Raw genomic sequence first — 57,671 nt, 5'->3', positions numbered from 1 at the left:
GTTCAAGGAAACGGATCGATCAGAGATTCAAGCTTTAGAGGAAGGTGTTGGCGATGTTAATCAACGGTAAGAGAGGGAATCAGAGCTTTCACCGCAGATTGTGAAGTTATGGAGTCTTTCGTTAGTTGATGGCTCAAGAGCGTTTGCCCTCATTGGTTCACTTTGACCAAGGGGGCCTCTCTTGCAATGGTGATGCATGAGTTCTTGATTGGAATGGTTTGTTCCAGGTTTATTTGCCATGCTGTGGCCTGTTGCTTGTGATTTTAGTTGAATATTTAAGGACAATTCTTCTGAATCTAATTCAGATCGCTGCAGGAGTGGGCTCAGATTATGGGCTGACAGTGAACATATTAATTGACTATATAAGGGCTAGTCTTTTGGCTTAGAAGGCTTACGTGAGAGGTGTTTTCGTTTATAGTATTGATCGTGCTATTGCCCCATCTTTGACCTATCTTTCATCCTTGCTGGCTAAGAGGGTTTGTACTTTTGTTGCCATTGGCACAATGATCGCCCCTCAATATGTACGAGCTGAAAATCTTACATTTAAACTGATTAACGGAGATGTGGTCAGTGGCGAGTACTTGCCAGAAGAAAGTAGCAATAAGGTCAAAGTCCTGCTTAGTCCTTATTTTGGCCGTATTGAGATTGATGCCTCTTTGATTAAACTAGAGCCCATTCCATCGCGATGGCTCAGCTCGGTTGACGTAGGCATTGACGGATCGAATACGGGAGATGATTTGTCATTTGGTTATGCTATTTCAGCTTCCACTCGTTTTAAGGGAACGAATCATGAGTTGAATGCTTCGGCGAGCTTTGACTTTGATAAGAGTGTAGATGCTGAAAGTGTGTCAACGATTGATACCAATCAAGGCGCATTCTCTATTCGCTATGACAGAATTTTATCTTCTACTAAATGGAGTGCATATGCCTCAACGGATTACACTTACAATGCACTAAATGATGTTGGCGTTAACACGAATGTTTTTTCAGTTGGTGTTGGCTATAAGGTTTTAGACCATAAGAAATTATCTTTAAGAGTCTCTTTAGGTCCTTCTCTGATCTGGTTTGATGGCGGCTCTGGTTGCAGCACAGGTGATTACGTTTCGGATGGAATTGCATTGGGAAAATACTGCGGTGAGATCATTCCATCTGGAACAATCGGGGCTGCTATAGAATGGGATGTGAATAATAAATTTCGCCTGTCAATTAAAAATCAATTGACAGGATCATTCGTTAATGGCATGGCGGCAGGAAATGATTTGAGTGGTACGCTAAAGTTTTTCCCTTCAAAAGACTCTAAATTCTATATGTCTTTAGTGGCGCGTTCAATTTATAGTGCTCTTCATTCACCCGCTATCGACAATACGTTCAACTTTAAACTCGGTACAGAGTTTTAATTCTTCCAGAAGAAATAGAAGCGATAGGAGAGAGTTGCACCAGGACAGCAACAGCTGCCGTTTGCCTTTGACATTCGGCTCAATAAAATCCCAGAAGAGTGGCATCAGGTTGCGGTGAGATTTAGATGAGCCAATGGCATCCGTGATGGCAATAGGGAGAGAAGCCTTTGGTGAATTGGTTGAGGGAATATGAGTAAATGTAGGGCAAAATATGCTTAGTCTTTATTTGCTGTGCCTTGCATTTTTTGTGGATGGGTTGAGTGCCTGGATAAGTGAAAATTGCACCTGGTTTGCGGTTAATAGTACTAGGTATTGGAAGCTTGTATGCGGAGTTATGGGCGTGATTGAAGAAATAAAAGCCCCTTTAACTGCAGTGGCTTTGAGTAGGAAACGGAAGGAGAATCATCACCAATCAGCAAGTAATCGGGTTATACTCAGTGCAACATGACGCAGCATTACTCTCATTCTTCTGACCCTCAGTCAAGCCTTCCAACTCATCTGTATAGAGTAGAGGGTAAGAGATTCTGAGAATGTCAGGAATATTTGCTGATTGAATAGCAAAAACTAAAATTCCTATACATAGAATCTGACCTTTGAGAATTAAATTCTCTAAGAGTCTTGAAAAGATGTGAAAGAGGACCTGAATGATTATGATCTCTATGGAAACTGTGTGGAGCCTAAATAAATTAAGGATCGAGTCTGATGAAATCTTGCTCAAGGTATAAGAAAAGCAGCTTTTAAATGTGCTTTGGCTTGTCATCTCAGATTGCTTCTACTCGCCATCTCGATTCTGATCCCAATAAGGCTACATCATTTAATTAGACAGGAAGGTAATGATGGAAACACCAATAAGTAATATCTCTTTTAATCAGAGAGAGAAGTCCTGCTTTCATCGTCTGGAGGAAGAGCTGATGAAAAAGACAAAGATGAGTAAGTCAGGTTGCTATAAGCAAGCGTTGTTACAGTATTACAAAAAGCTGATGCAATCAGCTGTCATTTGCTAAAGAAGCCTCGATACTGAAGATCAATAATCGACAACTAGAGGTTCAGGCGAAGTAGATCCTGTAGCACAAACCTTATGCATCTGCGGAGGAGTATCTGTCGGTGAAGGTGTTGCTAGACCATCAGGAAGTGATGCAAGGTATGAAGTTGTCGTAAAATAGTAAGAAGCAGGAGCTGCCTGGTGAATCCAGAAGAAATCATCCAGCAGCAGCAGGCAGCAGTGAAGGCATATCAGAGCAAGGATCTTGATGCTGCTGAGGCTATTTGTATACAGATCCTTTCAGTGAATCCCAAGGAACCTAATGCATTGCATCTTCTTGGCTGTATTTATAAAGATCGTGGAAATCTGCAACAAGCTTTTGATTTAATACAGGCTTCTATTCGAGAAGATGATAGTACTCCGATCCCGTTTATAAATCTGGGGAATATCCTTGTCATGGTTGGCCAGCATGAGGAAGCTGCTCGTATCTTTCAGCAGTCATTGCAGCGGAATCAGCAGATTCCAGAATCTTGGTTTTGTTTTGGAAATGCTCTAAGGGAGATTGGGAATGTCCAAGAGGCCAAGCAGGCGTATAGGAATACTTTGCAACTCAATGCTGCTCATGCTGGTGCGGCAAGCATCCTTGGAGCACTCTTAGCTGACGAAGAGAAGCTGGATGAATCTGAAGAGATATTTTCTAAAGCAATAGAAGCAAGCCCTCAAGATGTGAATCTAAGAATTAACTATGGCAAGTTGTTGGAGGATAAGTATGAGTACAACGCTGCTTTAGAGCAATATCGTTTTGCTCTGCTTCTCGCGCCTGAGTCTCCAGAGCTGCACCTCAACTTTGCAAGTGCTCTTAAAAAGGAGGGAAAGGTTGAGGAAGCGATCGCAAGTTGTCGGAATGCGATTGAGTTGAGGCCCGATTTTGAAGCTGCGTATTTTGGATTAGGGATTGTATTGAAAGAGAATGGAGAGTTTGAGGAGGCGAAAGCTAGTTATCGGAAAGCGATCGATTTGAAGCCAGATTTTGCGGATGCGTATTTGAACTTAGGAAACATCTTGAAAGAGAATGGAGAGTTTGAGGAAGCGAAAGCTAGTTATCGGACAGCGATCGATTTGAAGCCAGACTTTGCGGATGCGTATTTGAATTTAGGCAATATCTTGAAAGAGGAGGGAGACGTCGAGGAAGCGATTGCGAGTTATCGGAAGGCGATCGAGTTGAAGCCTGACTTTGCGGATGCGTATTTGAATTTAGGCAATATCTTGAAAGATAAGGGAGATGTCGGGCAAGCGATTGCGAGTTATCGGAAGGCGATTGATTTGAAGCCTGATTTTTCCGAGGCATATTATCAGTTGTTTTTAGTGAATAGTCATTCTGGAGACCATGACAGTGCTTTGATTGCTTTGAAACAGTGCCTCGATGTTGACGACAACCACTACAATGCACGTCAATCAATAGGGCATGCCTTTTTTCAGGCTGATAGGAGAGAAGAGGCTATTCAATACTTCTCCTCGAGGGCTAATGAATTTAATCTGGTTGATTACGTCCAGCTTTTTAGAGCATTGGAAGGCAGAGTGCCTGACAAGGTATTGGAAGGAGTCAATCCAAAAAGCAATCTAATCGAAGAAATTCTGTTAATAATAGAAGCTTCTGAGATTGTTGCCTTTGGGGACTCTCACGTTAATGCCTTTAAGGGTATTCCAGGCGTCTCAGTTAATTATGTTGGTCCTGCTACTGCGTTTAAATTGGCTAGCGAGAAATCTTCCAGTGGAGGAGGTAGCCGCGTCGAGGAGAAGCTTGTAGGGCTCGACTCTGATTCAAGTGCAATCTTGCTGTGTTTTGGGGAAATTGACTGTCGAGCCCATATTGTAAAGCAAGCATATCTTCAGCAAAAATCAATCAAGGAAGTGGCAACTAATTCTGCACAGGCTTACTTTGACTTTGTACTTAAAATAAAGAATAAGGGCTTTCCCGTTATTGTTTGCGGTCCTTATGGAAGTGGCTCACAGTTTAATTCTTTTGGTCTTGAAGAGCATCGAAACTTTGCGGCAAAACATTTTAACGATTGTCTTAATGAGTGTTGCCTAAGGTATGGAATATATTTCTTTTCATTGCATCGTCTTTTGGTGGATCCTGGTCTCTTGGAGACTCGGCGCAAATGGTTAACGGATGATGTCCATTTGCCTGAGGAAGGTGATTTAAGCGATCAGATTAAAACTCTCCTTCTTTCTCAGTTGCTGCTCAATATTCAGTCACGTCATCAGGATCTTAAATCTTACCCTGTCGAGTTAGATGAGTTGTGTATTCGAGACGTGCAAGCCTTTGGGGTATATCGTGAGAATAAGCTTCCACTTGTTTATGCTCGCCTCTCAGTGCATGGATTATTGCAATGGCAGTCGAATGTAAATGAATGTATTATTCGTATTTCATTCGATCTAGGTTCCTCTGTTGTTTTGGATCGTGCCATCATTACGTTGAAAAGCGAAGCCAGCGTCTCTCCTGTAATGGAGTTTGAGATTGATGGTTGCCAGATTAATGCTCTGCAGGCAGTGGTTTTTGACGAGCGAAGGATTGTTGTTGATTTTGCAAAAGAGTCTATTGGTCGCTTCCTGACATTTGTGGGAGATGCTGATTTGTCGGATATATCTTCAGTATCTTTTATTCCCGTCTCTCTGAAATTTCAATGATTTCTTGTCTCTCATTAGAGATGTATCTGTCGTTGAAGGTGTTGCTAGACCATCAGGAAGTGATGCAAGGCATGAAGTTGTCGTAAAATAGTAAGAAGCAGGAGCTGCCTGGTGAATCCAGAAGAAATCATCCAGCAGCAGCAGGCAGCAGTGAAGGCATATCAGAGTAAGGATCTTGATGCTGCTGAGGCTATTTGTATACAGATCCTTTCAGTGAATCCCAAGGAACCTAATTCATTGCATCTTCTTGGCTGTATTTATAAAGATCGTGGAAATCTGCAACAAGCTTTTGATTTAATACAGGCTTCTATTCGAGAAGATGATAGTACTCCGATCCCGTTTATAAATCTGGGGAATATCCTTGTCATGGTTGGCCAGCATGAGGAAGCTGCTCGTATCTTTCAGCAGTCATTGCAGCGGAATCAGCAGATTCCAGAATCTTGGTTTTGTTTTGGAAATGCTCTAAGGGAGATTGGGAATGTCCAAGAGGCCAAGCAGGCGTATAGGAATACTTTGCAACTCAATGCTGCTCATGCTGGTGCGGCAAGCATCCTTGGAGCACTCTTAGCTGACGAAGAGAAGCTGGATGAATCTGAAGAGATATTTTCTAAAGCAATAGAAGCAAGCCCTCAAGATGTGAATCTAAGAATTAACTATGGCAAGTTGTTGGAGGATAAGTATGAGTACAACGCTGCTTTAGAGCAATATCGTTTTGCTCTGCTTCTCGCGCCTGAGTCTCCAGAGCTGCACCTCAACTTTGCAAGTGCTCTTAAAAAGGAGGGAAAGGTTGAGGAAGCGATCGCAAGTTGTCGGAATGCGATTGAGTTGAGGCCCGATTTTGAAGCTGCGTATTTTGGATTAGGGATTGTATTGAAAGAGAATGGAGAGTTTGAGGAGGCGAAAGCTAGTTATCGGAAAGCGATCGATTTGAAGCCAGATTTTGCGGATGCGTATTTGAATTTAGGGCATGTATTCAAAGATCATGGAGAAGCAGAGGAAGCGAAAGCTAGTTATCGGACAGCGATCGATTTGAAGCCAGACTTTGCGGATGCGTATTTGAATTTAGGCAATATCTTGAAAGAGGAGGGAGACGTCGAGGAAGCGATTGCGAGTTATCGGAAGGCGATCGAGTTGAAGCCTGACTTTGTGGATGCTTATTTGAATCTGGGCACAGTGTTGAATGATGAGGGAGAGGTTGAGGAGGCACGGCAAATCGTTTCTGCTCTCTATAATTTGAATGTAATTGAGGAATCATCTTTGCTGGTTACCTCCTCCAGTAATTTGGTTTTGGATTGGCATCAAAGGAAGGTATTGAATCTTTCGTTGGAAGTGGAGAGTGCTTCTCTTTTTTATGGCTTTAAGCCATTCTCTGCCTTCGAGGTTGTTAAAACAGTCGATGCTTGGCATTTTCCTCCTTTGTTTTTGAAAGGAGAAGGTGATAGGGCAAATGAAAAGCACTTGTATCGAAATGGGTATCTGGTAGAAGATGAGATATTGCCAGAAGATTTATGTGCTGAGTTTGTAAATGGGTTTGAGGGTGCCAATGCGATGAGTGCAGCGTTGATCCGTGCGGTATCTGAGAAGGGCGTCTTAGGTTCTGTCTTGGGGAAAATATTTAAACACACTGATTTTCCACACTTGGTATGGAATTGTATTTACTTTGCCAAGGGACCTGATGATCAGGCTATCTCTGATGCATGGCATTACGACAATCATTATAATGTTTGGACCCCAAAATTAATGATTTACCTTAATTCTCAGCGAGAAGAGGGTGGGGCTACGGAATTTGTTGATGCGTCTCTATCTAGAAGATTGTCAGAGGAAACAGATTATATGGGTCTTATTTGGCAGCGTGAGTCATATGCTGATCGAGTAAAAGGATCGGTAAAAGACCTAGGTCTTGATCCTGCCACGTTGGATCCCGACCATTACACTTTCTCTCCAGATCATGCAGGATCAGGTGTGTGGTTTTGCCCTTCCAGGGTTCTGCATCGAGGGGTAAGTCCAAAGAAAGGTGTAAGGCATGTGCTCTCTTTTTCGTTGACTCCTCTGCCACATGATTGCGGCTGGTCTATTGATCAGTGTGTCGATAAGTCAATTGAGATTCTGCAGGACAAAATAAATAAGGGTATGCAGAAGTCTGATGTCAATCCCTATTGGATTCCCGCTGAGGCTGGCTACGCATAAGCCAGAAACCAAACCGCAAACCAGGAAAGTCTGCGAATTTTTCCTCCTCTGAAGGTTGTTTGTTGGTGGGAGCTACAGATAGCTACTGGAGAAGGGCATCGTCAATGCAAGACGCCTCTACAACTCAGGTCGCCTTATGAGTTTCCGTCGCTTCTACTCGGTGATGAAGGATTTGCTGGACGAGCTGGGATGGGATACGTAAGTGCAGCAGGCTTCTCTCTCCTGATCCAGAGGGCATCTCAGGCCGCTTTAGTAGTCATGTCGATCGCAACCTAGAAACGTGCTCCTTAGGGGATGTCGAGAGTTTCCTGATCTTTATACCTGATTAAAGGACTTATTCCCTCAATCATCTGGAGCAGGATTTATTGGATTGATTGGGATAGGGGTGTCAGGTAGTGAGGCGTGGCAAGAAGTGGCCGTAAAATGGCATGAAGTTGGAAATGCCTGGTGAATCAAGAGGAGATCATGCAGCAGCTGCAGGCTGCGGTTGCATTGCATAAGCAGGGTGAGCTGGATAAGGCAGAAGCGATTTATCAGCAAGTGCTTGCTGTTGATGTTAATAACTTTTATGCGCTTAACTTCTGTGGTTCTATTAAGCGTGAGAAGAAGAGATTTGATGAAGGGATTGACTTCTTAAGTAGGGCAATTTCGCTGCAGCCGGATAATCCTGATGCCATCTACAACCTTGGAAATGTATTTAAAGATTCTGAGAGGTGGGATGAGGCAATCTCTTGTTATGAGAAGACACTTGGTTTGAGGGCTGAGTCTCCAGAAGCGCTGAATAACTTGGGTATCTGCCTGAAGGAAGTTGAGCGCTTTGAGTATTCAGAGATTGTCTTGAGGCGTGTTGTCTCGATGCAGCCTGGGCTTGCAGGAGCATGGTTGAATCTCGGCAATACTTTTAAGGAGCAAGAAAAGTATTCAGAAGCGAAAGCAAGTTATCGGAATGCGATCGATTTGAAGCCCGATTTTGAAGCTGCGTATTTTGCTTTGGGCTTGGTATTGAAGGAAGAGGGAAAGGTTGAGGAAGCGATTGCGAGTTATCGAAAAGCGATCGAGTTGAAGCCAGATTTTGCGGATGTGTATTTTGCTTTGGGCTTAGTATTGAAGGAAGCGGGAGAGTTTGAGGCTGCACGGCAAATCGTTTCTGCTCTTTCTACAGTAAATGCAATGGAAGATTCAACCTTGCTGTCTTTTTCTCTCTGTGATTTAGTTTTTGACTGGTATCACAGGAGGGTATTAAACCTTTTGGAGGATGTGGAGATGACTGCCCTTTCTGGTGCTTCTGCGCCGTTTTCTGCATACGAAACTGTGAGAAAAATTCAGCCTCAACTTTTTCCTCCTTTGTTTTTGAAAGGAGAAGGTGATAGGGCAAATGAAAAGCACTTGTATCGAAATGGGTATCTGGTAGAAGATGAGATATTGCCAGAAGATTTATGTGCTGAGTTTGTAAATGGGTTTGAGGGTGCCAATGCGATGAGTGCAGCGTTGATCCGTGCGGTATCTGAGAAGGGCGTCTTAGGTTCTGTCTTGGGGAAAATATTTAAACACACTGATTTTCCACACTTGGTATGGAATTGTATTTACTTTGCCAAGGGACCTGATGATCAGGCTATCTCTGATGCATGGCATTACGACAATCATTATAATGTTTGGACCCCAAAATTAATGATTTACCTTAATTCTCAGCGAGAAGAGGGTGGGGCTACGGAATTTGTTGATACGTCTCTATCTAGAAGATTGTCAGAGGAAACAGATTATATGGGTTTTATTTGGCAGCGTGAGTCATATGCTGATCGAGTAAAAGGATCGGTAAAAGACCTAGGTCTTGATCCTGCCACGTTGGATCCCGACCATTACACTTTCTCTCCAGATCATGCAGGATCAGGTGTGTGGTTTTGCCCTTCCAGGGTTCTGCATCGAGGGGTAAGTCCAAAGAAAGGTGTAAGGCATGTGCTCTCTTTTTCGTTGACTCCTCTGCCACATGATTGCGGCTGGTCTATTGATCAGTGTGTCGATAAGTCAATTGAGATTCTGCAGGACAAAATAAATAAGGGTATGCAGAAGTCTGATGTCAATCCCTATTGGATTCCCGCTGAGGCTGGCTACGCATAAGCCAGAAACCAAACCGCAAACCAGGAAAGTCTGCGAATTTTTCCTCCTCTGAAGGTTGTTTGTTGGTGGGAGCTACAGATAGCTACTGGAGAAGGGCATCGTCAATGCAAGACGCCTCTACAACTCAGGTCGCCTTATGAGTTTCCGTCGCTTCTGACATCAGAGCAAGGGCTTCGTTCATTGCATTGTCTCTTCTGCAAGCAGCCTTGTCAGACTTGGGCGAAGAAGGTTGTTGTTCCAGCCACGCCCATAGCCACCCACCGCATCGCCAAGGATTTCCCAGCTCTATCTCAATCCTTCTTCTGCCGCCCTGCAGAGGTGGTGGGACCTGAGCTGGTGGGCTGCAGGTTGGCGAAACGCCAAGAGGATGGAAGTTTGCTTTGGGGCGTGATTGTGGAAACGGAGGCGTATTCCCAGGATGAACCTGCCTGCCACGGCTACCGCAGGCGTTCGCCGCAGAACGAAACGCTGTTTGGTGAGCCAGGGCGGTTTTATGTGTATGTGAGCTATGGCATTCACCACTGCGTGAATGTGGTCACCGATCGTGCCGAATGGGCCAATGGTGTTTTGTTGAGGGCGATTGCACTTCCGGATGAACCGGAACGCGTAGCAGCGGGGCCCGCTTTATTGGCGCGTCGTTTTGGTTTGGATCCCTCCCATGACAGAGCAGCCGTTACAGGAGAGAATGACGTGTGGCTGGCAACTAGGCCGGCTACCTTCGGTACGCCAACGATTGTGAGCACAACCAGGATCGGTATCTCTCAAGGACAGGATCTTCCTTGGCGTTGGTATCTCAAGAACTGTCGCAGTATTAGTCGCCGTGCCAAGGGAGATCGCACGCCGCCTTTGCAACAAGCCTGGGCTCCTGTTGCCAGTGATGGCCAATGAGCGGCTGGTCTCATCGTCACATCCTTGATCTGGCCAGCTTCTCCCTTGAGGATTACAGCTCTGTTCTGGAGTTAGCGCATCGCTTCCGCTCCATGCCAGTCACGGGTGCACGCAAGTTGCCGGCGTTGCAGGGGCGTTTGGTGGCAACGTTGTTTTTTGAGCCCAGTACGCGTACCCGAAGCAGCTTTGAGTTGGCGGCCCGTCGTCTTTCGGCTGATGTGCAGAGTTTCACTCCAGCTAGCAGTTCCCTCAGCAAGGGAGAGACTTTGCTTGATACAGCACGCACCTATGTCGCAATGGGCGCTGATGTGCTGGTGGTGCGTCATGGGTCGACCAGTGTTCCCGAACAACTTGCGTGTGCTTTAGATCGTTCAGGCGAACGCACGGCCGTGCTCAATGGTGGCGATGGGTTGCATAGCCATCCCAGCCAGGGATTGCTTGATCTCTACACTCTCGCCCATCATTTTGATCCGGATCACCCTCTGCCTGAAGCCATACAAGGCCGAAGGATCGTGATCGTTGGAGATGTCCTTCACTCGCGCGTGGCGCGATCCAATCTTTGGGCACTCACTGCTTGCGGTGCTGATGTTGTGTTGTGTGGTCCGCCGAGCCTGGTCCCTCAAGATTTTGTCGCTTTTGTCGAGGCGCCACCTCCTGGTCAGGCCCATGACCCTGTTCTACATCGTGGTTGTGTGGAGGTGGTGCGAACCCTTGAGGAGGCGTTGCCTGGTGCGGATGCGGTGATGACTTTGAGGTTGCAGAAGGAAAGGATGCATCAGCATTTGCTTACTGATCTAAACCGCTTTCATCGTGATTATGGGCTCACCCACGAGCGCCTGAAGTTATGCGGGAAGCCTGTACCTCTGCTCCATCCTGGGCCTGTGAACAGAGGGGTTGAGTTGGGTGGATCATTACTGGATGATCACTCCATCAGTCTTGTCGAAGAGCAGGTGCGCAATGGCATTCCTATCCGCATGGCCTTGCTTTATTTGATGGCAGCTTTTGAGTCTTCCCCAGATCCTTCCTTAGAAGCCATCGGCTGAGGAGCTATGCCTGCGATCTGAGTGCTGTAGTACTTCATGGCGGCTTGTAGTGCTGCGTCCGGTGCTGCGATTGAGGGGCCTAAACCAGGCTGCATTGGGAAATGAGCATCTGGGGCATCAATGTCGATGTGCTGGCTGGGCATTCCCGTGAGCAGCATCGATGAGCGTTGTTGAGACACCACGGCGACTAACCACTTAAAAAGCAGCGTGATGCGGTTCTCCGGGTTGGGCATGAAGGCCAAGTGGGCAAGAGCCCAGCACATCCAGCCAATCCCTCCTGAGAATTTGAAGCCACGCAGATCTGCCACCGCTGCCACACGATCAAGAACCGCCATGCTGCCGAAATCAAACCAGTTGAATGTTGGCCGGGATGACCCACTCACTAATGCAGCGATGTCTTTGCCCACAAATCCGCCTGCTTGCGTAGCTGGGCCGGCCATGCCAGGGAGGGGGTTCTGATTGGTTGTGTGCCTATAGGAACAGAGGTCTCCAACGACTCGGATTTCGGGATGGCCGGCAACAGAGAAGTCTGGTTCCACAACGACTCGCCCCCCCTTGTCGAGTTCACAACCGATCGAGTCGGCCAAATTGCGGCCCAGGTGCGAAGGACGCACGCCAGCGGTCCAGATCACGGTTGCGGCCTGAATACACTGATCACCATTCGGGGTGCTAATCATCACCTCGCCGGGTTGCATGGATTGCACCCTGCCTTTGAAAACTATTTCTACACCTAGTGATTCGAGAGTCGTGCGGGCTGATTTCGACAACATTTCAGGCATGGCGCGCAGCACCCTTACGCCAGGATCAACCAAGTAGATCTTGGTTTGGTCAGGATTGAGTTGTTTGAATTCACGGCGCATGGCATTGCGCATTAACTCAGATACGGCTCCTGCCATCTCGCAGCCAGTGGGCCCTGCACCCACAATCACGACGCGCTGTAGGAATTGACGGGCGTTGGGGTCGGGTGTCTGTTCGGCCTGTTCCATCGCCATCAGGAGTCGACGCCGGATTTCTTCGGCGTGCTCAAGGATTTTCATCGGTGGAGCAAAGCTGCGCCATTCCTCATGCCCGAAGTAGGTGCTGCCAGAGCCGGTGGCGAGCACGAGGTAGTCGTAACTCAAGCTTTTGTTATTGAAAACGATCTGTTTGTCTTGCGGATTGAGCTGGGTGACTTCACCGAGCAGAACTTGCACATTGAATTGCCTGCCAATCAATTGGCGCAGGGGGGTGGCTACATCTCCTTTGGAGACAAGGCCTGTAGCGACTTGGTAGAGGAGGGGTTGGAAGAGGTTGAAATTTCTTTTGTCGATCAGAGTGACGCGCACCTCTGTATTGGCGAGAGCTTTGCAAGCACGCACTCCTGCAAACCCACCACCAATGATCACAACATGGGGTGCACGGCGCAGGCGTTCTTCTGGTGGCTCTAATTCGAGGAAGAAGTGGTCTTTGCCCATACTCCCTCTGATAATGGTTTTGCCAGACGGATATGGAGCATGTTGGCAATTCCCTTTGAGGTCATGTTTCTCACGAACATCACAACAACTTGAAGCCTTCTAGGAGCAGGCCGTAAAGCAGACCAATCCTTGCCATGTCTAATAATTGACGTGCCAGAACGGCCCGCTTGGGAGCAGGCCACTGGCGCCGTAATCTCACCATCATTTCCCAAATCACTACAGTGAGAAGGGCTCCGATGGGGTCCATGAGGTCTAAAGCGCCACTGATCGTTCCAACTGAGCTGCCTAACAGAAAGGTTATTAATAAAACGATCACAAACAATGAGCTTCTCCGCCATGGGTTCACAGCCCAAAATTCCAGGCGCTCTCCTGCTTGACCAACACTGCGTTGAAAGCGAGTGAACTGAAGTTGTTGGGGCATAAGTAAAAACTGGCAGGGCTGGATTGAGTTGAACCCCATCACCCAGCCTGGAATCCTGCCAGACCCTTTTGCAACACTTATAGAGTGTGTGTCTTCATTCTCTCCAATAGTTAGTGGATTTGAATGAAAAAGCTTTCTAGGCAGAGTTTGGCAAGTGATCTGGGCGATTAACTGGCTTCGGCTTTGGCTTTACGCGATGACTTGCCTTCGAGCAGCTCAAGCAGAGCCTCCATCTGTGCCATGACTCCACGCACCTCACCTGCTTCGGGGAGAAGGCCATCTTCCATGACTCCTTGGTGCATTTCTCGTAGCTCTTGGCGGATGTAGCGAAGATGACTCACCACCTGTTCACGTTTTGATTGCGACATTGAGGACCAGATCCTTCTTCACTCTCTTTTAACGCATGGACTGTCAAAGAGTGCTGGTGTCCGCATGTCATATTTCCTGCAAGGGCAATTAAGGCAAATGTGAGTAGGGCTGAAGGACGTGTGATCACGGTCATCGTGACAAGACCTGTCAGTCCAATCAGGATCTGATGTTTGTGCTTACGGATACTTCGAAGAGGAAACTCCATGGCCTTAAGACTTGCCTAAGCGGATTTGCATCTGACAAGCTTCTCTATAGCAATCGATCTTGTTGAGACCTGAATGGAGAATAGGGGATTCGAACCCCTGACCTCTGCGGTGCGATCACAGCGCTCTACCAACTGAGCTAATTCCCCAGCGGCAGGAACCTAGCGTCCAGGCAGAATGAAGCTGCTCCTTGATTGAGCAAACTCCATGCGGAACTCCAAGGTGCTTTCCATTGATATTGCTGGTGCGATTACTCCAGAACGTCTTGAGGCCTTTGATGATGAGGCAACTGCTGTACTGGCTAGGCGTCTTGAAGATGACGATTACCCCACGCCCTTTGCCGGGTTGGGCGATTGGCATCTATTGCGGGCTTTGGCGATTCATCGCCCTGAGCTGACAGCTCCATACGTGCATCTGATCGATCAGGAACCCTTCGATGAAGATTGAGGCGGCACGCCCTCTTATGGGTCGCCGTCTGCTTGTAGCAGTCACTGGCAGTATCGCGGCTGTTAAAACACCATTGCTGGTGAGTGCTCTGATCAAGGCCGGCGCTGAGGTGCGCTGTCTTGTGACGCCTAGTGCTGCTCGTCTAGTCAGCCCTGTTGCTCTTGCCAGTCTTAGTAGGCATCGCTGCTACCAGGATGAGGATCAATGGAATTCGAGCGAGCCTCGTCCTTTACATGTGGCCCTGGCTGAATGGGCTGAGCTTGTCATTGTCGCTCCTTTAAGTGCAACGAGTCTTGCCCGTTGGTCACATGGGCTTGCAGAGGGGCTTCTGGCAAGTTTGTTGCTGGCCTGTGAACGGCCGGTGCTTGCAGCGGCAGCAATGAACACTGCCATGTGGTCCAACCCTGCCGTGAGGAGGAACTGGCAAGAGTTGCAGACTGATCGAAGAGTGCTGCCATTGGCCCCTGAATCTGGGCTGCTGGCCTGTGATCGGATCGGGGATGGCCGCATGGTCGATCCGAAGTTGATTGAGCTGGCTGTTGTTAGTGGGCTTTTGCAGGCTGATGAGACAGGCAGGCTGCAACGCGATTGGCAAGGGCGAAGGTTGTTGGTGACCGCTGGATCGACAGTGGAGGTTTTGGATCCAGCCAGGCTGTTGATCAATCGCAGCAGCGGCCGCATGGGGGTGTTGCTGGCGCAGGCAGCTCGGCTACGCGGAGCACAGGTTGATTTGGTGCATGGTCCTTTGAAATTACCTGTTGCTTGGTTGGAGGGGTTGGCGGCCTATCCAGTGACCAGCGCAGATGAGATGCAGAACATGCTGGCGCAGCTGCAGTCCAAAGCAGATGCAGTGGCGATGGCGGCGGCGGTTGCGGACGTTCGTCGGGTTAACCCTGCTCAGACTGAGAAACTTTCGAAGGATTGCTTGCTTCAGTCTTTTTCTCAGGGCTGGGAGCAAGTCCCTGACCTTCTCGCTGAGCTCGTTTTAAGGCGACCAGTTGGTCAGGTTCTGCTTGGTTTTGCTGCACTAACTGGTAATGAAGCTCAGATTCAGCAGCTTGGTGAGGAAAAGCGTCTTCGCAAAGGCTGTGATCTGCTGATGGCGAATCCGATTGATCGCCCAGGTCAGGGTTTTGAGGAGGATTTCAATGGTGGTTGGTTGCTTGCTGCCGATGGCAGCATCCGTTCTTTACCTGTTACGTCCAAGCTGGCATTGGCGCATCAGTTGCTTGATGCCATTTTGGAGGTTCAGGTCGTGATTTCGGCGCCATCTTGACCAAGTAGATCGATGAAAGTGCGCAGTTGCAGCCTTGGGATATATGGCCAGCCTCCGCTTTTCTTCATGGTCTGAAGCAGGGTGTAAAGGTCTTGAAGATCTTCCGGCAAGCTTTGGCGAAAGGGACCTTCCTGGATATCGAGATGGATCGTTTCAATCTCCCGCAGTAATGGCAGCAGGCTCTCTGCCTGTTTGAGCTCATCGGCCACCTGTCGTAGTTCAGCTATCAGTGGGGCTATACGGCCTTTTATGGCGTCTTCGCTGTGGGTGGTCACTGACCTCGGTAAGCGACGGGTTGTTGAGAGGTGGAAGAAGCTAGCCGTAACGCCTATTTGTGCCCTGTAGGATCCAAACGATCATTTTGGGCGGTTCATCCCGCAGTTATCTGGCCTTTCGGCTTCTTCCCATGCTGTTTCGTCCTTTGCTGGCCCTGGTGCTGGCTTTCTGTCTCACCTTTGTATCTGCCCCAAGCAGTGTGTCCGCCGCAATCACAGATGGCGCGGGCGATAGCGATTTCGTTGTTGGCAATGAACGCTCTAATGCACGTTTTGGCAACATCGTTAATACCGGTAGAGCAAACGATTGCCCAACCATCGCCGCGGGTTCAAGTGGATCCATCAGCATTGGTTCTGGCGATACTCTCAGCGACATTTGCTTGCAACCGACTGAGGTGCTTGTGAAGGTTGCTCCTACAAAGCGCAAAAAAGCTGATTTCGCTAAAACAAAGATCATCAGCCCATCCAATAACACCACTATTGAGCAGGTTTTCGGAGACATTTCTAGTTCTGGCGCCTTCGCTGAAAAGGGTGGTATTGACTTTCAATTAATTACCGTCCTCGCTCCTAATGGTGAGGAAGTGCCTTTTGTCTTCTCAGCTAAAGACATGCAGGTGGATTCCAACAGTTCTTCAATCTCTGTTGGTACTGAGTTCAAAGGCACAACAAGGACACCTAGTTATCGCACCAGTAACTTCCTTGATCCCAAAAGTCGCGCTTTGACTACAGGTGTTGACTATGCCCAAGGCCTCGTTGCATTGGGGGGTGATGACAAGGATCTCCAGACTGAAAACGTCAAGCGCTATATCGATGGCAAGGGTCAAATCACCCTCTCTGTCGATAGTGTTGACGCTGGCTCTAATGAATTTGCTGGCACCTTCGTCGCATTACAGACTGCTGATACAGACATGGGTTCTAAGGAAGCTCGTGATCTCAAGATCTCTGGAGTCCTCTATGGCCGTAAGGGCTGATTAGAAGACTTCTCATCGTTCCTAATCCCAATCAACTGAAGATTTTTCAAGGGGGCCTATGGGCCCCTTTTTTTGACCATGATTTAGTTGCGTCTGGTCTTAGCTGATCAAAACCAGCCGTCTGGGAGAATCTCCCGGCATCCTCAGGCTTGTCATGATTGCCAGTCCCTCTGCATCTGCCCAGTCTCCAGGCGTGATCGCCCCCTATGGAGGGAAACTGGTGGATTTGATGGTGGCTACTGATCAGCAAGAAGCTGTCAAGGCCAGTGCCAACTATGTGTTGGAGTGTTCAGATCGCAATGCTTGCGATCTGGAGTTGCTTGTCGGTGGAGGCTTTTCGCCTGAGCGGGGCTTTATGCACCAGGGTGATTACGACGCTGTTGTTGCAGGCCATCGCACTCTTTCCGGCTATCTTTTCGGCCTGCCAATCGTGATGGATACCGATCGAGAGGATGTAGCGATCGGTGATCGGGTGTTGCTGAGTTACAAGGGTCAGGATTTGGCAGTTCTCCAAGTCGAGGACAAATGGGAGCCCGACAAGGTTGTGGAAGCCAAAGGTTGCTATGGCACCACCTCTCTAGAACATCCCGCTGTGCGCATGATTGCCACGGAACGCAAGCGCTTTTATCTCGGGGGCACCTTGCAGGGTTTGGAGTTGCCCAAGCGTATTTTCCCTTGCAAGAGCCCTGCTCAGGTTCGGGCGGAACTTCCTGCCGGGGAGGACGTTGTTGCCTTTCAGTGTCGCAATCCTATTCATCGTGCTCACTACGAGTTGTTTACGCGAGCCTTGCATGCCAGCAATGTGAGCGAGAACGCAGTTGTGCTAGTGCATCCCACCTGTGGACCAACTCAGGAGGATGATATCCCTGGCGGGGTACGTTTTCAGACCTATGAGCGGTTGGCTGCGGAGGTAGATAATCCCCGCATTCGCTGGGCCTATCTTCCCTATGCCATGCATATGGCAGGTCCGCGCGAAGCCCTGCAACACATGATTATTCGCCGCAATTATGGATGTACCCATTTCATCATTGGTCGTGACATGGCCGGATGTAAGTCCTCCCTTAGCGGCGATGACTTCTATGGCCCTTACGACGCGCAGAACTTTGCACAGGAATGTGCAGTAGAGCTGGCAATGGAAACGGTACCCTCGTTGAATCTTGTTTTCACTGAAGAGGAGGGCTACGTCACTGCTGAGCATGCCGAGGCTCGTGGATTACATGTCAAGAAGCTCAGCGGTACGCAGTTTCGCAAGATGTTGAGAAGTGGCGAGGAGATCCCTGAGTGGTTCGCCTTCCGTAGCGTGGTTGAGGTGCTGAGAGCCACGTGATTCCCTTAGCCCGAATAACATTCTTTCATTACAGGCAGGAGAATCTTGGATAAACGCTGGCGCAACGTAGGTCTTTACGTTCTTCTGGTGGTCGTGGTGGTCGTGGTCGGCACGGCTTTCCTCGGCAAACCTGGCACGACTGAGCGGGAGACTCTCCGCTACAGCGAATTTGTTGAAGCAGTTCAGGACAACCAAGTGAGTCGTGTGCTGATCTCCCCAGACCAGGCCACCGCTCAGGTTGTTGAAAGCGATGGTCGACGCGCGGATGTCAACCTTGCCCCTGACAAGGATCTTTTGAAGTTGTTAACGGATCACAACGTTGATATTGCTGTTCAACCAACCCGTCAGGCAGGTGCTTGGCAACAGGCCGCCGGAAGTTTGATATTCCCCTTGTTGTTATTGGGTGGACTTTTCTTTCTCTTCCGACGTTCTCAGAGTGGTGGTGGCGGTGGTAACCCTGCAATGAATTTTGGTAAGAGCAAGGCCAGAGTTCAGATGGAGCCGTCCACTCAGGTCACCTTTAGTGATGTTGCTGGGATCGAAGGGGCAAAGCTTGAACTTACCGAAGTCGTTGACTTTCTCAAAAACCCTGATCGATTTACTGCTGTTGGCGCAAAAATCCCCAAAGGTGTTCTGCTTGTAGGCCCTCCCGGAACTGGCAAAACACTGCTTGCCAAAGCAGTGGCAGGTGAAGCGGCGGTGCCGTTCTTCTCGATCTCAGGCTCGGAGTTTGTCGAGATGTTTGTTGGGGTTGGTGCCAGTCGAGTCCGGGACCTATTTGAGCAGGCCAAGAAGAACGCTCCTTGCATTGTTTTCATTGATGAAATTGATGCGGTGGGTCGGCAGCGGGGGGCTGGTCTTGGCGGTGGCAACGATGAACGTGAGCAGACTCTTAACCAGCTGCTTACTGAAATGGATGGTTTCGAGGGCAATACCGGCATCATCATCGTGGCGGCCACCAATCGACCTGATGTGCTCGATTCGGCGTTGATGCGCCCTGGTCGATTTGATCGACAGGTTGTTGTGGAGCGCCCTGATTACACCGGTCGCCTGCAGATCCTCAATGTGCATGCCCGCGATAAGACCCTGTCCAAGGATGTTGATCTCGACAAAGTGGCGCGGCGCACACCAGGCTTCACAGGGGCTGATCTTGCCAACTTGCTCAATGAAGCGGCAATCCTCGCAGCGCGTCGTGAGCTCACAGAAGTAAGCAATGACGAGATTAGCGACGCCATTGAGCGAGTCATGGTTGGTCCTGAGAAGAAGGATCGTGTCATGAGTGAACGGCGTAAGCGACTGGTTGCTTATCACGAGTCTGGTCATGCCCTGGTAGGAGCCCTTATGCCTGATTACGACTCGGTGCAGAAGATTTCCATCATTCCTCGTGGTCAGGCGGGTGGTCTCACATTCTTCACCCCGAGTGAGGAGAGGATGGAGTCGGGTCTCTATTCCAGGGCTTATTTGCAGAACCAGATGGCTGTCGCTCTTGGTGGTCGAGTTGCAGAAGAAATCGTCTATGGCGAAGACGAGGTGACCACTGGTGCATCAAATGACCTTCAACAGGTCGCTCAGGTCGCCAGGCAGATGGTGACGAGGTTTGGGATGAGCGACAAGCTTGGTCCGGTCGCCTTGGGGCGGTCTCAGGGAGGGATGTTTCTTGGCCGTGACATCGCCTCTGAACGCGATTTCTCTGAAGACACTGCAGCAATTATCGATGCAGAGGTCTCTGATCTTGTTGATGTGGCTTACAAGCGTGCCACCAAAGTATTGATCGAGAATCGTTCTGTTCTTGATGAGTTGGCTGATTTGCTTGTAGAGAAGGAAACACTTGATGCTCAGGATTTGCAGGAATTGTTGATCCGACGCGATGTAAGGGTTGCCGAATACGTCTGAGCGCTCTGGTGATTGCCTCTGGCTTGATAGGCAAGAGATCTTGATAGCCTCACTACGGGCCCAGCCTTTGGTTGTGGTATTGCGTAGCGAGCACGACGATCTTGAGGGATCTAGCTCTAGAGCTTCTTTGTTTGCGGTTTTCGAGCAGTTGCATCTTCTCGGAGTTCGGCATGTGGAGCTGGCCTGGTCTCCTCATCCTGGTTGGATGTCTTTGATGAAGGAGGTGCAGAAGTGCTTTGCAGGGCTCTGCCTGGGAGCAGCCTCTATTAGCTGTCCAGAAGCCTTGCAGTCTGTGGCAGAGCTAGGCCTTGCTTATGCCATGACTTCATATTGGGATCCCGACCTTCATCAGAAGGCGCGGGAAATGCATCAGCTCCTTGTGCCTGGGGTGTTCACTCCCACTGAGATTCAGCAGGCTTACCGTTGTGGATGCCGGCTCGTTAAGTTGTTCCCTGCATCAGTTTTGGGGGTTGATTACTGGCGTCAGTTGGCTGGACCGATGGAGGCTTTGCCCTTTGTGATTGCCGCTGGTGGGCTTACGGTTCAAGACTTCATCCCCTGGCTTAATGCGGGGTATGACGCTGTTGCCCTTGGGCGTGGGCTGGTTCAACAGGGGCAACTTGACCCTGCATTGCAGGCTTATTTGAAGCCTCCAGCAACGACAGCTTAACTTCGACTATTTGTTGACATTCGATCGAGATGCTACATATAAGATAGCTATTTATTCTTCAATGTCTCAGCTAACCATCAAGCTAAGCGTTAAAGCCGATGCTTTGATCGCACAGCTTCAGAAGGAGATCTTTAATCGTCGCCGTAAGAAGGTCAGTGCAGCTGGAGTGGTGGAAACCTTGGTTGAAAGCGGTGCCAAGTCTCAGTCCGACAAGCGCTTTGCGACTTCCTGGACCAATTTGATCAAGGACATCGAAAAGGCTGCCAAGCTTGCCAATACACATGGCAGCAAGCCTTCAAATCTCACTGCTGATGAGTGGGCCATGGTGCTGACTCATCGCAGTCGAGGTCCAGGTAAATCACCGAGTAAGACTCCTGCAAAGAAGGTGTCTAGTGGAAAGTCCGCAGAGAAATCCAGTACGACTAAAGCTTCGACGACCAAAGCCCCCGCAAGGAAGGCTTCGACGACCAAAGCCTCTGCAAGGAAGGCTTCGACGACCAAAGCCTCTGCAAGGAAGGCTTCGACGACCAAAGCCCCTGCAAAGAAAGCCTCTGCCGCCAAAGCCCCTGCAAAGAAAGCCTCTGCTGCTAAAGCCCCTGCAAAGAAAGCCTCTGCTGTTAAAGCCCCTGCAAAGAAAGCCTCTGCTGTTAAAGCCCCCGCGAAGAAAACCTCTGCTGCCAAGGCCTCCGCGAAGAAGTCTTCCAGCACATCAGTTGGCACGTCGCGACCAGCTCGTCGTGCACGCAAAGCTAGTGGGAGCAAAAGTCTTGTTGCCTCCACGTCTGTAGCAAAACGCATGGCGAAGGCCGCTGGTCGTCTCGGGACCTCTGTCGTTAGCTCGGCGGTTGGCGCCAACGGTAGCGTTCCATTAGCGCTCAAATGAGCACTTGATGCTTGGAGGTGACTGGTTGGTCCAGTGCCTCCGTTTCGTTTTTTAAGGCCTCGGGCGAATGGGTAAAAACCAACGGTTTTGCCAGTCGTACTAAGAGGCCTTTTTAATTGTCGAGCCAGTGGTTTGGCAGTAGCGATCCCGCTGGTGATTAAGGCAATTCTGCTGTGGCGATCATGGCTCCATGGCTCGTGAATCAGCAGCATCACGAGGGAAGAGCGCCATTGGCAGCGCATGCTTTAACTATTTGTCGATGATGATTGAGTAGTAGGACCTTGTGAAGGGGGAATCATTGCTTGGTCTAGGTAGGCGCAGATTTGCTTTACCAGAGACTGCACTGTCCTTGTTGGCGTAAGAGGTGATCAGCGAGTACAAGGGACACCATGGCTTCAACTATCGGTACGGCCCTAGGCAGCACGCAGGGATCATGACGACCTTTGGCAGACAGTGTCGTGGTGTTGCCATCAGCGTCAATTGTTTGTTGATCTTTGCGGATGGTGGCTGTTGGCTTGAACGCCACTCGGATCACGATCGATTCACCGTTAGTGATCCCTCCCTGGATGCCACCAGAGTTGTTGGTGGCTGTTCGTAGGCGACCATCATTGCTGGGGAGGAAAGCGTCGTTGTGCTCGCTGCCTTTTAGCAGGGTGCCGCCAAAACCCGAGCCGATCTCAAAGCCCTTGCTGGCAGGTAGTGACATCACGGCCTTGGCGAGGTCTGCCTCAAGCTTGTCAAACACAGGCATCCCCAGACCCATTGGGGCATTGCGGACAACACACTCGATCACACCACCGCATGAGTCGCCTTCACGGCTGATGGCTTCAATACGCTCCACCATTTGCGCTGCCATGACTTGGTTCGGGCAACGCACGATGTTTGCTTCTACGTCATCAATGCTGACGTCTTGGGCATTGATTTCGGCCTCCAGGGTGTGAATGCGTTTGACCCATGCCAGTACTTCGGTGTTATGGGCTTTGGTCAGTAATTGCTTGGCAATCGCTCCAGCGGCTACCCGCGCAATCGTCTCTCTTGCGGAGGCTCGCCCTCCACCGCTTCGAGCTTGGATGCCGTACTTCGCCTGATAGGTGGCATCGGCATGGGAAGGCCGAAATGCAACATTCATCTCCTTGTAGTCGCCAGGCTTGTGATCCTTGTTGCGCACCACCATGGCGATTGGTGTCCCAAGGGTTGTGTTGTTGAGCAGACCGCTGAGGATTTCGACTTGATCTTCTTCCTTGCGGGGTGTACTGATCTTGCTTTGGCCAGGTTTGCGTCGATCTAGCTCGGCCTGAATCTTCTGTAGGTCAAGCTCAAGCCTTGGTGGGCAGCCTTCCACGATGACTCCCACGCCCCCTCCATGAGATTCACCGAAGGTGCTGATTCGGAATAGATCCCCAAAGCTGCTGCCCATCAAGAACTCATTCTTATTAGAGAGTAATTAGTCGCTGCGCAGCGGGGAGCTTGCTTTGCTCATCTTCAATTGATGCCGGGAGTTTCAGAGACAACGGCTTGACTGATTAGCGCTTGGGAGAAGCGCAGTCATTGTTAGCGTCGCTTTCAGCTTGAGCAATCGCTGAGATCCTGCGCTCTTGACCAATGGGTTCCGCTTCATCCTTTGAGGTTTCTAGAGGATTTTCCTCGCAGGTAGAGGAGCGTGTGCTGCTGGTGAGGTTGCCCTGCAATCCCATCTTTCCAATTGGGCCGATTTACCTGGCCGATCACCTGCACAAGTGTTTCCCGGATCTTCCTCAACGGATTTTGGATTTGGCTGCTTTGCCTGTGCTGGATGTTGAACGGGTGTTGTTGGCCACGATTGATCAGTTTCGCCCCACCCTGCTGGTTTTTTCTTGGAGAGATATCCAGATCTATGCACCGGTAGATGGCCGCACTGGCAATCCACTGCAGCACTCCTTTGAGGTGTTTTATGCAAGCAATCCTTTGCGACGCCTCCGGGGCGCCTTCGGTGGATTGTTGTTGATGAAAAGCCATTACGGAGAGCTCTGGCGCAATCAGCGACTTGTGCGACATGGGCTGCTAGCTGCTCGTCGCTATGCCAGCCATGCCCGGGCTGTTTTGGGTGGTGGTGCAGTGAGTGTGTTCTATGAGCAACTTGGTCGCTCTTTGCCGAAGGGCACCATCGTGTCGGTGGGGGAAGGGGAGCTCCTGTTGGAGAATTTGCTGCGCGGCGTTTCCCTGAGTGATCAACGCTGTTTTGTGGTGGGTGAGCCAGTACGAGCTGGTCTGATTCATGAGCAGCCTGAAAGTCGTCCTAAATCCGCCTGCGATTACGACTACATCTCATCGATATGGCCTCAGTTGAATTGGTACCTAGAGGGTGGTGACTTCTACGTCGGTGTACAGACCAAGCGGGGCTGTCCCCACAATTGTTGCTATTGCGTTTACACCGTTGTGGAGGGGAAACAGGTACGGCTCAATCCTGTCAAAGAGGTGGTGGCGGAGATGCGCCAGCTTTATGACCGTGGCGTACGTGGCTTTTGGTTCACCGATGCACAGTTCATCCCCGCCCGCCGATACATTGAGGATGCCAAAAATCTTCTGACGGCGATCCAGGCCGAAGGGCTCAATGGAATTCGTTGGGCCGCCTACATCCGTGCCGACAACCTTGATGCCGAGCTTGCGGAGTTGATGGTTGCAACCGGCATGAGTTACTTCGAGATTGGCATTACCTCAGGGTCTCAGGAGCTCGTGCGCAAGATGCGCATGGGGTACAACCTGCGAACTGTGCTTGAGAACTGTCGGCTGTTAGTCCGCGCTGGCTTCCGTCAACACGTGTCGGTGAACTACTCCTTCAACGTGATTGACGAAAGACCGGAAACGATTCGTCAATCCATCGCCTATCACCGCGAGCTGGAACGGATTTTCGGGCCCGACAAGGTAGAGCCTGCCATCTTCTTCATTGGCCTCCAACCTCACACCCATTTGGAGCAGTACGGCTTTGAACAGGGTTTGATTCAGCCCGGCTACAACCCCATGAGCATGATGCCCTGGACGGCTAGGAAGCTGCTCTGGAACCCTGAACCGATGGGAAGCATTTTCGGAAGAATCTGTCTCGAGGCTTTTGAAACTGAGCCTGGCAATTTCGGACGTACCGTGATGGCCTTGCTTGAGCGGGATTACGGGGTGGCGCCTTTGGAGGAGGCTCTACGGGCTCCAGTGATGGGGCGGGCGGCCTTGGCTAATGCCGTGAGCTGATAGACGAGTAAGGAAGCCATCGCCAGGATGCCGACCACTCCACCGAGGGGGTTGTCAGCTGGCCCGGTGAGCCAAAGTGGCGACTGAGGGGAAAATTGGATGAGGCCGGATTGGAGGGCAAACCAGCCACCCACCAAACCTCCGTGCAGTCCTACACATCCCCAGAGGGAGCCATGGTCGAGGCGCCTGCGAATGGCCAGCACCAGGCCCAGTAGGAACAGCCCGCTCAGCAGGCCGAGCATTGGCCAGATTCCAATGTTAAAGCGTGTGTGCACCAGGCTGAAAATCAGGGCTTGAATGGGCAGTGCCAGCCGTGCTCCGATCAGTAGCTTGAGCTCTCCCCAGAGCCATCCGCGGAATAGCAGCTCTTCCAGCAAGCCCACGACGAGGCAGAGCAGAATGGCATTGAGCTGTTTCTCGGCGTTGAGATCCCCTAGCCAGTAGCCCCAATGGCCGCTGATCGTGATCACGCTGATTAGCAGCAGCAGGGCCCCTGCCCCGGCCAATCCGAGGAGCAGGGGTTTCACAAGGGTGTTGCCAACGTCTGCACCAGTGATGCCCAAGCTGCGCCATGGATGTTGGCTGATCCAGCGGGCCCTAACCCAGCCAGGCAGTAGCACTAGAAACAGCAGTGCACTGCAGAGGGTTCCCAGCAGGCCCCGCCATTGGAGCGGCAGTCCTGGCAGGAAAAGGACAGTTGGTTGCATGATCAGCCAGCCCAACCCGTAGAGCAGGGGGATCAGGGTCACTGTCGGCAACCAGCGCCAACGTTGGTTTAACCATGCTGACCAGAGCGGATGTAGGCCAGACCTGTTCAGCTTTCCTGTTCCAGTGTGCTGGTCAGTCCCTTGGCTTTCAGTGTTTCGCAGTAGAACTCGGCTGGTTCGAGGTCGCAGACGATCACCAGCCCGACGCCGGTGTTATGGGCTTCCAGCATCACGGCCATGGCGTCCTGCTCGCTTAGCTGGGGTACGACCTGCTGGAGGGTGACCACCACGTATTCCATGGAGTTCACCGGATCGTTGTGAAGAAGCACCTTGTAATGAGGCGATTGCTTGCGGATCCGCTCGGTTTGCTTTTCGAGGACGGCGGCACCACCGGGAGTGGGGCTGGGGGCATTCACCGCCATGGCCAGGACGATCGGGACGGCTCCAATGTACGTGGGCCGCTCACCCATGGTGCAGATGGTGGGCAATCCCAGCTTCAATGGCGGGGGATTGATTCTGTGGTCTCAGAGGGCACGGATCCGACGCATGGCTTCGTCTACATTGACGCGACTGTTGAAGGCGGAGAGACGGAAGTAGCCTTCGCCTGCAGCACCGAAACCGCTGCCTGGGGTGCCTACCACGTGGGCATTTTGGAGCAGATGATCGAAGAAGCCCCAGGAATCCATGTCGTCTGGTGTCTTCAGCCACACATAGGGCGCATGCTCACCACCATGCACTTCGATCCCGGCGGCCGTAAGTTCCCTGCGGATGATGGCGGCGTTTCTCATGTAGAAGCTCACTAGCGCATTGATCTCTCCCTGGCCTTGGGCGGAGTAAACCGCTTCGGCGCCACGCTGAATGATGTAGCTGACTCCGTTGAACTTGGTGCTTTGGCGCCTGTTCCAGAGATTCCAGAGTTCCACATCTGATCCATCGTCGCTTTTGCCCTTCAAGCCTTTCGGTACCACCGTGAAGGCGCAACGGGTGCCGGTGAATCCAGCATTCTTGGAGAACGATCTGAATTCGATGGCACACTCGCGAGCGCCCTCGATCTCATAGATCGAATGCGGCAGGTCGGGGTTCTGGATGAACGCCTCATAGGCAGCGTCAAACAAAATCAAGACACTGTTGGTGCGGGCATAGTTCACCCACTCCTGGAGCTGGGCTCTTGTGGCTACCGCTCCGGTGGGGTTGTTGGGGAAACACAGATAGATCAGATCGACTGGTTCGGAGGGGATCTTGGCTGCAAACCCATTTTCGGCGTTGATTGGCAGGTAGCTCAGGCCTGCGTAGCGGCCGCTTTGATTGGCGTCGCCGGTGCGACCCGCCATCACGTTGCTGTCGACATAGACCGGATAAACCGGATCTGTAACGGCGATGCGATTGCTGCTCCCAAGGATGTCGAGGATGTTGCTGCTGTCGCACTTCGATCCGTCGGAGACAAAGATCTCCTCGGCATTGATCTGACAGCCTTTGGTCTGGAAATCATGCTTGGCGATCGCTTTGCGCAGCCAGTCGTAGCCCTGCTCAGGGCCATAGCCATGGAAGCCAGTGTTGGTCCCCATCTCGTCGATGGCTACCTTCATCGCGTTTCTACATGCCAGTGGCAGAGGTTCGGTTACATCGCCGATGCCGAGGCGGATGAGCGCAGCATCCGGGTTGGCTTCACTGAAGCTTTTGATCCGCCTGGCGATTTCGGGGAATAGATATCCCGCCTTGAGTTTGAGGTAGTTGCTGTTGACCTGAACCACTGATGAGCTGGCAGTCTTGGCAGGCATCTTGCTACGTCACGGGGCCTTGCGCTGTGTCGGGGGGGTGGCCAGCGTTGTCCATACGATGGGATTAGTGCCCTCTTGGCCATGACCGTCGCCTCACCCCGTCTGGAGCCGGTGGATTTCGACAGCCTGGTCAATGCCGGGATCAATCGCCCTGCCCGTTACATGGGCCATGAGTTGGGGGTGGAGCCTCGTGATTGGCAGGCCTCTCGGGTGCGCTGGGCTCTCTCCTACCCGGAGATCTACGAGGTGGGCGCGAGCAATCAGGGCCACATCATTCTTTATTCGATTCTCAACGCAGTTCCAGGTCAGCTTTGTGACAGGGCCTATCTTCCCGCTCAGGACCTGGCCCAGCGCTTGCGGGATCTTCGGCAGCCTCTGTTCGCGGTGGAGAGTCGCCGTCCTCTCCAGGCCTTCGACATCCTTGGCTTCAGTCTCTGTTATGAGCTTGGAGCCACAAACATCCTTGAGATGCTTGATCTGGCAGAGATTCCTTTGTTGGCAAGCGATCGTGGTGATCAGCCCCTGAATGATTTAGCAGCACCACCATTGATCTTTGCTGGCGGACCAACGGCTACCAGTAACCCTGAGCCCTATGCCGCTTTTTTTGATTTTGTAGCCCTTGGCGATGGTGAAGAGCTGCTGCCTGAGATTGGTTTGGTAGTGGCTGACGCTAAGGCCAATGGACTGAGTCGCTCAAGCCTTTTGCAGGACTTAGCTCAGGTGCCTGGCGTTTACGTGCCGTCGCTTTACGGTCAAGGCCCTGATGGCACCTCCATCCTTCCTTTGGAGCCTGCTGCGCCGGCCAAGATTCTGCGACGGGTGGCCAAGCCGATGCCTCACTACGCCATGGGTTTGGTTCCACATATCGAAACGGTGCATGATCGACTCAAGGTGGAGATTCGTCGCGGTTGTACTCGTGGTTGTCGTTTTTGCCAGCCCGGCATGCTCACACGTCCAGCTCGGGATGTTGATCCGGAGGCGGTGATTGAAGCAGTGCACAATGGGATGAAGCGAACGGGATATAGCGATTTTTCATTGTTGTCGCTCAGTTGCAGCGATTACTTGGCTCTGCCAGCGGTTGGTGTGGAGTTGCGAAATCGTTTGGCTGATCAGAATGTGACCCTTCAGCTGCCCAGCCAACGGGTCGATCGCTTTGATGATGATATCGCTCACATCGTTGGCGGTGCTCGTCAGGCCGCTCTCACCTTCGCGCCGGAGGCTGGCAGTCAGCGCTTGAGGAACGTTGTCAATAAAGGTCTTACGAACGCCGACCTGCTGCAGGGGATCCGCACGGCGATGCAGAACGGCTTTCGCAAGGTCAAGCTCTACTTCATGATCGGATTGCCGAGCGAAACGGATGAGGATGTGCTTGGCATTGCCGATACCTGTCAGATGTTGCAGGAGCAGTGCAGGGATCTTGGGCGATTGAACCTGAAGATCACGGTTAGTAACTTCACTCCAAAGCCACATACGCCTTTTCAGTGGCACAGCGTATCTACGCAAGAACTGCAGCGACGTCAGCAAAAGCTGCAAAAGGCATTTCAGGCGCTCAGAGGCGTAAAGGTCAATTTCACTGATGTGCGCCTCTCCGCCATGGAGGACTTTGTCGGTCGCGGTGATCGTCGTCTCTCGTCGGTGATCGAGGCAGCCTGGCGGGCGGGTGGAGGCATGGATGCTTGGTTCGAGGCCCTTGATCGCACTTATGAGGCCTGGGTCTGGGCTATTGCAGCTGCAGGGCTGGAGGGCCGATATAGGGATCTGGAGTTAGGGAGCTGGGGAGCGACCTCAGCCCTCAATCGCGAAGATCTGAGCAGCTTCTGCGCTCAGTCTCTGCCGTGGGATCACATTGATACGGGCATTGATAAGAGCTGGCTGGCAGAGGATCTGCAGCGTGCCTTGACGGCAACGGTGGTGCCTGACTGTTCTTTCGAAGGCTGTAGCAGTTGTGGCGTCTGTGGTTCTGAAATGGGTCACAACGAGGTGGTGCCACCGCCGCCTGTGCCAGATCGGCAGCTTCAGAAAACTCCTTTAACGAAGCGAGCCTGTCGCATCCGTCTGCGATTCGCAAAAACTGGTTCGATGGCCCTTCTTAGTCATCTGGATGTCATGCGTCTGCTTGAAAGAGCACTGCGGCGCAGTGGTTTGCCAGTGAGTTACAGCGGTGGGTTTCATTCCCTGCCCCGTTTGCAAATAGCTCTGGCTTTGCCTTTGGGGGTAGAGGCCTTTGGGGAATGGATGGATCTCGAGTTTGTGGAGCCGGTGGAGGCCGAGACCATGCGTCAGCAGCTTCAGGCCACCTTGCCGAAGGGACTCTCTTTGCTTAGTGCGGAATCTGTGCCTGTAGGCGGTAGCAGTCTCTCTCAGTTGCTGGTTGCAGCCTCATGGCGCTTTGATTTGGCTATTGAGTCTGAGAAGCCATCGACGTGGCATCAGTGGCAAGTAGCTGTCGAGTTCTTGAAGGAAGCTCATGAACTGCTGTGGCATGACATTGATAAGAAGGGACGGCCGCGTCAACGAGACTGCCGGCCAGCATTGCGTGAACTTCAACTGTGCAACAGTTGCGAAGAGGGAGGTGAGTCTCTTTGCTTAGACGCCGTTCAACTGCGTCTGGAGGCAAGTATTGATTCGATGGGCCGTAGCCTTAAACCTGTTCAGGTGCAGCATTGGCTTGCAGAGCAGATGGGTGAGCCCTTGCGCATGAGCGGTGTGCAAAGGCAGGAACTCAAGTTGCTGCAGTGTTAGAGTCAAAATATGACGTGAATGCAGGGGCAATTTTTGCCACTGGTCCGTCCCGGCCTTCTTCACTCCAATTCTGAGCAAAGCGAGGCTATTTGCTGCTCGTTCATTCCGTTCCCTCTGTTCGGGAGCAGTGAGACACATAACCAATAGGAGTTTTTGACTCCGTCTGCTTCTTCAACGGCCTTTGGCTGTTAATTCGTTTTCCACCCGATGCATTGAGCCGGCAGGCCATTGATCGGTTCTGAGTCCAGCAGGGCTCCCTATTTATTTTCTATGCCCCAGCAAATTGTCATCTCTGAGCAGCTGCGCATCGCAGCCTTGCTCACAGATGAGCGAGTCGATGAGTTGATCGTTGCTCAGGGTCGATACCAGATCGGAGATGTCTACCTCGGCACGGTCGAGAACGTTCTTCCGGGAATTGATGCCGCTTTTGTGAATATTGGGGAAAGTGAGAAAAATGGTTTTATCCATGTCACTGATCTGGGCCCTCTGCGTTTGAAGAAGGGTGCTGCAGGGATCACCGAGCTGCTGGAGCCCCGTCAGCAGGTGTTGGTTCAGGTGATGAAGGAGCCCACAGGGTCTAAGGGACCAAGGCTTACTGGCAACCTGGCGTTGCCTGGTCGCTACTTGGTGCTGCAGCCCCATGGCCAGGGGGTGAACATCTCTCGCCGGATTAATTCCGAAGGGGAACGCAATCGTTTGCGAGCACTTGGCGTACTAGTGAAGCCGCCGGGTGCTGGCCTGTTGATTCGCACCGAGGCCGATGGCATTAGTGAAGATCTGCTGATTGATGATCTGGAGGTTTTACTTAGGCAATGGGAAGCGATCCAGCAGGCGGCAGACAATGCTCTACCACCGGTACTGCTCAATCGCGATGAAGATTTCATTCATCGCGTTTTGAGAGATCACGTCGGTCCAGATCTTGTGAGAGTAGTGGTGAATGATGCCGCTGCCATTGAGCGTGTGAGCAGTTTCCTTGGCCAGGAAGGGCCAAATGTATTAGTTGAGGCCCATAACGAATCCACCGAACTTCTTGAGCATTACCGAGTAAATGCTGCCATCCGCGATGCTCTCAAGCCCAGGGTAGATCTGCCATCCGGTGGCTACGTGATCATTGAGCCGACGGAGGCACTCACTGTTATTGATGTCAATTCAGGCTCGTTCACTCGTTCGGCCAATGCTCGTCAGACGGTGCTCTGGACCAATTGTGAGGCAGCTATTGAGATTGCCCGCCAGCTGAAGCTTCGCAATATTGGCGGTGTGATCATCATCGACTTCATCGACATGGAGTCGCGCCGTGATCAGTTGCAGTTGCTGGAGCATTTCACAGCAGCCGTTCGCGATGATGCTGCTCGTCCTCAGATTGCCCAGTTGACTGAACTGGGGCTGGTGGAACTCACTCGTAAGCGTCAGGGGCAGAACATTTATGAATTGTTTGGCAGGGCTTGTCCTGCCTGTGGTGGTCTTGGCCATGTGGCGGTACTACCTGGCAAAGATCTGCTACAGCCACTTGCTATGGCGACTGGATTGGTGAGATCAGCAGCCTCTGCTCGAGCTGAAGCGCAGGTGCCAGGTGAGGGCGGGAATGGTCGCCGTAGGCGTGGTGGGCGCATTCGTTCTGGTGCGGTTGAGATGCCTGCACATACGCCTCCTTCTGGTGTGGCGAATGGAGTTGAGTCAACCACGTCTGTTGAACCTGAGAGACAAGAGCCTTCGGGCTCGTCTGAGGGTGTTATTCGTCGCCAGGAACCTGAATTGGTTGCTGTTCCAATGAATTCAGGGCAGGAGGAGGTTTTTGCTTGGCTTGGATTAAACCCTTTGCTTTTGATTGAGCCACCTCCAGAGAATGACAACTTTCTGGTTCGCGTGGTTCGGCCTGGAGAAGATGCTGAGTCTGTCCTTGAGGAGGCTCGTGAGCAGCTTTCAGCTAGTTCCAATCGGCGTCGGCGTCGGGGACGAGGTGGTGCTCGAGGGGCCGGCCGTGGCGCTCCGGAAGCCAGTGTCGAAACCCCTTCATCCAATGGCACAGAGGTCGTTGTCCAGCAAGCCAAGGTTGTCGCAAAGAATGAGCCTCTAAGTGTTCAAATCACTCCTCTTGAGGTTGATCATTCATCGAGTAGCGCTTCTGTAGAAACCGTTTCTTCAATTTCCGAGCCGCAGGAAAGTGAACCCGAGGATCCGCGCCGCCGCCGCCGTCGCTCCTCAGCTGCAGGCTGATATGGACCCTTCGGCGGAATCCATCGCCGGAGTTGATGAGGTGGGTCGGGGCTGCTGGTTTGGTCCTGTGTTTGCAGGAGCGGTTGTCCTCACTGAAGTTGCGGCAGTCGAATTGTTAGCTGAGGGGTTAACAGATAGCAAAGCACTGACTGTTCGCCGCAGGGCTCGCTTAGTGCCGCTGATTGAGGATGCCGCGACGGCTTGGGCTCTTGGACAGGCCTCGGCTCGCGAAATTGATGCTCTAGGCATTCGCTCAGCGACGGAACTTGCCATGCTGAGGGCATTGCAGCGGCTACCTACACCGTTGGAGCTTGTCTTGGTTGATGGCGTGTTGCCATTGCGCCTCTGGATGGGGCCACAACGTACCGTGGTGCGCGGTGATAGCAAATGTGCGGCCATCGCTGCAGCCAGTGTGTTGGCCAAGCAGGCTCGTGATGGGCTGATCAAGCGGTTGGCTAGTCGCTTCTATGGCTACGGTTTGGAGCGACATGTTGGCTATGGAACGGCGATCCACCGGCGTGCCTTGTTGGATTTAGGCCCTACAGAGCTTCATCGTCGCTCATTCCTCACCAAGCTGTTTGCTGTTAATGGCAGTCTCACTTGAGCGTATGGGTGTCTCTTGGCACCATTGGCTGAAATCCTTGACAAGTTGTTGGCCAACACGGGTTTTGATGCCAAGCAGGATGCCGCTGAGAATTGATTGACCGGTGCTTTTCAACACCCCTTTGGGGATCAGCTTCAGCAGTGCTGGTGGAGTAACGCTGACAGATAGCAGAGCTTCCCCTTCAAGACCCTTTGGGGTGGCTTCCATGATGGCCTCCAGGCCGAGGTCGAAGTCATCCACTAGATCTAGACCTTTAAGTTCGCTATCGGTTGCGCGGATGCTGAGTTTGCCGTCACAGTTGTCTACTTTGAGTGAGACAACTGGGTTGATCTGCAGCTGAAACACGTTCAGGCTGGTCACTGCGTAGCTGAAGCGACCCTCACCTAGTGGGGTAAGTTTTTCCCATTCCAGAAGAGCAGCCAGAACCCTATCCTGCTCGAGCAGGTAAGCAGGCAGTCGCTCAGTGTTTTGCCTTACCGGCAAATTGAGGTTCTGGCAGGCTTGGAAAGCCAGAGGCATGGCTTGCGGTTGACGCGTCATGATCCTATCGACCTCACTTGCGATGCGCTTCTGATGCCAATACGCGTGGCCTTCCTCGGACCGGAGGGAACCTATGGTCAGCAAGCGGCTCAAGCTCTGGCGGAGCTTGAGGGATTAGCAAATTTTGAGCTGGTGCCCTGTATAGGTCTGCGTTCCGTCGTTGAGCATGTGGCCACTAAACGCTCTGAAATGGCGGTGGTTCCGGTGGAGAATTCCGTGGAGGGTGGTGTAACTGCCAGCTTGGATGCGCTTTGGTCTCATCCGCAGTTATGCATCCTTAGGGCAGTGGTTTTGCCGATTCGTCATGCTCTACTGAGCAGTGGCGGATTCAAAGACATCTCTGAAGTCCTGTCTCATCCCCAAGCTCTGGCTCAGTGCAGTGGCTGGTTGGCTGATCATCTTCCTGATGCCCTGCAGTTGCCTACAAGTTCTACGGCCGAGGCGGCCAGCATGGTTATAGATAGTCGATTTCGGGCAGCGATCGCTTCTCGGCCTACGGGCCAGGGAAGAGGCCTTAAAGAACTGGCTTTTCCTATCAACGATGTCGCGGGCAATCGCACCAGATTCCTGTTGTTACGGCAGGGAACACCGCTGCAACGTGGGGATGTGGCCAGCTTCGCATTCTCTCTGCATGCCAACGCCCCGGGCAGCCTGCTCGAAGCACTCACTTGTGTGGCTCGACTGGGGTTCAATATGAGTCGGATTGAGTCGCGTCCCTCGAAGCGAGAACTAGGTGAATACGTGTTCTTTGTGGATGTGGAATTGAGGGATGGGGGTATTGGTGCATCTGAGCAGCTCATCGAGGCCTTGCAGCCTTTGTGTGAACATCTTGTGCATTTCGGCTCTTATCTCAGCAGCGACTTGGAGCTCGATTGAGATCAGTCGCGGCTGCGGAAGACACCGAATTGCATCAGACCGTGGGCAAAAGCCCAGCGCATCAACAAAATCGTTGGTATTTCTCTGAATCCCTTGACCAAGGCGGCTGGACCCAACCCGAGCACGGCTCCAGGACGACGAAACCCCTCCAAAATCGAATCATTCCAGGAGGGCAGGATGGATCTTGTCCAGTCGTCAGATTCGACAGTGCCGCAAGCAAAAGGGCTATGAAGCAAATTGCGGCGGAATCCTTTAATGCTGGCGAATTCCGGATGGGCCCACTGGTCGAGTAGCTGACGCATCACCCATCGCTCAAGGCTGGTCATCTCCCCATCTTCGTAATCACGGCGGTTCCAATCGGCCACCGCAAGTACACCTTTTGGCCTCAGCACACGCAGCAGTTCATCTGCATAGCGCTGCTTGTCTGGCATGTGGGGGCCTGCTTCCACACTCCAAACAGCGTCGAAGCTACCGTTGGCCAGTTTTAAATCGAGGGCATCCATCACCTGGAATTGGCAGGTCATCCCCTCAGGAGTGAGTTGAGACGCTCGTTTCACCTGGGCTGGACTGATGGTGATGCCAAGCACGTCAAAGTTGTAATCCCGGGCCAGGATTCTTGCGCTACCACCAATACCGCAGCCCACGTCAAGTACTCGGGAGCCTCGAGGGAGTTGGGCCAGTCCACTCCATTGAACGAGCTCATGTACGAAGTCTTGCTTTGCGGCTCGGAAATCTCTGGTGCTAGGAGGTTTGCCGTAATAGCCGAGGTGGACGTGTTCACCCCAGAGCCGCTCGAGCAGCTGGTCATTGGTCCAGGCATCGTAAGCAGAGGCAACACTGGCGCTTGATTTGTATCGTCGATCCCGTTGGGTCCAGATCACTACAGCAGAAGTCAGGGTTGTCCCTGCCAGGATCAATATCCACACCCAAAGGTCCATTAATTGTTGGCTTGATCGACGTTGGTGAGGCTTTCTTTGAGTGCAGTCCTTGCTGCAAGCTGACGGCGGGTGTGGTCAAGCATCTCGTATTCACGCTGCAGGCGATGGCTGGTTCTTGTGAGCTCCAGTAGTGCCTGTTGCTCTTCAGCCACAGGTCCCCCGAGATGGGCTCCGATCCAGAAAGAGAGTTCCCTAGGAAGATCAGGCAGGTCATCCGGCATGGTGATGTCTGAATCTGTGAGCTTGCCTGTAAGCATCACCACATCGTGTAGGGCTTTTGCAACGCTGATTGATAGCTCCTCTAGCTGGCTGTGGTTATCCATTTGGTCATCCTCGATCCAGCTCACCATGGCAGTGCGGAAAGGGGCGTCTCTAATCACATCGAGCACTCGGAAGCGCTGCTGTCCAAGGGTGACGATATTGCTGCGTCCGTCTTTGGATGTTTGGTGTTGCAGGATCTCTGCGCAACATCCCACATTCGCCATTGTTTTTGTTTGAGGATCCCAGCGCAGCACACCAAAACGCCGATCACTTTCAAGCACACTCTGAAGCATCATTCGGTAACGAGACTCAAAAATGTGCAGTGGAAGCACTTCTTGGGGGAATAAGACGACATCCGGCAGAGGGAAGAGAGGCAACTCCCTGACGGACAGGTCGGTCACAGATAATGCCCTAGAGAGATTAAAAGCCTAGTTAGCCTGCACACTTCTTGGAAGACCTTCAGAGTTTCACTTCAATGTCAACACCACTTGGGAGGTCGAGTTTCATCAGGGCATCGATGGTCTTTGCTGACGGGTTGTAGATATCGATGATGCGTCGATGGGTCCGAGTTTCGAAGTGTTCCCGTGAGTCTTTGTCCACATGGGGGGAGCAAAGCACGCAGTAAATCTTCCTTTTGGTGGGAAGAGGGATTGGGCCGATTGCCGTCGCGGCAGTGTTGTCGGCTGTTTCAATGATTTTGTCGCAGGAAAGATCCAACATGCGACGGTCAAAAGCCTTAAGGCGGATGCGGATCTTCTGCTGAGCGATAGCCGTGGACATGAAAGGTTTAGGAGATTTTCCCTGTATTGGGGTTAGGGATGGATTGTCGAGGTTCTTTGGGGATGCATTGAACGTTGATCGTTCATGCAGGCTGAAGCTTTGAATTTAAGGGATGACCAGGCAAAGGCCCAATCATCCCACTCTTGATCATTCGATGATCTTCGAGACAACTCCGGCACCGATGGTGCGGCCTCCTTCGCGAATGGCGAAGCGCATGCCCTGTTCGATGGCCACAGGGCAGATCAATTCACCAGTCATTTTGATGTTGTCGCCTGGCATCACCATCTCCACATTGGAGCCGTCTTCGGCTGTGAAGGCGGTAATTTGGCCCGTCACGTCAGTGGTTCGGATGTAGAACTGTGGACGGTATCCGGCGAAGAAGGGGGTGTGGCGTCCACCTTCTTCTTTTTTGAGGACGTAAACCTGACCCTCGAATTTAGTGTGAGGTGTAATTGAGCCTGGCTTGACGAGGACCATGCCACGCTCGATGTCTTCCTTCTCGATGCCGCGAAGTAGGAGCCCGCAATTGTCTCCAGCCAAGCCTTCGTCAAGATCTTTACGGAACATTTCCACACCGGTCACGGTGGTCTTGCGGCTGTCTCTAATGCCGACAATTTCAATTTCTTCGCCTTTTTTGACCTTGCCGCGTTCGATTCGTCCGGTGGCCACCGTGCCACGACCAGTGATTGAGAAAACGTCCTCTACGGCCATTAGGAAAGGTTTTTCGATTTCTCGCTCGGGCTCTGGAATGGATGCATCAACTGCCTCCATTAACTCATCGATCTTTGCTTCCCATTCAGCTTCACCTTCAATGGCTTTGAGACCAGAGACTTGGACTATGGGGATGTCATCACCAGGGAAGTCGTAGCTGCTCAGGAGTTCACGGATCTCCATTTCAACGAGTTCGATAATTTCCTCGTCGTCGACCATGTCGCATTTGTTGAGAGCGACAACCAGTGCAGGCACGCCCACCTGCTTGGCAAGAAGGATGTGCTCCTTGGTTTGAGCCATGGGACCATCGGTTGCTGCGCAAACAAGGATTGCGCCGTCCATCTGGGCCGCACCGGTAATCATGTTCTTGACATAATCCGCGTGGCCGGGGCAGTCCACGTGTGCATAGTGACGGCCATCGGTTTCGTATTCCACGTGAGCGGTGTTGATCGTGATACCGCGCTCACGCTCTTCAGGCGCGCCGTCGATCTCGGCGTAATCTTGCACCTTGGCTTGACCCTTTTTCGCAAGCACACTTGTGATGGCTGCGGTCAGGGTTGTTTTGCCGTGGTCGACATGGCCGATGGTGCCAATGTTGACGTGAGGCTTGTTCCTCTCAAACTTCTCGCGAGCCATTGTGTAAAAGAATCGGGGGGTGGAAAGTGGGTGTTATAGAGATCAGGAATTGCCCTGATTCTTGGAGATGATGGCTTCAGCAACGTTGCGAGGAACTTCCTCGTAATGGCTGAACTCCATCGAGAAGATACCCCGACCCTGAGTCATAGATCGGAGCTGGGTGGCGTAACCGAACATTTCGGCTAGAGGCACTTTGGACTGCACTTTAGAGAGTCCATCGTCAATGGACTGGCCTTCAACCTGACCTCGCCGGGAGGACAGATCGCCGATGATCGCACCGAGGAAATCCTCGGGGATCTCGACCTCAACCTTCATCATCGGTTCAAGCAGCACAGGATTGCACTTCTTGACGCCATCTTTGAAAGCCATCGATCCGGCGATTTTGAAAGCCATCTCGGATGAGTCCACATCGTGGTAAGACCCGTCAACCATGGTGACTTTCACATCGATGAGCGGATAGCCAGCGATAACGCCGGATTCGCATGTTTCACGCATGCCTGATTCGGCAGGCTTGATGTATTCCTTGGGAACGATGCCTCCGACAATCTTGTTCACGAATTCAAAGCCAGAACCAGGTTCGCCTGGCTCCATTTCGATTACTACGTGGCCGTATTGGCCTTTACCACCTGTTTGACGGGCAAACTTGCCCTCGCCTTTAGAGCTGGCACGAATGGTTTCCCTGTAGGAGACCTGAGGAGCGCCGATGTTGGCCTCCACCTTGAATTCTCGCAGCATGCGATCCACGAGAATTTCAAGGTGGAGTTCGCCCATACCAGCAATCACGGTTTGACTGGTCTCAGGGTCTGTGCTGACGCGGAAGGTGGGATCCTCTTCCGCTAATGAAAGCAGGGCTTTGGAAAGTTTTTCCATATCACCCTTGGTTTTGGGCTCAACAGCCACCGATATCACTGGCTCGGGGATGTAGAGGGTTTCTAGAACAATTGGATCGTCAGTCGTGCAAAGGGTGTCGCCTGTCGTGGTGTTCTTCAGACCTAGAACAGCACCGAGATCTCCAGCGCGTAGTGCATCGACCTCTTCACGGTCATCGGCCTTGAGAATGATCAGTCGGGAAATTCGTTCTTTCTCGTTCTTCGTGGAGTTCAGCACATAACTGCCTTTCTCGAGCACCCCTGAATACATACGCACGAAGGTGAGCTTGCCGTAGGGGTCCGACATCACCTTGAAGGCCAAAGCACTAAATGGTGCGTTGTCATCGGATGGCCTTACTGCCTCCTTGCCATTGGGAAGTAAACCTTGAATCGGGGGTACATCAACAGGAGCGGGTAGGTAGTCCACCACTGCATCCAATAGCAGTTGAACGCCCTTGTTCTTGAAGGCAGATCCACACAGCAAAGGTACTAGGCCGTGATTGAGAACCCCTTCGCGAATGCCTGATGCAAGTTGGGCTTCGCTTAGTTCTTCTGTCTCTAGAAAAACTTCAATCAGTTCTTCGTCGGTTTCAGCAACACATTCCATCAGCTTGGATCGCCATTCAGCTGCAATCTCTTTCATATGGTCTGGGATCTCTGTTTCTTCGATTTCCTTGCCGAGATCGTCCTTATAAATAAAGGCTTTGTTTTTAACGAGGTCAATAATGCCGCTGAGATCTCCCTCTGCACCAATAGGCAGCTGGATTGGGATGGCGTTGGCTTTGAGGCGATTCTTGATCTGTCCGTGAACCTTGAGGAAGTCGGCCCCGGTGCGGTCCATTTTGTTGACAAAAACCATCCGTGGAACGGAATAGCGATCGGCTTGCCGCCAGACGGTTTCTGATTGAGGTTGCACGCCACCTACCGCACAAAACACGGCGATTACACCATCGAGCACTCGCATCGAGCGCTCCACTTCAATGGTGAAGTCAACGTGCCCTGGGGTGTCAATGATATTGATGCGGTGATCGTTCCAGGTTGTCGAGATCGCAGCCGCTGTAATGGTGATTCCGCGCTCGCGCTCCTGAGCCATCCAGTCGGTGACTGCGGCGCCGTCATGCACCTCGCCCATCTTGTGAACCACACCGGAATAGAAAAGGATGCGTTCCGTACAGGTGGTTTTGCCGGCGTCAATATGGGCGGCAATCCCGATATTTCTGACGCGTTCCAGGGGAAAGGCGCGAGCCACAGGAAACTCTCCGGGGTTTGGCGTTAAAAGGCGGGTGCGACTCTACAGGTCAGCCGTTGGAACGGTTCAGTGCCGTCAGGGCTTGGCCATGTTCAGTAGCGATAGTGGGCGAAAGCTTTGTTCGCTTCTGCCATCTTGTGGGTTTCTTCTCGCTTGCGAACGGCGCTGCCAGCTTCATTGGCGGCATCCATTAGTTCAGCAGCCAGTTTTTGGGACATGCTGCGGCCATTACGGGCGCGAGAGAAGTTCACCAGCCAGCGCAGGGCCATTGCTGTGCCTCGCTCCTGGCGTACTTCCATCGGCACCTGATATGTGGCACCACCAACACGGCGGGCTCTTACTTCCACCAGTGGCGTGGCGTTTTTTACGGCTGTTTCGAAGAGCTCTATCGGGTCGCCACCGGTGCGCTCATTAATCAAGCCAAAGGCTTGGGCAAGGATGCGTTGTGCAGTGGACTTCTTGCCGTGCTTCATCAGCCGAGAGATCATCATCGTGGCCAGTCGGTTGTTGAACTGGGGATCCGGCAGGACTGGGCGTTTTTCGGCTGCGTTGCGGCGGGACATAGACCGTTAGGAGTGGAGAAGGCGGAGGTAGAGCTAATAAGGAGAGAGATTAATGAAGAGGCTCTTTAATCCTGCTTCGACGCCTTGGCGCCGTATTTTGAGCGGGATTGACTGCGATCCTTGACACCTGCAGTGTCCAGAGTTCCGCGGATGATGTGATATCTCACCCCAGGGAGATCTTTGACTCTGCCGCCGCGGATGAGCACCACAGAGTGTTCCTGGAGGTTGTGGCCGATGCCTGGGATGTAGGCCGTGACCTCAAAACCTGAGGTAAGGCGCACGCGCGCAACTTTGCGTAGGGCTGAGTTGGGCTTTTTAGGTGTGGAGGTGTAGACCCGTGTGCAAACACCACGTCGCTCTGGACAAGCGCGCAGCGCAGGAGATTTTGTCTTGCGAGTCAGGTGCTGACGCTCAGTTCGGATCAGCTGTTGGATGGTTGGCATCGAAGGTCGGCATTTGGTCGGAGATCCGACCTGATTCCACAATCAACCACCATACCGTTTCGGCTTGCCTGATTGATGATCAGACGGAATCGATTGCGAATAAAGCAGCTCTGCAACCAATACGTATTTGAAATTTAATCTTAAAAGCGATGGAGGATGTGGTGATCAGGGAGGCATGGGCCCTTGCAGTGCTTCTGTTGTGTTGGGCGAGATGCCAAGCTTGATCTCGTTAATTATTTGTTGGCGATTCGCTCCTGACCTCTGGCATTTTTATGAGGCTCATTAGCTTTTTTAGGATTGCCTTTGTGGTGGCGCAAAATGAGGCCAAGGCCGTTGTGGATTCTGGGGGGTGTGCCTCGACCTGTTACAACCAATTGATTCGCTACCAACAGGGACGTTGAACTGCCTCCATCTAAGTTCAGGCCGTCTCTGATCCCCAGTTGTTGCAGGGCTAGGCTTGTCTCCAGCAGGGTTGGATCGCTGCCCCTGGCCCCTTTGAGAGTGAGTAGCCAGAGCTTGCCACCACCTTGGCCCACCACACTGCGGGGAGCAGCAAGGGATAGAAAGCTTGGGCTGAAGCCTTCTTGTCTTCCAGACAGAACCACCCGCCCGTTTTGCAGCAGCAATGGACCACCACCAAGCACTTGAGGCAGTTCGCCAAGAGGATGTGATGCTTTCATCCTTATGACCACTGTTTCACCAGTCGCCGCCGGTAAAGGGAAGCCTCCTCTGGCTACGACCAGATCCCCATCCTTGCTCAGAGGAACCCCCCGGGCCAGCTGCACTTGTTGGAAGCTCTGTACGACTCGCCCATTGATGATCATCATTGCTTTTTCTTCTCCGCTGAGGGCTTGGTAGATAGGCCCCCAGGCTCTGGTGTAACGACTCAGGCCTCGCTGCACATAGCCACTATTCAAGGTTTCAAGATTCCATCTCTGCCCTTTAGAACCTTGAAGTTCTTGTTGAAGTTGCAGGCGGCCGAAGGATAGATGTCCTGTAGGGCCCCAGCCGATTGCCCCTCGATTGAGGATGGGGCCTGAAAACCATCTGCCATCTCGTCTTAAGGCCCCTAGGGGCAACTGGCGCACTCGATTGAAGAAACCCCCGTTGATGGCGATCAGAGCGTCTGCAGGTTGGGCTAAGTGGTTGAGAAAACGCAGGCCTTGTTGATGGTTAATTTGCGGCAGAGGCCTGAGGAGCAGACCTTGCTTTGACAGATTTGTACCGACCCTGGTGATTTGCAATGGTTTGACCCCAACGTTCACCACTTTTGTGTCGAAGATCAGGCCGCGCTGGATGAGGGCCTGGATGGATGGATTGAGCAGTGGTGAGCGCAGATTTGTTGCGTTGCTGTGCTTGCCAATACCGTCCAAGACAATGCGCCAGGGTTTGTCCAGGGTGAGGCTGCTTAGGGCTTCTGCCTGACCGATGAGCATTAGGCCATTGCGCTGCTGCTTGGGCATCAGGCCTAATGCCTTCATCTGCCTACGCTGCTGGACGGTGGCCTGAAGATTAAGAAGGAGATTGTTGTCAAGGCTTTGCACGAGCGCCGGACCGCTTAGGTCAAGCACCAGACGATTTGAATTGCTGCCCTTGCCCTGCCGAAGACCTTTGAGGCGTGGTGTTGGCAGTTCAACGTGAAGGGTCTTGCTTTTCCGCTTGATCTTGACTCCTGTCGTCGTGAGCCATTCGGCCACATTCAATGCCACTTCATCTTGAAGTGTGATTTGTGGGAGGGATTTCAGAGAGGCTTTGCTTCCATACCATTGCAATTGCTGTCCGTTTGGCTGGGTGGACCTGCGGAAGCCAAAACGTCCGACCAGTAGATCCAGGGGAAGCCAGAGCTGGTTTGCAGTGCCATCCCTATGGCCTCTCCAGCGCCAAGGGGCCTCGATTAACTGACCATCGATGTTGAGGCGATCACCAACAAATAAGTTCGCGGCTCTTACCTCAACAGTGGGAGGTGGGGGAGGAGGAGAAACCATGATTTCGACGCTAGTCCTCTCATTCGTCTAAGTCTTAGAGGAGGGCGCCTGCCTAGGATCACTGATTGAGCTTTTCACTGTGAACGCAGTCCACTGCGGTGCAGGAAAATAGTTTGGCTGAAGGTTATGTCTCAGGATCACCGTCGCTCCAATTGGCCCTATTGCGACAGCAGCGCGCCTACGGCCGTGGTTGGCGAAAAGGATGCATGTGGCGTTGGTTTCTTGGCTCAAATTGATGGGGTAGCTAGCAATTGGATTTTGCAGCAGGCACTTCGGGCCCTGAACTGCATGGAACATCGTGGTGGTTGCGGAGGTGATGCGGATTCCGGAGATGGAGCAGGTCTGCTTTGCGCTATTCCCTGGAGCTATCTTGAGACCGTGTGGTCGGCAGTGGAATCTGCAAACCATCCTTGTGGGCTGGGCATGTTGTTTATGCCTCGAGATGCTGCACGTCGCGCAGAAGCACGTTGCTTTTGCGAGCAGGAGGCCGAGTCCCTTGGTCTCAGGTCCAGAGGATGGCGAGAAGTCCCTGTGGATGTGGCGGTGTTGGGTCCCCTCGCCCGTGATACAGCGCCGGTTATCGAGCAGTGGCTGGTGCAGGGATCTCAGCCAGGTGATGCGTTGGAGGCGTTGTTATTTCGATTGCGGCGGCGTATCGGAGATCGTGCTCGGCAGGCCTGGGGAGAGCATGCCAATGATCTCTACGTGGCGTCACTCAGTAGTCGCACAGTCGTTTACAAAGGCATGGTGCGCTCCGAGGTGCTTGCGGCGTTTTATGCCGATCTCCGCGACCCTCGCTTTGAGGTTTCTTTTGCGGTTTATCACCGCCGCTTCAGCACCAATACGTTGCCCCGTTGGCCACTCGCCCAGCCGATGCGTTTGCTCGGTCATAACGGTGAAATCAATACGTTGTTGGGCAACCTGAATTGGGCTAGGGCCACTGAAGTCAACCTAGATAGCGTTTGGGGTGTTGATGCGGCTGATCTAAAACCGGTTGTTAATGCAGCTTTTAGTGATTCCGCCAACCTTGACGCGACTCTGGAGCTGCTTGTACGCAGTGGTCGCCCGATTGTTGACAGCTTGCTGACCTTGGTTCCTGAGGCCTTCCGGGAACAGCCAGAGCTGGCTGACAAGCCAGAAATTCAGGCTTTTTATGAGTATTCCGCGTGCACGCAAGAGCCCTGGGATGGCCCAGCCTTGCTTGTGTTCTCAGATGGTCGCAGTGTTGGTGCCAGCCTCGATCGCAATGGCTTACGCCCGGCCCGCTATTGCATCACCAGTGATGGCTTGGTGGTGATGGGTTCAGAAACTGGTGTGGTTGAGCTTGAGGAAAGCCGCATCATCGAGAAGGGACGCCTTGGCCCTGGGCAGATGTTGGCGGTTGATCTTGAAAAGGGTCGATTGCTGCGCAATTGGGATGTCAAGCAGGAGGTTGCTGGCCGATATCCCTATGGCGAATGGCTCAGTCAAAATCGTTGCAAGCTTGGTCAAAAGTCTTGGCAGCAGGATTCTCAACTGGGAGATCTGGAACTGCTTCAGCAGCAGACAGCCTTCGGTTTCACTGCTGAGGATTTGGAGTTAATCATCGATTCAATGGCGGCTGGGGCCAAAGAACCCACTTTTTGCATGGGTGATGACATCCCATTGGCGGTGCTCTCCGATAAGCCCCACCTCCTATACGACTACTTCAAACAGCGCTTTGCGCAGGTCACGAACCCGCCGATTGATCCCTTGCGGGAAAAGTTGGTGATGAGTCTCGAGATGCATCTGGGAAAGCGTGGTTCTCCCCTCAAGCCTGAGGCAGCGGCGGCTTCGTTGATTCATCTTGAGACTCCGATTCTCAATGAGGCGGAACTTGCAGCTTGTGGTCAGCTTGAGTTTCCCACGACCACACTCTCCACTTTGCTGCCCGTTCATTATGGGCCTAGCGGTTTGGGGGATTCTCTTAAACGGCTCTGCGTTGAAGCAGCGGATGCTGTGCGCGATGGCAGCCAGATCGTGGTGCTTTCCGACCGCGGGGTTGTTGCTAGCACCACCTACATTCCACCGCTGCTAGCGGTTGGTGCAGTGCATCACCACTTGCTGAAGCAGGGTTTGCGGCTGAATGCTTCCTTGGTGGTCGACACGGCACAGTGCTGGAGTACCCATCATCTGGCCTGTCTAATCGGCTATGGCGCTAGCGCTGTGTGCCCTTGGCTTACTTGGGAGACTACGCGGCATTGGTGGCAGCATCCTCGTACTCAGAAACTGATTGAAACCGGCAAATTGCCAGCGCTGACCATTGATCAGGCCCAGGCCAACGTCCGTAAGGCGCAGGAAGATGGCCTGCGCAAGATCCTCTCCAAGATCGGTATTTCCTTACTTGCTAGTTACCACGGCGCTCAGATTTTTGAGGCGATTGGTATCGGTGCCGATTTAATTGAGCTGGCTTTTAAGGGCACGACCAGTCGAGTCGCTGGACTCAGTCTCAATGACTTGGCTAGCGAGACCCTCATCTTCCATGCCAAGGCATTTCCTGAATTGGATCGCACCAAGCTCGAGTTCATGGGCTTTGTGCAATATCGCAGTGGCGGTGAATTTCATCTCAACACTCCGGACATGTCTAAGGCCCTGCATGCGGCCGTGAGGGCTGGGCCGGGCTACGACCACTTCTCTACCTACAAGAACCTGCTGGAGAATCGGCCTGCTACTGCCCTGCGCGACCTGCTGACGTTTCGCTTAGCCCCTACACCCCTCCCGTTAGATCAGGTTGAAAGTGTTGAATCCATTTGCGCACGTTTTTGTACTGGTGGAATGAGTCTTGGCGCCCTATCGCGCGAGGCTCACGAGGTGCTTGCCGTGGCGATGAACCGTATCGGTGGGAAGAGCAACAGTGGCGAAGGAGGAGAAGATCCAGCTCGATTCAAGATCCTTGATGATGTCGATCTTGAGAGTCGTTCAGAAACCCTGCCCAGCATCAAGGGTTTGCGCAATGGCGATACGGCTTGCTCTGCGATTAAGCAGGTCGCCTCTGGTCGCTTTGGTGTGACGCCGGAATATTTGCGGAGCGGTAAGCAACTTGAGATCAAGGTGGCTCAAGGGGCAAAGCCTGGTGAGGGAGGTCAGTTGCCGGGTCAAAAAGTTGATCCTTACATCGCCAAGTTGCGTAATAGCAAGGCTGGTGTGGCGCTGATCTCGCCACCTCCCCATCACGACATCTATTCAATTGAGGATTTGGCCCAGTTGATTCACGATCTGCATCAGGTTCACCCTGCTGCCAAGGTGAGCGTGAAGCTGGTTGCTGAGATTGGCATTGGCACGATTGCTGCTGGAGTGGCGAAGGCCAAGGCAGATGTGATTCAGATCTCTGGTCATGACGGTGGTACAGGCGCATCGCCTCTGAGTTCGATTAAGCACGCTGGAAGCCCTTGGGAGTTAGGTCTCACCGAGGTACACCGTTCACTGCTTGAAAATGGCTTGCGTGATCGTGTGTTATTGCGCGCTGATGGTGGTCTTAAGACTGGTTGGGACGTGGTGATCGCCGCCTTGCTTGGTGCTGAGGAATATGGTTTCGGCTCAGTCGCGATGATTGCCGAGGGCTGCATCATGGCTCGCGTCTGTCATACCAACAAGTGTCCTGTGGGGGTTGCTACCCAGCAGGAGGGCTTACGCAAGCGCTTCCCAGGTGTCCCGGAGCATGTTGTCAACTTCTTTCTGTTTGTAGCTGAGGAGGTGCGCCAGCTGATGAGTGTGCTCGGTGTGGCTCGGCTTGAGGATCTCATTGGTCGCACAGAGCTGCTTGAGCCTCGCAGCCTCAACTTGGTGAAGACCCAAACCCTTGATCTTTCTTGCTTGTTGGATCCGATTCCGGGGGCCGTTGATCGGGCTTGGTTGATTCATGACGCCAAGGCCCATGACAATGGACCGATCCTCGAGGATCAGCTGCTTGCTGATGCCGAGCTGATGGCAGCGATCGATAGCCATGGTCATATCGCCCGCAATCTCGCGATCGTCAACACGGATCGCAGCGTTTGTGCACGGATTTCTGGTGAGATAGCTGAACGCCATGGCAACAAAGGTTTTCGAGGTCAGTTCGATCTCTCCTTTGAGGGGGCTGCCGGTCAGAGTTTTGCGGCATTTCTGCTGCAGGGGGTGAATGTGCGCTTGGAGGGTGAGGCCAATGATTATGTCGGTAAAGGCATGAATGGTGGTCGGATCACACTGGTACCACCTTCGAGTGCAGATCAAAGCGGCAGCCAGGTGATTTTGGGCAACACTTGCCTGTATGGCGCGACCGGTGGAGAGTTGTTTGCTTTAGGTAGGGCTGGCGAGCGTTTTGCTGTGCGCAATAGCGGTGTGCAGGCTGTTGTTGAAGGTGCGGGGGATCATTGCTGTGAATACATGACCGGTGGGGTGGTGGTGGTGTTGGGATCAACTGGCCGCAATGTTGGGGCAGGGATGACCGGTGGTGTGACGTTCCTGCTGGATGAGCAGGGAATGGTGAGCGATCGGGTCAACAAAGAGATTGTTGAGATCTGCTTGCTAACCACTATTGAGCAGGAAGCCATTCTCAAGACACTGCTCGAAGCCCATCTCGCGCAGACCGGCAGTACAAAAGCCAAGGCGATTTTGGCCAACTGGATCAGTTGGAAAGCACTTTTTAAGGTGCTTGTTCCACCTAGTGAAAAGGTCAATGTTGGTTTAACTTTGCTTGAGAAAGTTGCAGCCTGATGAATGCCTTGGTTTATCAAAACCGAGAAGTTTACGGCGCAGACTTTGACCCTTTTGCCAGAGCAGCGGCAGACTTACTTAGCTGCCCACCATGAATGGATCAAGGTTTTGCGCTCCGAAGGTGTCAAGGTTTCGAGTGGTTTTTTGGTTGATGCTGAACAACGACCAGGAGGTGGAGGGTTGTTGGTGCTGCAGGCAGACTCCTTTGAAGCAGCCAAACGCTTAGTCGAACAGGACCCGATGATTGTTGAGGGTTTAGTTAAATGGGATCTGCAGCAGTGGATCCCTCTGTGTGGGGAGCTCATGGCTTGAGTTCAGCGTGGGTGGGCGGCCATCAGCCGCTGGACCTCGCCGGCGTGGTAGCTGCTGCGTGTGAGAGGGGTACTAACCACTTGCAGGAACCCCAGCTCAGTTTCCCCCATAGAGCGGAAATATTCGAACTGTTCTGGTGTCACAAAGCGATCGACTGGAAGATGTTTTGGGCTTGGCGATAGGTATTGGCCGATGGTCACTATGTCGACTCGGTGACGGCGTAGATCCTCTAGGACCTCAATTACCTCAGCATCTGTTTCACCTAGCCCCACCATCAGGCCGGACTTGCTATAGACCTTCGGCCAGCCTTGCCGCACTTGATACAACAGCTCAAGAGATCGCATGTAGTCAGCTTGTGGACGAGCCCGTTTGTAGAGCCGGGGGACGGTCTCAATGTTGTGGTTGAGCACCTCCGGAGCTGCTCCCATTACCTTGGCGAGGGCATCCCAATTGCCGTTGAAATCAGGAATTAGCAGCTCAATTGTGGTTAGGGGAGAACGTTGGCGAATGGCCTCGATGCATGCGACGAATTGACTGGCTCCCCCGTCGCTGAGGTCATCACGGTTAACTGAAGTGATGACAACATGACGAAGGTTCATCTGAGCCACCGCTTCGCTTAGGCGCTCTGGCTCAGTGGGGTCTAGGGAGCGTGGGCTTTTGTCAAAGTCGATGTCGCAGTAAGGGCAAGCGCGGGTGCAGCCCGGCCCCATGATCAAGAAGGTGGCAGTTCCTCCTGCGAAGCACTCCCCGATATTCGGGCAGCTGGCTTCTTGACACACCGTCTTGAGATTGAGGCCCTTCAGCAGCTCGGCTACCTCGCCGATGCGTTGCTGTTGTGGAGCCTTGACGCGCAACCAGTGGGGTTTCAGTAAGGCTTTTCCAGTCATGAGAGCAGTTCAGGAACCCACTGGCAGCAGCAGTTCCAGGCGACTTCACCTTCTACAGTGAGCCTATCGGGATGTAGCGCAGCTTGGTAGCGCACTTCGTTCGGGACGAAGGGGCCGCAGGTTCGAATCCTGTCATCCCGATTGATCGTTGCTTTAGTCCGAGGTAATCCCTTCGACAATTGATATCAATTAGTTCTCTGATCATTCTTAAGGCCTGCCAATGGGATGCATGAGTAAACCCTGGGAAGGCTATTGATGGATTATTAATGCCTAGGTCAAGGAAAACATGCGTAGGCTGCTTGACTTTTGGAATGGAGGTTCAAGGCTTAAGGGAAATTTGAAGTGATGAAGCCAGTCATTTTGCTTGCCGTAGTGGCATTTGCGGCTGTTCTTTTTGTTCTAAATCCACGCATGGCTGTAGACCACGGTCGGCCGATTTATCTTGTTTCTTGTCGTGTGGAGTGGTCGGTGCATTGGTTGGGAGCCTTTAGGAAGGGTGGCCTATTGGGGCTCTATCCACTGGATCGTGCTGCTCAAGCTGTTGTGTCTGACACTCCTATTGAATACGTCTCAAAGGATGAGCAAATGGCTATCGCAATGACCAATGTTATGAAGCCTTGTCGCTGAGCGCCTGCGGTATCAAGAGGATTGCTCTTTAAACGATGTTGCAACGTCACGAGAAAGCTATGTCGTTTAAATCACTATCGCCAGGGGCGGTAGTCTCTTTTTAAGAGACGATCCCTGGCAGTGGTGGTTGACGAGAGCAACAACGTCTATCGCTGTCTACTAATGCCTTTGCTGGTGGCTTATGCCCAACCAATTGTTCTGGTGAGACAGTGACAGAGGCAGTGGTGGATGTCTTGGTGCTTGGTGCTGGTCCGGCGGCCCTGGCCATTGCTGCAGCCTTGGGCAAGGAGGGTTTACAGGTCTCAGCACTGACGGTTGGCAATCCTCGCGAGCCATGGCCATATACCTATGGCATTTGGGGTGAAGAGGTGGATGCCTTTGATATGGGGCACCTGCTCGAGCACCGCTGGTCGAACACAGTGAGTTTTTTTGGCCCAGGCGCCTCTGACCCCAATGCTGACGAGAATCGGCCAAGTCCTCATCATCGGGATTACGGCCTATTCGACAAGATCAAGCTCCAGGAACATTGGTTGCAGCAATGCGAAGCTGCTGGTTTGACTTGGCATCAAGGTCTTGCAACTGATTTTGCTGTTGATGCCACCGTTAGTACTGTGACCACCGCCGAAGGTGTTGAGCTGCAAGCTCGTTTGGTGGTTGATGCAACTGGCTATAAGCCGGTATTTCTGCGTCATGTAGATCATGGGCCGGTGGCGGTTCAGACCTGCTTTGGCGTGGTGGGACGTTTCAATAAGCCCCCAGTGGAGCCTGGCCAGTTTGTGTTGATGGACTACCGCTGTGATCATCTGAGCCCTGCGGAGAAAGCTGAGCCACCCACGTTTCTTTATGCCATGGACTTTGGTGGGGGATGCTTCTTCTTAGAGGAAACATCGCTAGGGCTCGCGCCTCCGGTGTCATTAGAAACCCTGCGTTCACGCTTGGAGCGGCGATTGGCTCATCAAGGCTTAACGATCACTGAATTGCAGCACGAGGAGCTTGGTTATTTCCTGCCGATGAATTTGCCTCTGCCTGACCGGCAGCAACCGCTGCTTGGTTTCGGCGGCTCGGCGGCGATGGTGCACCCTGCTTCGGGCTATTTGGTGGGCAGCATGCTGCGCCGCGCACCTTATGTTGCAAAGGCTGTGGCTGAAGCCATGGCCGATCCAGGGGCGGGGCCGGCGGTGCTCGCGGCTGCAGGTTGGGAGACTCTTTGGCCCAAGGAGTTGCGCCGTAAGCATGCTCTTTATCAATTTGGCCTTGAGAAGCTGATGCGTTTTAAAGAGCCCCAACTGCGTGATTTCTTTGTCAGTTTCTTTGCTTTGCCGAGCGAAGAATGGTACGGCTTTTTGACCAACACTCTTAGCTTGCGGGAATTGGTCGCTGCCATGGTGAACATGTTTGTTAGCGCCCCTTGGAGTGTTCGCTGGGGTCTAATGGGTATGCAGGGGCGGGAGCTGAAGTTGCTTTCACGCTTTCTTTTTCCGCCTCGCTAAAAAGTGCCCTATCAATTCAGAGATGCCTTGAAACAACGTTCAGCTTGATTGAAGTTGACATGTTTTCAAGCCAGTTCGGCTCCGGGGTATCCCCTTGGTGTCACCACATGATTGTCTTGCAAACGACTGCTGCTATTGCCGATTAGCACAATCGTGAGCATGTCGATCTCTTTGACTGGCAGCGTCTGCAGTGTGTGCAGCTGTATGTCTTCCTGCGCTCGTCCAAGTTGACGTGCTACGACCACTGGCGTGCTGGGGGCTCGATGCTCCAGCAAGAGTTCAATGGCACGCGTCAGCTGCCAGTCGCGTTCTTGAGAGCGTGGGTTGTAAAGGGCTACCACGAAATCTCCGCTGGCTGCACTTTTCAGGCGGGTTTCAATCTTTGACCAGGGAGTGAGGCGATCGCTGAGACTCACGCTGCAGAAATCGTGCATCAGAGGGGCACCTACCTTGGCGGCGGCTAATTGCAGGGCTGAGAGGCCTGGATGCACCTGAAATTGTGGCCGATCACTAGGGGGTTGTGTGAGCCATAGTTCCAGGGCTAGGCCGGCCATGCCGTAGATGCCACTGTCTCCTGAAGAGATCAAGGCGACTCGAGCTCCCTGTTGGGCTAGCTCCAGGGCCTTAAGGCAGCGATCCCGTTCGCGAGTGAGTTGCCCGTCCAGACGGGCTTGATCTGGGCGGCGCAACGGTTCCAGTAGATCGAGGTAGAGGTCGTATCCAACCCATATGGCACTGCGGGCTAGTGCTGCACGGGCATCGTGGGTGAGAAAGGCCAAATCTCCAGGACCGCTTCCGATCAGATGCAATTCGCCTCTTTGGGGTGCAAAAGGTTGATTGGCTTCGCTGATGGCGATGGTGGTAGCACCATGTTCAGCGTTTTGGGCGTGGTGAATCTGTTTGGTTAGCAGCAAAGTGCTTTTGTTGCTAGCTGCGAGTAGTGCTGCTGCTTCGGCCACGGAAGAGGTGCCCATAGCTTTTGCTACCACAGCAGAAGGTGTGGGTACGTCAACTTCTGCGAGGGCATCAGCGTTGAAGAAGCGCACAGGCCAGTCCTTTGCTTGCGCGAGAGCGAGCAGAGCGGTTTCATCGGCCTTTCGGTCAATGCTGGCAAGGCCTGCTACTGCCTCTGGGGCAAGGCCTGCCTCTGCCAGGGCAGCTGCCACGGCGCGCTCAAGCAGGCTCAGGCTTGTGTCGCGTTCGCAGCCAATTCCAATCCATAGACTGGCGGGATGCCAGCTGCAAGACATGCTGCTTTGTGGGCCGATGGTTAGCTCGGCTGGCCGAGCCTGATCAGCATTGGCATTGGCATCAAAAACGTCTTGTGCAGCAGCAGTTGTTTGCCAAAACGTCGCACCAGAATGCTGCAGAAGCAAAAGCTTCCCCCCTTGGGCTTGGGTCAGCATCAACTGATTCCAGTTCTCGCGGCTGCCGCTACGTCGCCAGCCCCAGCCTTTGCCAAAACTATCGAGGGCCAAGCGGTTTTGGCTATTGGCGTCTCCGGTGAGTACAGCATGGCCGCCTAGCTCTGCGGCCAGTTCCATGGCAAGTTGTTCTGCGCCCGCCTGGTGACCGCCCAGCAATGGCACGACGTGTTTGCCATGGGCATCAAGGACGATCACGGCGGGATCTTTGTCCTTCCCAATGAGTAATGGAGCAATTAAGCGAGTCACGGCGCCGATAGCACCCACGATGAGCAAGACCCCGTTTGGCTGCCAGTTTCTGCTCAGCACTTCGCTGGCGGGGCCAACTACAAGGCTTTGAGGTGTTTCCTCGAGAGTGTTTGCTGCACGCGGGGTAAGGGCCAGTTGATCCACCTGGTGGCGTCTTGCAAGCCTTTGCAAAAGGGGCCAGGCGCTGACAGAGAGACCAAGAGCCAGGCGCAGAGCGGGGCTAGGTGCGTCGGGATGGGTCAGGGCAGGTTGGCCAAGGGGAACGTTGGAGGCTGTTTCCTTTTATTTGATCTAGGCATGAGCGTTAAAGCATGCTTTTGGATCAATCAAGGGTTGGCCAAGGGGTTTGGGAATTGGGTGCTGGGGAGGCTTGGGCAGCGTCTGCTTTGAGTTTTGGCTCTAGTTCGGCGTTTGGTTCTAGATCAGGAGTTGGCTCGAGAGCAGAGTCTGGATCAGGGTTTGGTTCTAGATCAGGAGTTGGCTCGAGAGCAGAGTCTGGATCAGGATTTGGTTCTAGATCAGGAGTTGGCTTGAGAGCAGAGTCTGGATCAGGGTTTGGTTCTAGATCAAGAGTTGGCTCGAGAGCAGAGTCTGGATCAGGATTTGGTTCTAGATCAGGAGTTGGCTTGAGAGCAGAGTCTGGATCAGGGTTTGGTTCTAGATCAGGAGTTGGCTTGAGAGCAGAGTCTGGATCAGGGTTTGGTTCTAGATCAGGGGTTGGATTGAGATCAGATTCTGGTTCGGCTTCTGGCTTTAGTTCGGCTCCAGACTCGAGCTCTGTCTCGGGTTCACTGGAGAGCGCTAACTCCTGTTTTGCAGACGGATCAGAAAGTTCGTCTTGGATAGGTTTTGGTTCTGATGCGTTGTCAAGTATCGAGATTTGCGGGGCTTTTGATTTGTCTTGAGGGGTTTGATCAGCCAAAGGCTGGTCTTCTTCTGGCTGGGGTTCCCCTAAGAGCCTTGCTACTTGCTGATTTGTCAGCGTTGCCTGCATCCAAACTGGCTTGACTGCTTCGCTGGTCTGAACAATCCTCAGTTGGTTGTTGAATACTGGATTAATTGGCTTGCCCAAGCCGTCGAGCATCTCTGTTTGAACGCTAATGGGGCCTGATCCTGAGGGCAGGCCCTTGATCCAAATGGCGTCTTGGTGAGTGATTTGGAAACTTTCACCATTCACACTCACTTGGAGTCGCCAGCGGCCATCGCCTTCTTTAAGGTTCTGAATGGGAGCATTCCAGATCAACCAGTCCAATAGAAGGGGTTCACTGTTGCTGAGTTCTGAGGGGCTAACGGTGACGAACCAAGGCTCATCTTCTGTCGGTTGAGTTTTTTTCAGAGGTTGAAGCTGATGCAGCCGCCATTGCAGGCTGGCCTTGGGATCCTTTACAGCTTCGCCCCATGGATAAGCGGCGTAGGCGCTGAGTCTGTGACTTCCAGGCTGCAGGCCTTCCATCGCAATACGCAGTTGGCCACCATCTGCTTCGCTAATGCGGAGTGGTGGATTCTCATCAAGTTGCACCACAACATGGGCACCGAGGCCTAGTTCTGGATCGTTGGTCAGTGGCCAGTCCTTCAAATTGAGCAAGAGCTCCCAGCTCCCATCCTTCTTAAGCACTGTCCCTTCTGTTGGGCTTTCCAGGCTCAGTTGGGGGTGATGCTTGGCGAGTTGCTCTCGCAGTTGTTGTACTGCCCCTGGTGGGGCAATCTCTTGCAGAGTTCCAGTTGGCGCTGGCACGCGTAAGGATTGCGTTGTTGAACGTTCCTTGTTTTGGTTGTTAAAGGGCCAGCCTGGCAGGGCTTGTGCGGGAGAGAGCCCAGAGATGCTCAGCAGCACAACCAACACCAGGCCTTGCAATAGGCGCATGGCCTTCCCATGCCATAACGACAGATTGAATTGCTGACGCCGGCTCGAAAGCGGCATTGGAGGGAGGCAAGATTTGGTCATTCTGGGCAGCCACCCGGTGTGGGTAAAAGCGTGGCAACTCCTTGCAAGGCGGCAGTGTTGGATTAGTTGATTGATTTATGTTAATTAGCGTTGAAAATTTGCTTCTTTTGGAGTTGTAAACTTACGTGTATTAATGATCCGCTTCTGTCAGTGGCCCTTCTGCAGACGCCAGGCCCCCACTGATTAGCGAGCGGATAGAACATTTGTTACTTGCTGTCGTAGTGAGTGGTGCTCAGCTTTATGCTGCTTGAAGCGGTCCCCTTGTAGGGGCCCATAGCTCCAGTGTGAGTCTGAGTTTCGACTTTCGACTTGTGCTGGCGCCCGGTATCAGCACCACTTCGGTGGTGGTGTCTCCGGGGCCCCGGCAAGCCCATGGGCCTGTCGAAGGGGTGGACCTCCACCTCGATCCCGTCCCTCGAGGAACCTCTCGATGACCATCAGCCCACCAGAGCGTGGGGAAAAAGCGAAGCCCATTTACGATCAACCAGTCGACCGGGACCACGTTCCAGCCGACTTTGAAAAATTCGAACAACCCGGATTTTTCTCGAAAAGCCTCGCTAAAGGACCAAACTCCACAACCTGGATTTGGAACCTCCACGCTGACGCCCACGACTTCGATACCCACATTGGGGATCTGGAAGAAACCAGCCGGAAGATCTTTTCGGCGCACTTCGGCCATTTGGCCATAGTGTTTATCTGGATGAGCGGTGCCTTCTTCCACGGTGCCCGCTTCTCCAACTACTCCGGCTGGCTAGCCGACCCCACGCACGTGAAAGCAAGTGCGCAGGTCGTTTGGCCAATCGTCGGTCAAGAAATCATGAATGCTGATATGGGTGCCGGTTTTAACGGCATTCAGATCACCTCCGGCATTTTCCAAATGTGGAGGGCCTGGGGCATCACCAGTGAGACGGAGCTCATGGCTCTGGCAACTGGTGCCCTAATCATGGCTGCCCTGGTACTCCATGGCGGAATCTTCCACTACCACAAAGCAGCTCCAAAGCTGGAGTGGTTTAAGAAGATTGAGTCGATGCTTCAGCACCATCAGATTGGTCTGTTTGGCTTGGGCTCTCTTGGTTGGACAGGTCACTTGATCCATGTGGCCAACCCCACCAACGCCCTTTTGGATGCCATAGATGCAGGCACTCCAATGGTGCTTGATGGCAAGACCATCGCCACTGCAGCGGATATCCCTCTGCCACACGAGCTCTACAACGCTGATCTCGTTGGCCAGATTTATCCAGGTCTTGCTTCAGGCGTCGGGAATTTCTTCTCGGCTAATTGGTGGGCCTTTAGTGATTTTCTCACCAACAACGGAGGAGTGAATCCTGTAACTGGTGCTCTATGGAGTACTGATGTTGCTCATCACCATTTGGCATGGGCGGTCTTTTTGATGTTTGGAGGTCATGTATACCGCTCAAGATTCGGTATCGGCCACAGCATGAAAGAGATCATGGGGAACGTAAAGGGTGACCCCCTGTTATTCCCAGCTCCCAATGGTCACAAAGGTCTCTTTGAGTTCCTATCCAATAGCTGGCATGCTCAGCTGGCAGTGAACTTGGCCTGCATTGGTTCAGGAAGCATCGTGGTTGCACACCACATGTATTCTCTGCCTCCATATCCATACCTAGCGACTGATTACCCAACGGTTCTTGGGCTATTCACACACCACATGTGGATTGGTGGCTTGATGATTTGCGGAGCAGCCGCTCACGCTGGCATCGCAGTCATTCGTGACTATGACGTCTCAGTGCACGTCGATAACGTGCTTGACCGCATGTTCAAGGCGCGGGACGCCATTATCAGTCACCTCAACTGGGTGTGTATGTTCCTTGGCTTCCATAGCTTCGGCCTTTATATACACAACGACAGCATGCGTGCTTTGGGTCGTTCCCAAGACATGTTCAGCGACTCTGCAATCCAGTTGCAGCCTGTCTTAGCTCAGTGGATCCAAAGCCTTTGGGCGTCTTCAATTGGCACATCAGCTGTGGTTGGCACGACTACAGGTCTGCCAGGTGCAGTTAGTGATGTGTTCAACGGAAGTGTTGTAGCAGTAGGCGGCAAGGTGGCTCTGATGGCTATTCCCTTGGGAACAGCCGACTTGATGATTCACCACATCCATGCCTTCACCATTCACGTAACTTGCCTCATCCTTCTCAAGGGTGTGCTTTTTGCCCGCAGTTCCCGTCTTGTTCCTGACAAGGCAAATCTTGGCTTCCGCTTCTCTTGCGATGGCCCAGGTCGTGGTGGTACCTGCCAGGTTTCCTCTTGGGACCACGTGTTCCTAGGCCTGTTCTGGATGTACAACTCCCTCTCGATGGTGATCTTCTACTTCTCGTGGAAGATGCAAAGCGATGTATGGGGCACTGTTAATTCAGACGGGAGTGTGACTCATCTCGTTTCTGGCAACTTTGCTCAAAGCGCCATCACTGTGAATGGTTGGTTCCGTGACTTCCTCTGGGCTCAGTCCTCACAGGTGCTCACGAGCTACGGCACTGGCCTCAGCGGCTATGGCCTGCTATTCCTTGGTGGCCACTTCGTGTGGGCCTTTAGCTTGATGTTCTTGTTCAGCGGCCGTGGCTACTGGCAGGAGCTATTTGAATCCATTATCTGGGCTCATAACAAGCTCAAGCTTGCTCCCACCATCCAGCCCCGGGCACTTTCGATTACGCAGGGCCGCGCAGTTGGTGTAACCCACTTCCTGTTTGGTGGCATTGTGACCACCTGGGCCTTCTTCCATGCCCGCCTTCTTGGGCTCGGCTGACCTTTCCTGACCTTTCCCCACATGGCAACGAAATTTCCTTCGTTCAGCCAGGGTCTGGCACAGGACCCTACAACCCGCCGTATTTGGTACGGCATAGCCACGGCTCACGACTTCGAGAGCCACGACGGCATGACCGAAGAACGGCTTTACCAAAAGCTGTTCTCTACCCATTTCGGTCATCTGGCTGTTATTGGCCTATGGGTTGCAGGAAACCTGTTCCATATCGCCTGGCAGGGCAACTTCGAACAGTGGGTCGCCGACCCACAAAATGTTCAACCGATTGCCCACGCAATTTGGGATCCTCACTTCGGTCAAGGCATCACTGATGCTTTGACTCAAGCGGGTGCTTCCCGTCCAGTAAACATTTGCTATTCCGGTTTGTACCACTGGTGGTACACCATCGGAATGCGCACCAATACAGAGCTTTACCAGGGCGCCATCTTCATTGACATCCTGGTTGCTTGGCTCTTGTTCGGTGGTTGGCTGCATTTACAGCCAAAGTTCCGTCCTTCGCTGGCGTGGTTCAAGAACGCTGAGGCGATGATGAATCATCACCTCGCAGTGCTGTTCGGTTTCACCAACATCGCCTGGACTGGTCACCTCGTTCACGTGGCCATTCCTGAATCACGTGGTCAGCACGTCGGTTGGGACAACTTCCT

General features: G+C 52.5%; 45 protein-coding genes and 2 tRNA genes (1 of these 47 only partly in view). 25 read left to right on the top strand and 22 right to left on the bottom strand.

Annotated elements, in window-relative coordinates:
• The first annotated feature begins 395 nt into the window (after positions 1–395).
• The 6 genes from AKG35_RS09705 (at position 396) to AKG35_RS09675 (ending at position 11,303) form a co-directional block, all read left to right on the top strand.
• Positions 396–1,397, top strand: coding sequence for a DUF481 domain-containing protein (locus tag AKG35_RS09705; RefSeq protein WP_011131180.1), 1,002 nt, complete (start codon positions 396–398; stop codon positions 1,395–1,397).
• 1,183 nt (positions 1,398–2,580) lie between these two features.
• Positions 2,581–5,070 (top strand): tetratricopeptide repeat protein, encoded by a 2,490-nt coding sequence (locus AKG35_RS13420; RefSeq protein ID WP_011131178.1) that lies wholly within the window; start codon positions 2,581–2,583, stop codon positions 5,068–5,070.
• 111 nt (positions 5,071–5,181) lie between these two features.
• On the top strand, positions 5,182–7,257 hold the full coding sequence (locus tag AKG35_RS09690; protein ID WP_011131177.1) for a tetratricopeptide repeat protein: 2,076 nt from the start codon (positions 5,182–5,184) through the stop codon (positions 7,255–7,257).
• 447 nt (positions 7,258–7,704) lie between these two features.
• Positions 7,705–9,372 carry a tetratricopeptide repeat protein gene (locus tag AKG35_RS09685; protein ID WP_157859873.1) on the top strand — a complete coding sequence of 556 codons (1,668 nt, stop codon included), beginning with the start codon at positions 7,705–7,707 and terminating at the stop codon, positions 9,370–9,372.
• Positions 9,373–9,621: 249 nt separating this feature from the next.
• On the top strand, positions 9,622–10,260 hold the full coding sequence (locus AKG35_RS09680; RefSeq protein WP_041385213.1) for a DNA-3-methyladenine glycosylase: 639 nt from the start codon (positions 9,622–9,624) through the stop codon (positions 10,258–10,260).
• The gene (locus tag AKG35_RS09675; RefSeq protein ID WP_011131174.1) at positions 10,257–11,303 is read left to right on the top strand and encodes an aspartate carbamoyltransferase catalytic subunit; all 1,047 of its coding nucleotides are present in this window, start codon (positions 10,257–10,259) and stop codon (positions 11,301–11,303) included. The genes AKG35_RS09680 and AKG35_RS09675 overlap by 4 nt, the downstream gene beginning before the upstream one ends.
• Here the strand turns inward: AKG35_RS09675 and AKG35_RS09670 are convergent.
• The 4 genes from AKG35_RS09670 to AKG35_RS09655 all read right to left on the bottom strand — a co-directional run bounded on the left by AKG35_RS09670 (position 11,246) and on the right by AKG35_RS09655 (position 13,899).
• A complete protein-coding gene (locus tag AKG35_RS09670) occupies positions 11,246–12,757 on the bottom strand; it encodes an NAD(P)/FAD-dependent oxidoreductase (RefSeq protein WP_011131173.1) in 1,512 nt (503 codons plus the stop codon). The genes AKG35_RS09675 and AKG35_RS09670 overlap by 58 nt on opposite strands.
• Before the next feature lie 79 nt (positions 12,758–12,836).
• On the bottom strand, positions 12,837–13,178 hold the full coding sequence (locus AKG35_RS09665; protein ID WP_041385211.1) for a DUF565 domain-containing protein: 342 nt from the start codon (positions 13,176–13,178) through the stop codon (positions 12,837–12,839).
• Positions 13,179–13,345: 167 nt separating this feature from the next.
• On the bottom strand, positions 13,346–13,546 hold the full coding sequence (locus AKG35_RS09660) for a hypothetical protein (RefSeq protein WP_011131171.1): 201 nt from the start codon (positions 13,544–13,546) through the stop codon (positions 13,346–13,348).
• 280 nt (positions 13,547–13,826) lie between these two features.
• Positions 13,827–13,899, bottom strand: a tRNA-Ala gene (locus tag AKG35_RS09655).
• Positions 13,900–13,957: 58 nt separating this feature from the next.
• On the opposite strand from AKG35_RS09655, the gene AKG35_RS09650 reads away from it, so the two are divergent.
• Positions 13,958–14,197: a protein IsiD gene (locus AKG35_RS09650; protein ID WP_011131170.1), complete on the top strand. Its 240-nt coding sequence runs from the start codon at positions 13,958–13,960 to the stop codon at positions 14,195–14,197.
• Positions 14,187–15,473 (top strand): bifunctional phosphopantothenoylcysteine decarboxylase/phosphopantothenate--cysteine ligase CoaBC, encoded by a 1,287-nt coding sequence (coaBC, locus tag AKG35_RS09645; RefSeq protein WP_011131169.1) that lies wholly within the window; start codon positions 14,187–14,189, stop codon positions 15,471–15,473. The genes AKG35_RS09650 and coaBC overlap by 11 nt, the downstream gene beginning before the upstream one ends.
• Here the strand turns inward: coaBC and AKG35_RS09640 are convergent.
• Positions 15,446–15,748 carry a hypothetical protein gene (locus AKG35_RS09640; protein WP_011131168.1) on the bottom strand — a complete coding sequence of 101 codons (303 nt, stop codon included), beginning with the start codon at positions 15,746–15,748 and terminating at the stop codon, positions 15,446–15,448. The genes coaBC and AKG35_RS09640 overlap by 28 nt on opposite strands.
• A gap of 131 nt (positions 15,749–15,879) precedes the next feature.
• Between AKG35_RS09640 and psbO the strand changes: the two genes are divergently transcribed.
• The 4 genes from psbO (at position 15,880) to AKG35_RS09620 (ending at position 20,609) form a co-directional block, all read left to right on the top strand.
• The gene (psbO, locus tag AKG35_RS09635; RefSeq protein WP_011131167.1) at positions 15,880–16,719 is read left to right on the top strand and encodes a photosystem II manganese-stabilizing polypeptide; all 840 of its coding nucleotides are present in this window, start codon (positions 15,880–15,882) and stop codon (positions 16,717–16,719) included.
• Positions 16,720–16,873: 154 nt separating this feature from the next.
• On the top strand, positions 16,874–18,046 hold the full coding sequence (gene sat, locus AKG35_RS09630; RefSeq protein WP_011131166.1) for a sulfate adenylyltransferase: 1,173 nt from the start codon (positions 16,874–16,876) through the stop codon (positions 18,044–18,046).
• A gap of 45 nt (positions 18,047–18,091) precedes the next feature.
• Positions 18,092–19,939: an ATP-dependent zinc metalloprotease FtsH3 gene (gene ftsH3 / locus AKG35_RS09625; RefSeq protein ID WP_011131165.1), complete on the top strand. Its 1,848-nt coding sequence runs from the start codon at positions 18,092–18,094 to the stop codon at positions 19,937–19,939.
• Positions 19,923–20,609, top strand: coding sequence for a bifunctional 4-hydroxy-2-oxoglutarate aldolase/2-dehydro-3-deoxy-phosphogluconate aldolase (locus AKG35_RS09620; protein ID WP_011131164.1), 687 nt, complete (start codon positions 19,923–19,925; stop codon positions 20,607–20,609). The genes ftsH3 and AKG35_RS09620 overlap by 17 nt, the downstream gene beginning before the upstream one ends.
• A gap of 333 nt (positions 20,610–20,942) precedes the next feature.
• Here the strand turns inward: AKG35_RS09620 and AKG35_RS13415 are convergent, their stop codons facing one another.
• Together AKG35_RS13415 and aroC are read right to left on the bottom strand one after the other, a co-directional pair.
• Entirely contained in the window at positions 20,943–21,734 is a 792-nt protein-coding gene (locus tag AKG35_RS13415) for a hypothetical protein (RefSeq protein WP_052646192.1), read from the bottom strand.
• An 86-nt stretch (positions 21,735–21,820) separates the two neighbouring features.
• Positions 21,821–22,909 carry a chorismate synthase gene (gene aroC / locus AKG35_RS09605; RefSeq protein ID WP_011131162.1) on the bottom strand — a complete coding sequence of 363 codons (1,089 nt, stop codon included), beginning with the start codon at positions 22,907–22,909 and terminating at the stop codon, positions 21,821–21,823.
• A gap of 185 nt (positions 22,910–23,094) precedes the next feature.
• Between aroC and AKG35_RS09600 the strand changes: the two genes are divergently transcribed.
• On the top strand, positions 23,095–24,711 hold the full coding sequence (locus AKG35_RS09600; RefSeq protein WP_052646191.1) for a photosystem II high light acclimation radical SAM protein: 1,617 nt from the start codon (positions 23,095–23,097) through the stop codon (positions 24,709–24,711).
• On the opposite strand, the gene AKG35_RS09595 is transcribed toward AKG35_RS09600, so the two are convergent.
• The 3 genes from AKG35_RS09595 to AKG35_RS09585 form a co-directional block, all read right to left on the bottom strand.
• On the bottom strand, positions 24,633–25,418 hold the full coding sequence (locus AKG35_RS09595; RefSeq protein ID WP_052646241.1) for a CPBP family glutamic-type intramembrane protease: 786 nt from the start codon (positions 25,416–25,418) through the stop codon (positions 24,633–24,635). The genes AKG35_RS09600 and AKG35_RS09595 overlap by 79 nt on opposite strands.
• 107 nt (positions 25,419–25,525) lie before the next feature.
• On the bottom strand, positions 25,526–25,840 hold the full coding sequence (gene clpS / locus AKG35_RS09590; RefSeq protein WP_041385209.1) for an ATP-dependent Clp protease adapter ClpS: 315 nt from the start codon (positions 25,838–25,840) through the stop codon (positions 25,526–25,528).
• 102 nt (positions 25,841–25,942) lie between these two features.
• Entirely contained in the window at positions 25,943–27,169 is a 1,227-nt protein-coding gene (locus tag AKG35_RS09585; RefSeq protein ID WP_041385208.1) for an LL-diaminopimelate aminotransferase, read from the bottom strand.
• 108 nt (positions 27,170–27,277) lie between these two features.
• On the opposite strand from AKG35_RS09585, the gene AKG35_RS09580 reads away from it, so the two are divergent.
• The 3 genes from AKG35_RS09580 (at position 27,278) to AKG35_RS09570 (ending at position 32,756) form a co-directional block, all read left to right on the top strand.
• Positions 27,278–29,938, top strand: coding sequence for a TIGR03960 family B12-binding radical SAM protein (locus AKG35_RS09580; protein ID WP_041384670.1), 2,661 nt, complete (start codon positions 27,278–27,280; stop codon positions 29,936–29,938).
• A gap of 270 nt (positions 29,939–30,208) precedes the next feature.
• Positions 30,209–32,152, top strand: coding sequence for an Rne/Rng family ribonuclease (locus AKG35_RS09575; protein WP_011131156.1), 1,944 nt, complete (start codon positions 30,209–30,211; stop codon positions 32,150–32,152).
• Between the two features lies 1 nt (position 32,153).
• A complete protein-coding gene (locus AKG35_RS09570; RefSeq protein WP_041384668.1) occupies positions 32,154–32,756 on the top strand; it encodes a ribonuclease HII in 603 nt (200 codons plus the stop codon).
• Here AKG35_RS09570 and AKG35_RS09565 read toward each other — a convergent pair.
• A complete protein-coding gene (locus AKG35_RS09565) occupies positions 32,712–33,296 on the bottom strand; it encodes a DUF1997 domain-containing protein (protein WP_011131154.1) in 585 nt (194 codons plus the stop codon). The genes AKG35_RS09570 and AKG35_RS09565 overlap by 45 nt on opposite strands.
• Before the next feature lie 33 nt (positions 33,297–33,329).
• Between AKG35_RS09565 and pheA the strand changes: the two genes are divergently transcribed.
• On the top strand, positions 33,330–34,172 hold the full coding sequence (gene pheA / locus AKG35_RS09560; protein WP_011131153.1) for a prephenate dehydratase: 843 nt from the start codon (positions 33,330–33,332) through the stop codon (positions 34,170–34,172).
• Between the two features lie 2 nt (positions 34,173–34,174).
• Here the strand turns inward: pheA and AKG35_RS09555 are convergent, their stop codons facing one another.
• The 8 genes from AKG35_RS09555 to AKG35_RS09520 all read right to left on the bottom strand — a co-directional run bounded on the left by AKG35_RS09555 (position 34,175) and on the right by AKG35_RS09520 (position 42,607).
• Complete coding sequence (locus AKG35_RS09555; protein ID WP_052646190.1) at positions 34,175–35,110, bottom strand: methyltransferase domain-containing protein; 936 nt, start codon at positions 35,108–35,110, stop codon at positions 34,175–34,177.
• A complete protein-coding gene (locus tag AKG35_RS09550; RefSeq protein WP_011131151.1) occupies positions 35,110–35,772 on the bottom strand; it encodes an LON peptidase substrate-binding domain-containing protein in 663 nt (220 codons plus the stop codon). Before AKG35_RS09550 ends, AKG35_RS09555 begins: the two co-directional genes overlap by 1 nt.
• Positions 35,773–35,830: 58 nt before the next feature.
• Positions 35,831–36,151 (bottom strand): 30S ribosomal protein S10, encoded by a 321-nt coding sequence (gene rpsJ / locus AKG35_RS09545; protein WP_011131150.1) that lies wholly within the window; start codon positions 36,149–36,151, stop codon positions 35,831–35,833.
• A gap of 147 nt (positions 36,152–36,298) precedes the next feature.
• Positions 36,299–37,498: an elongation factor Tu gene (gene tuf / locus AKG35_RS09540; protein ID WP_011131149.1), complete on the bottom strand. Its 1,200-nt coding sequence runs from the start codon at positions 37,496–37,498 to the stop codon at positions 36,299–36,301.
• Positions 37,499–37,540: 42 nt separating this feature from the next.
• Positions 37,541–39,616, bottom strand: coding sequence for an elongation factor G (gene fusA / locus AKG35_RS09535; RefSeq protein ID WP_011131148.1), 2,076 nt, complete (start codon positions 39,614–39,616; stop codon positions 37,541–37,543).
• Between the two features lie 92 nt (positions 39,617–39,708).
• Positions 39,709–40,179, bottom strand: a complete 471-nt coding sequence (gene rpsG, locus AKG35_RS09530) for a 30S ribosomal protein S7 (RefSeq protein WP_011131147.1) — start codon at positions 40,177–40,179, stop codon at positions 39,709–39,711.
• A 65-nt stretch (positions 40,180–40,244) separates the two neighbouring features.
• Positions 40,245–40,622 carry a 30S ribosomal protein S12 gene (gene rpsL / locus AKG35_RS09525; RefSeq protein WP_011131146.1) on the bottom strand — a complete coding sequence of 126 codons (378 nt, stop codon included), beginning with the start codon at positions 40,620–40,622 and terminating at the stop codon, positions 40,245–40,247.
• A gap of 233 nt (positions 40,623–40,855) precedes the next feature.
• Positions 40,856–42,607, bottom strand: a complete 1,752-nt coding sequence (locus AKG35_RS09520) for a phosphodiester glycosidase family protein (protein WP_011131145.1) — start codon at positions 42,605–42,607, stop codon at positions 40,856–40,858.
• Positions 42,608–42,733: 126 nt separating this feature from the next.
• On the opposite strand from AKG35_RS09520, the gene gltB reads away from it, so the two are divergent.
• Positions 42,734–47,317 carry a glutamate synthase large subunit gene (gltB, locus tag AKG35_RS09515; protein WP_011131144.1) on the top strand — a complete coding sequence of 1,528 codons (4,584 nt, stop codon included), beginning with the start codon at positions 42,734–42,736 and terminating at the stop codon, positions 47,315–47,317.
• Between the two features lie 3 nt (positions 47,318–47,320).
• The gene (locus tag AKG35_RS09510) at positions 47,321–47,629 is read left to right on the top strand and encodes a YciI family protein (protein ID WP_011131143.1); all 309 of its coding nucleotides are present in this window, start codon (positions 47,321–47,323) and stop codon (positions 47,627–47,629) included.
• A 2-nt stretch (positions 47,630–47,631) separates the two neighbouring features.
• On the opposite strand, the gene lipA is transcribed toward AKG35_RS09510, so the two are convergent.
• Positions 47,632–48,516, bottom strand: coding sequence for a lipoyl synthase (gene lipA / locus AKG35_RS09505; protein ID WP_011131142.1), 885 nt, complete (start codon positions 48,514–48,516; stop codon positions 47,632–47,634).
• A gap of 67 nt (positions 48,517–48,583) precedes the next feature.
• On the opposite strand from lipA, the gene AKG35_RS09500 reads away from it, so the two are divergent.
• From AKG35_RS09500 to crtL, 3 genes are all read left to right on the top strand, one after another.
• A tRNA-Pro gene (locus AKG35_RS09500) sits at positions 48,584–48,657 on the top strand.
• Positions 48,658–48,861: 204 nt separating this feature from the next.
• Positions 48,862–49,143, top strand: a complete 282-nt coding sequence (locus AKG35_RS09495; RefSeq protein ID WP_041384664.1) for a hypothetical protein — start codon at positions 48,862–48,864, stop codon at positions 49,141–49,143.
• Between the two features lie 209 nt (positions 49,144–49,352).
• Positions 49,353–50,633 carry a lycopene beta cyclase gene (gene crtL, locus AKG35_RS09490; protein ID WP_011131140.1) on the top strand — a complete coding sequence of 427 codons (1,281 nt, stop codon included), beginning with the start codon at positions 49,353–49,355 and terminating at the stop codon, positions 50,631–50,633.
• 65 nt (positions 50,634–50,698) lie between these two features.
• On the opposite strand, the gene cobJ is transcribed toward crtL, so the two are convergent.
• Together cobJ and AKG35_RS09480 are read right to left on the bottom strand one after the other, a co-directional pair.
• Positions 50,699–52,477 carry a precorrin-3B C(17)-methyltransferase gene (gene cobJ, locus AKG35_RS09485; RefSeq protein ID WP_011131139.1) on the bottom strand — a complete coding sequence of 593 codons (1,779 nt, stop codon included), beginning with the start codon at positions 52,475–52,477 and terminating at the stop codon, positions 50,699–50,701.
• 151 nt (positions 52,478–52,628) lie between these two features.
• Positions 52,629–54,227: a hypothetical protein gene (locus AKG35_RS09480; protein ID WP_197524586.1), complete on the bottom strand. Its 1,599-nt coding sequence runs from the start codon at positions 54,225–54,227 to the stop codon at positions 52,629–52,631.
• A gap of 308 nt (positions 54,228–54,535) precedes the next feature.
• Here AKG35_RS09480 and AKG35_RS13025 point away from each other — a divergent pair, with 308 nt between their 5' ends.
• The 3 genes in view from AKG35_RS13025 to psaB are tightly spaced (at most 21 nt apart) and all read left to right on the top strand, a layout consistent with a single transcriptional unit that may run on beyond the window.
• Positions 54,536–54,685 carry a hypothetical protein gene (locus AKG35_RS13025; protein ID WP_157859872.1) on the top strand — a complete coding sequence of 50 codons (150 nt, stop codon included), beginning with the start codon at positions 54,536–54,538 and terminating at the stop codon, positions 54,683–54,685.
• On the top strand, positions 54,682–57,012 hold the full coding sequence (gene psaA / locus AKG35_RS09475; protein WP_011131137.1) for a photosystem I core protein PsaA: 2,331 nt from the start codon (positions 54,682–54,684) through the stop codon (positions 57,010–57,012). The genes AKG35_RS13025 and psaA overlap by 4 nt, the downstream gene beginning before the upstream one ends.
• A 21-nt stretch (positions 57,013–57,033) precedes the next feature.
• Positions 57,034–57,671: the 5' portion of a photosystem I core protein PsaB gene (gene psaB, locus AKG35_RS09470; RefSeq protein WP_011131136.1), read on the top strand. 1,612 nt of this gene lie beyond the right edge of the window; 638 of the gene's 2,250 nt are visible here — the first part of the coding sequence; its start codon is at positions 57,034–57,036; its stop codon lies beyond the right edge, outside the window.

The organism is Prochlorococcus marinus str. MIT 9313 (assembly GCF_000011485.1).
GTDB classification, from domain to species: Bacteria; Cyanobacteriota; Cyanobacteriia; order PCC-6307; family Cyanobiaceae; genus Prochlorococcus; species Prochlorococcus marinus_D.
Note: the sequence above shows the minus strand (reverse complement) of the source record. Positions and strands in the feature narration are given on the sequence as shown.

Bases quoted from the DNA above. Each gene is read 5' to 3' on its own strand.
- psaA (WP_011131137.1), top strand. From the start codon at position 54,682: ATGACCATCAGCCCACCAGAGCGTGGGGAAAAAGCGAAGCCCATTTAC.
- pheA (WP_011131153.1), top strand. From the start codon at position 33,330: ATGCCAATACGCGTGGCCTTCCTCGGACCGGAGGGAACCTATGGTCAG.
- AKG35_RS13415 (WP_052646192.1), bottom strand. From the start codon at position 21,734: ATGCGCTGCCAATGGCGCTCTTCCCTCGTGATGCTGCTGATTCACGAG.
- rpsJ (WP_011131150.1), bottom strand. From the start codon at position 36,151: ATGTCCACGGCTATCGCTCAGCAGAAGATCCGCATCCGCCTTAAGGCT.
- AKG35_RS09570 (WP_041384668.1), top strand. From the start codon at position 32,154: ATGGACCCTTCGGCGGAATCCATCGCCGGAGTTGATGAGGTGGGTCGG.
- AKG35_RS09575 (WP_011131156.1), top strand. From the start codon at position 30,209: ATGCCCCAGCAAATTGTCATCTCTGAGCAGCTGCGCATCGCAGCCTTG.
- AKG35_RS09650 (WP_011131170.1), top strand. From the start codon at position 13,958: ATGCGGAACTCCAAGGTGCTTTCCATTGATATTGCTGGTGCGATTACT.
- AKG35_RS09510 (WP_011131143.1), top strand. From the start codon at position 47,321: ATGCCTTGGTTTATCAAAACCGAGAAGTTTACGGCGCAGACTTTGACC.
- AKG35_RS09595 (WP_052646241.1), bottom strand. From the start codon at position 25,418: ATGCAACCAACTGTCCTTTTCCTGCCAGGACTGCCGCTCCAATGGCGG.
- AKG35_RS09495 (WP_041384664.1), top strand. From the start codon at position 48,862: ATGAAGCCAGTCATTTTGCTTGCCGTAGTGGCATTTGCGGCTGTTCTT.
- AKG35_RS09670 (WP_011131173.1), bottom strand. From the start codon at position 12,757: ATGGGCAAAGACCACTTCTTCCTCGAATTAGAGCCACCAGAAGAACGC.
- rpsL (WP_011131146.1), bottom strand. From the start codon at position 40,622: ATGCCAACCATCCAACAGCTGATCCGAACTGAGCGTCAGCACCTGACT.
- AKG35_RS09665 (WP_041385211.1), bottom strand. From the start codon at position 13,178: ATGCCCCAACAACTTCAGTTCACTCGCTTTCAACGCAGTGTTGGTCAA.
- tuf (WP_011131149.1), bottom strand. From the start codon at position 37,498: ATGGCTCGCGAGAAGTTTGAGAGGAACAAGCCTCACGTCAACATTGGC.
- lipA (WP_011131142.1), bottom strand. From the start codon at position 48,516: ATGACTGGAAAAGCCTTACTGAAACCCCACTGGTTGCGCGTCAAGGCT.
- AKG35_RS09675 (WP_011131174.1), top strand. From the start codon at position 10,257: ATGAGCGGCTGGTCTCATCGTCACATCCTTGATCTGGCCAGCTTCTCC.
- clpS (WP_041385209.1), bottom strand. From the start codon at position 25,840: ATGGCGGTGAATGCCCCCAGCCCCACTCCCGGTGGTGCCGCCGTCCTC.
- AKG35_RS09565 (WP_011131154.1), bottom strand. From the start codon at position 33,296: ATGACGCGTCAACCGCAAGCCATGCCTCTGGCTTTCCAAGCCTGCCAG.
- AKG35_RS09520 (WP_011131145.1), bottom strand. From the start codon at position 42,607: ATGGTTTCTCCTCCTCCCCCACCTCCCACTGTTGAGGTAAGAGCCGCG.
- psbO (WP_011131167.1), top strand. From the start codon at position 15,880: ATGCTGTTTCGTCCTTTGCTGGCCCTGGTGCTGGCTTTCTGTCTCACC.
- aroC (WP_011131162.1), bottom strand. From the start codon at position 22,909: ATGGGCAGCAGCTTTGGGGATCTATTCCGAATCAGCACCTTCGGTGAA.
- AKG35_RS09600 (WP_052646191.1), top strand. From the start codon at position 23,095: ATGGGTTCCGCTTCATCCTTTGAGGTTTCTAGAGGATTTTCCTCGCAG.
- AKG35_RS09660 (WP_011131171.1), bottom strand. From the start codon at position 13,546: ATGTCGCAATCAAAACGTGAACAGGTGGTGAGTCATCTTCGCTACATC.
- sat (WP_011131166.1), top strand. From the start codon at position 16,874: ATGATTGCCAGTCCCTCTGCATCTGCCCAGTCTCCAGGCGTGATCGCC.
- rpsG (WP_011131147.1), bottom strand. From the start codon at position 40,179: ATGTCCCGCCGCAACGCAGCCGAAAAACGCCCAGTCCTGCCGGATCCC.
- coaBC (WP_011131169.1), top strand. From the start codon at position 14,187: ATGAAGATTGAGGCGGCACGCCCTCTTATGGGTCGCCGTCTGCTTGTA.
- gltB (WP_011131144.1), top strand. From the start codon at position 42,734: ATGTCTCAGGATCACCGTCGCTCCAATTGGCCCTATTGCGACAGCAGC.
- AKG35_RS09480 (WP_197524586.1), bottom strand. From the start codon at position 54,227: ATGCCGCTTTCGAGCCGGCGTCAGCAATTCAATCTGTCGTTATGGCAT.
- AKG35_RS09580 (WP_041384670.1), top strand. From the start codon at position 27,278: ATGACCGTCGCCTCACCCCGTCTGGAGCCGGTGGATTTCGACAGCCTG.
- AKG35_RS09555 (WP_052646190.1), bottom strand. From the start codon at position 35,110: ATGGACCTTTGGGTGTGGATATTGATCCTGGCAGGGACAACCCTGACT.